This is a genomic window from Streptomyces sp. NPDC055749 (assembly GCF_053617235.1).
Genome location: NZ_JBSHFH010000029.1, coordinates 1 through 56,664, shown reverse-complemented (window position 1 = coordinate 56,664; position 56,664 = coordinate 1). Strand labels below are relative to the sequence as shown.

The 56,664-nt window shown below is 69.9% G+C and carries 52 protein-coding genes and 2 pseudogenes (1 of these 54 only partly in view); 40 read left to right on the top strand and 14 right to left on the bottom strand.

All coding sequences use genetic code 11. The annotated features are described in order from the left end of the window. The 13 genes in view from ACWGO0_RS22025 to ACWGO0_RS21965 are tightly spaced (at most 47 nt apart) and all read left to right on the top strand, a layout consistent with a single transcriptional unit that may run on beyond the window. A protein-coding gene (locus ACWGO0_RS22025) for a nickel-dependent hydrogenase large subunit (RefSeq protein ID WP_453537451.1) crosses the window boundary here: on the top strand, nt 1–1,381 show its 3' portion. The gene continues 413 nt to the left of window position 1, outside the view; 1,381 of the gene's 1,794 nt are visible here — the last part of the coding sequence; the start codon falls outside the window, past its left edge; it ends in the stop codon at nt 1,379–1,381. Beyond that, nucleotides 1,381–2,322, top strand: a complete 942-nt coding sequence (locus tag ACWGO0_RS22020; protein ID WP_453537448.1) for a NifU family protein — start codon at nt 1,381–1,383, stop codon at nt 2,320–2,322. Before ACWGO0_RS22025 ends, ACWGO0_RS22020 begins: the two co-directional genes overlap by 1 nt. After that, complete coding sequence (locus ACWGO0_RS22015; protein WP_453537445.1) at nt 2,319–2,972, top strand: DUF5947 family protein; 654 nt, start codon at nt 2,319–2,321, stop codon at nt 2,970–2,972. Before ACWGO0_RS22020 ends, ACWGO0_RS22015 begins: the two co-directional genes overlap by 4 nt. Further along, complete coding sequence (locus ACWGO0_RS22010) at nt 2,969–3,610, top strand: DUF6084 family protein (protein WP_453537442.1); 642 nt, start codon at nt 2,969–2,971, stop codon at nt 3,608–3,610. The genes ACWGO0_RS22015 and ACWGO0_RS22010 overlap by 4 nt, the downstream gene beginning before the upstream one ends. Next, the gene (locus tag ACWGO0_RS22005; protein WP_453537440.1) at nt 3,607–5,010 is read left to right on the top strand and encodes a hypothetical protein; all 1,404 of its coding nucleotides are present in this window, start codon (nt 3,607–3,609) and stop codon (nt 5,008–5,010) included. The genes ACWGO0_RS22010 and ACWGO0_RS22005 overlap by 4 nt, the downstream gene beginning before the upstream one ends. Beyond that, nucleotides 5,007–5,126: a DUF6893 family small protein gene (locus ACWGO0_RS22000; protein WP_453537437.1), complete on the top strand. Its 120-nt coding sequence runs from the start codon at nt 5,007–5,009 to the stop codon at nt 5,124–5,126. Before ACWGO0_RS22005 ends, ACWGO0_RS22000 begins: the two co-directional genes overlap by 4 nt. Before the next feature lie 37 nt (nt 5,127–5,163). Beyond that, nucleotides 5,164–5,376: a hypothetical protein gene (locus ACWGO0_RS21995; RefSeq protein WP_453537434.1), complete on the top strand. Its 213-nt coding sequence runs from the start codon at nt 5,164–5,166 to the stop codon at nt 5,374–5,376. A 7-nt stretch (nt 5,377–5,383) separates the two neighbouring features. After that, on the top strand, nt 5,384–5,905 hold the full coding sequence (locus tag ACWGO0_RS21990; protein WP_453537431.1) for a hydrogenase maturation protease: 522 nt from the start codon (nt 5,384–5,386) through the stop codon (nt 5,903–5,905). Nucleotides 5,906–5,907: 2 nt separating this feature from the next. Further along, complete coding sequence (gene hypF, locus ACWGO0_RS21985; protein ID WP_453537429.1) at nt 5,908–8,460, top strand: carbamoyltransferase HypF; 2,553 nt, start codon at nt 5,908–5,910, stop codon at nt 8,458–8,460. 47 nt (nt 8,461–8,507) lie between these two features. Further along, nucleotides 8,508–8,804, top strand: a complete 297-nt coding sequence (locus ACWGO0_RS21980) for a HypC/HybG/HupF family hydrogenase formation chaperone (protein ID WP_453537426.1) — start codon at nt 8,508–8,510, stop codon at nt 8,802–8,804. Then, nucleotides 8,801–9,904 carry a hydrogenase formation protein HypD gene (gene hypD / locus ACWGO0_RS21975; RefSeq protein WP_453537423.1) on the top strand — a complete coding sequence of 368 codons (1,104 nt, stop codon included), beginning with the start codon at nt 8,801–8,803 and terminating at the stop codon, nt 9,902–9,904. Before ACWGO0_RS21980 ends, hypD begins: the two co-directional genes overlap by 4 nt. Nucleotides 9,905–9,912: 8 nt before the next feature. After that, nucleotides 9,913–11,019 (top strand): hydrogenase expression/formation protein HypE, encoded by a 1,107-nt coding sequence (gene hypE, locus ACWGO0_RS21970; RefSeq protein WP_453537420.1) that lies wholly within the window; start codon nt 9,913–9,915, stop codon nt 11,017–11,019. Continuing rightward, nucleotides 11,020–11,736 carry a DUF6390 family protein gene (locus ACWGO0_RS21965; protein WP_453537417.1) on the top strand — a complete coding sequence of 239 codons (717 nt, stop codon included), beginning with the start codon at nt 11,020–11,022 and terminating at the stop codon, nt 11,734–11,736. A gap of 115 nt (nt 11,737–11,851) precedes the next feature. Here ACWGO0_RS21965 and ACWGO0_RS21960 read toward each other — a convergent pair whose 3' ends face one another. Further along, nucleotides 11,852–13,447 (bottom strand): extracellular catalytic domain type 2 short-chain-length polyhydroxyalkanoate depolymerase, encoded by a 1,596-nt coding sequence (locus tag ACWGO0_RS21960; protein WP_453537414.1) that lies wholly within the window; start codon nt 13,445–13,447, stop codon nt 11,852–11,854. A gap of 387 nt (nt 13,448–13,834) precedes the next feature. Between ACWGO0_RS21960 and ACWGO0_RS21955 the strand changes: the two genes are divergently transcribed. From ACWGO0_RS21955 to ACWGO0_RS21900, 12 genes and pseudogenes are all read left to right on the top strand, one after another. Next, nucleotides 13,835–14,617: a CoA transferase subunit A gene (locus ACWGO0_RS21955; RefSeq protein ID WP_453537411.1), complete on the top strand. Its 783-nt coding sequence runs from the start codon at nt 13,835–13,837 to the stop codon at nt 14,615–14,617. A gap of 1 nt (nt 14,618) precedes the next feature. Beyond that, a complete protein-coding gene (locus ACWGO0_RS21950) occupies nt 14,619–15,281 on the top strand; it encodes a CoA transferase subunit B (protein WP_453537408.1) in 663 nt (220 codons plus the stop codon). 196 nt (nt 15,282–15,477) lie between these two features. Next, a complete protein-coding gene (locus ACWGO0_RS21945; RefSeq protein ID WP_453537406.1) occupies nt 15,478–16,278 on the top strand; it encodes a 3-hydroxybutyrate dehydrogenase in 801 nt (266 codons plus the stop codon). Between the two features lie 124 nt (nt 16,279–16,402). Further along, on the top strand, nt 16,403–17,782 hold the full coding sequence (locus ACWGO0_RS21940; RefSeq protein ID WP_453537403.1) for an MFS transporter: 1,380 nt from the start codon (nt 16,403–16,405) through the stop codon (nt 17,780–17,782). Nucleotides 17,783–17,885: 103 nt separating this feature from the next. After that, nucleotides 17,886–19,793, top strand: coding sequence for a helix-turn-helix domain-containing protein (locus ACWGO0_RS21935; RefSeq protein ID WP_453537400.1), 1,908 nt, complete (start codon nt 17,886–17,888; stop codon nt 19,791–19,793). A gap of 559 nt (nt 19,794–20,352) precedes the next feature. Further along, entirely contained in the window at nt 20,353–20,769 is a 417-nt protein-coding gene (locus ACWGO0_RS21930) for a hypothetical protein (RefSeq protein WP_453537397.1), read from the top strand. Nucleotides 20,770–20,963: 194 nt separating this feature from the next. Then, nucleotides 20,964–21,756: pseudogene (locus ACWGO0_RS21925) on the top strand (winged helix-turn-helix domain-containing protein); the annotation flags it as partial. 349 nt (nt 21,757–22,105) lie between these two features. After that, on the top strand, nt 22,106–22,648 hold the full coding sequence (locus ACWGO0_RS21920) for a hypothetical protein (protein ID WP_453537546.1): 543 nt from the start codon (nt 22,106–22,108) through the stop codon (nt 22,646–22,648). Nucleotides 22,649–22,799: 151 nt separating this feature from the next. Then, nucleotides 22,800–23,624 (top strand): hypothetical protein, encoded by an 825-nt coding sequence (locus ACWGO0_RS21915; RefSeq protein ID WP_453537394.1) that lies wholly within the window; start codon nt 22,800–22,802, stop codon nt 23,622–23,624. A 266-nt stretch (nt 23,625–23,890) separates the two neighbouring features. Continuing rightward, nucleotides 23,891–24,173: pseudogene (locus ACWGO0_RS21910) on the top strand (NADP-dependent phosphogluconate dehydrogenase); the annotation flags it as partial. Between the two features lie 116 nt (nt 24,174–24,289). Beyond that, nucleotides 24,290–25,366 carry a Dyp-type peroxidase gene (locus ACWGO0_RS21905; protein ID WP_453537391.1) on the top strand — a complete coding sequence of 359 codons (1,077 nt, stop codon included), beginning with the start codon at nt 24,290–24,292 and terminating at the stop codon, nt 25,364–25,366. Beyond that, nucleotides 25,363–26,160, top strand: coding sequence for a family 1 encapsulin nanocompartment shell protein (locus tag ACWGO0_RS21900; protein WP_453537388.1), 798 nt, complete (start codon nt 25,363–25,365; stop codon nt 26,158–26,160). Before ACWGO0_RS21905 ends, ACWGO0_RS21900 begins: the two co-directional genes overlap by 4 nt. A gap of 21 nt (nt 26,161–26,181) precedes the next feature. Here the strand turns inward: ACWGO0_RS21900 and ACWGO0_RS21895 are convergent, their stop codons facing one another. Next, nucleotides 26,182–27,582 carry a M64 family metallopeptidase gene (locus tag ACWGO0_RS21895; RefSeq protein WP_453537385.1) on the bottom strand — a complete coding sequence of 467 codons (1,401 nt, stop codon included), beginning with the start codon at nt 27,580–27,582 and terminating at the stop codon, nt 26,182–26,184. 218 nt (nt 27,583–27,800) lie between these two features. Between ACWGO0_RS21895 and ACWGO0_RS21890 the strand changes: the two genes are divergently transcribed. The 5 genes from ACWGO0_RS21890 (at nt 27,801) to ACWGO0_RS21870 (ending at nt 33,308) form a co-directional block, all read left to right on the top strand. Continuing rightward, nucleotides 27,801–29,210 carry a helix-turn-helix domain-containing protein gene (locus ACWGO0_RS21890; RefSeq protein WP_453537382.1) on the top strand — a complete coding sequence of 470 codons (1,410 nt, stop codon included), beginning with the start codon at nt 27,801–27,803 and terminating at the stop codon, nt 29,208–29,210. Nucleotides 29,211–29,217: 7 nt separating this feature from the next. Beyond that, nucleotides 29,218–30,837 (top strand): PucR family transcriptional regulator, encoded by a 1,620-nt coding sequence (locus ACWGO0_RS21885; RefSeq protein ID WP_453537380.1) that lies wholly within the window; start codon nt 29,218–29,220, stop codon nt 30,835–30,837. 109 nt (nt 30,838–30,946) lie between these two features. Then, nucleotides 30,947–32,317, top strand: coding sequence for a diaminopimelate decarboxylase (locus ACWGO0_RS21880; RefSeq protein ID WP_453537377.1), 1,371 nt, complete (start codon nt 30,947–30,949; stop codon nt 32,315–32,317). 35 nt (nt 32,318–32,352) lie between these two features. After that, entirely contained in the window at nt 32,353–32,853 is a 501-nt protein-coding gene (locus ACWGO0_RS21875) for a MarR family winged helix-turn-helix transcriptional regulator (RefSeq protein ID WP_453537374.1), read from the top strand. Between the two features lie 2 nt (nt 32,854–32,855). Further along, the gene (locus tag ACWGO0_RS21870) at nt 32,856–33,308 is read left to right on the top strand and encodes a hypothetical protein (RefSeq protein ID WP_453537371.1); all 453 of its coding nucleotides are present in this window, start codon (nt 32,856–32,858) and stop codon (nt 33,306–33,308) included. 345 nt (nt 33,309–33,653) lie between these two features. On the opposite strand, the gene ACWGO0_RS21865 is transcribed toward ACWGO0_RS21870, so the two are convergent. The 5 genes from ACWGO0_RS21865 to ACWGO0_RS21845 all read right to left on the bottom strand — a co-directional run bounded on the left by ACWGO0_RS21865 (nt 33,654) and on the right by ACWGO0_RS21845 (nt 39,265). After that, complete coding sequence (locus ACWGO0_RS21865; RefSeq protein WP_453537368.1) at nt 33,654–34,007, bottom strand: GNAT family N-acetyltransferase; 354 nt, start codon at nt 34,005–34,007, stop codon at nt 33,654–33,656. Nucleotides 34,008–34,048: 41 nt separating this feature from the next. Further along, nucleotides 34,049–34,474: an aspartate 1-decarboxylase gene (gene panD, locus ACWGO0_RS21860; protein WP_453537366.1), complete on the bottom strand. Its 426-nt coding sequence runs from the start codon at nt 34,472–34,474 to the stop codon at nt 34,049–34,051. A 136-nt stretch (nt 34,475–34,610) separates the two neighbouring features. After that, nucleotides 34,611–36,182 (bottom strand): GMC family oxidoreductase, encoded by a 1,572-nt coding sequence (locus ACWGO0_RS21855; RefSeq protein WP_453537364.1) that lies wholly within the window; start codon nt 36,180–36,182, stop codon nt 34,611–34,613. Nucleotides 36,183–36,218: 36 nt separating this feature from the next. Next, nucleotides 36,219–37,808: an APC family permease gene (locus ACWGO0_RS21850; RefSeq protein ID WP_453537361.1), complete on the bottom strand. Its 1,590-nt coding sequence runs from the start codon at nt 37,806–37,808 to the stop codon at nt 36,219–36,221. Next, nucleotides 37,796–39,265, bottom strand: coding sequence for an aldehyde dehydrogenase family protein (locus ACWGO0_RS21845; RefSeq protein WP_453537358.1), 1,470 nt, complete (start codon nt 39,263–39,265; stop codon nt 37,796–37,798). The genes ACWGO0_RS21850 and ACWGO0_RS21845 overlap by 13 nt, the downstream gene beginning before the upstream one ends. A 191-nt stretch (nt 39,266–39,456) precedes the next feature. Here ACWGO0_RS21845 and ACWGO0_RS21840 point away from each other — a divergent pair, with 191 nt between their 5' ends. Then, the gene (locus tag ACWGO0_RS21840) at nt 39,457–40,254 is read left to right on the top strand and encodes a VOC family protein (RefSeq protein ID WP_453537355.1); all 798 of its coding nucleotides are present in this window, start codon (nt 39,457–39,459) and stop codon (nt 40,252–40,254) included. Between the two features lie 63 nt (nt 40,255–40,317). On the opposite strand, the gene ACWGO0_RS21835 is transcribed toward ACWGO0_RS21840, so the two are convergent. The 4 genes from ACWGO0_RS21835 to ACWGO0_RS21820 form a co-directional block, all read right to left on the bottom strand. Next, nucleotides 40,318–40,806 (bottom strand): outer membrane protein assembly factor BamB family protein, encoded by a 489-nt coding sequence (locus tag ACWGO0_RS21835; RefSeq protein ID WP_453537353.1) that lies wholly within the window; start codon nt 40,804–40,806, stop codon nt 40,318–40,320. A gap of 9 nt (nt 40,807–40,815) precedes the next feature. Next, nucleotides 40,816–42,093, bottom strand: coding sequence for a sugar ABC transporter permease (locus tag ACWGO0_RS21830; protein WP_453537350.1), 1,278 nt, complete (start codon nt 42,091–42,093; stop codon nt 40,816–40,818). Further along, nucleotides 42,090–42,869: an ATP-binding cassette domain-containing protein gene (locus tag ACWGO0_RS21825; RefSeq protein WP_453537347.1), complete on the bottom strand. Its 780-nt coding sequence runs from the start codon at nt 42,867–42,869 to the stop codon at nt 42,090–42,092. The genes ACWGO0_RS21830 and ACWGO0_RS21825 overlap by 4 nt, the downstream gene beginning before the upstream one ends. Nucleotides 42,870–42,938: 69 nt before the next feature. Next, nucleotides 42,939–44,030, bottom strand: coding sequence for an ABC transporter substrate-binding protein (locus ACWGO0_RS21820; RefSeq protein WP_453537344.1), 1,092 nt, complete (start codon nt 44,028–44,030; stop codon nt 42,939–42,941). A gap of 245 nt (nt 44,031–44,275) precedes the next feature. Here ACWGO0_RS21820 and ACWGO0_RS21815 point away from each other — a divergent pair, with 245 nt between their 5' ends. The 6 genes from ACWGO0_RS21815 to ACWGO0_RS21790 all read left to right on the top strand — a co-directional run bounded on the left by ACWGO0_RS21815 (nt 44,276) and on the right by ACWGO0_RS21790 (nt 50,570). Continuing rightward, nucleotides 44,276–45,508, top strand: a complete 1,233-nt coding sequence (locus ACWGO0_RS21815; protein ID WP_453537341.1) for a sensor histidine kinase — start codon at nt 44,276–44,278, stop codon at nt 45,506–45,508. Then, entirely contained in the window at nt 45,505–46,206 is a 702-nt protein-coding gene (locus ACWGO0_RS21810) for a response regulator (RefSeq protein WP_453537338.1), read from the top strand. Before ACWGO0_RS21815 ends, ACWGO0_RS21810 begins: the two co-directional genes overlap by 4 nt. A 123-nt stretch (nt 46,207–46,329) precedes the next feature. After that, nucleotides 46,330–47,283: an ATP-binding cassette domain-containing protein gene (locus tag ACWGO0_RS21805; protein WP_453537335.1), complete on the top strand. Its 954-nt coding sequence runs from the start codon at nt 46,330–46,332 to the stop codon at nt 47,281–47,283. Continuing rightward, nucleotides 47,280–48,830, top strand: coding sequence for an ABC transporter permease subunit (locus ACWGO0_RS21800; RefSeq protein WP_453537332.1), 1,551 nt, complete (start codon nt 47,280–47,282; stop codon nt 48,828–48,830). The genes ACWGO0_RS21805 and ACWGO0_RS21800 overlap by 4 nt, the downstream gene beginning before the upstream one ends. Continuing rightward, complete coding sequence (locus ACWGO0_RS21795; protein ID WP_453537329.1) at nt 48,827–49,603, top strand: ABC transporter permease; 777 nt, start codon at nt 48,827–48,829, stop codon at nt 49,601–49,603. The genes ACWGO0_RS21800 and ACWGO0_RS21795 overlap by 4 nt, the downstream gene beginning before the upstream one ends. 130 nt (nt 49,604–49,733) lie before the next feature. Further along, nucleotides 49,734–50,570: a class II fructose-bisphosphate aldolase gene (locus tag ACWGO0_RS21790; RefSeq protein WP_453537326.1), complete on the top strand. Its 837-nt coding sequence runs from the start codon at nt 49,734–49,736 to the stop codon at nt 50,568–50,570. Nucleotides 50,571–50,618: 48 nt separating this feature from the next. Here ACWGO0_RS21790 and ACWGO0_RS21785 read toward each other — a convergent pair whose 3' ends face one another. Further along, nucleotides 50,619–51,152: a DoxX family membrane protein gene (locus tag ACWGO0_RS21785; RefSeq protein WP_453537323.1), complete on the bottom strand. Its 534-nt coding sequence runs from the start codon at nt 51,150–51,152 to the stop codon at nt 50,619–50,621. Between the two features lie 197 nt (nt 51,153–51,349). Here ACWGO0_RS21785 and ACWGO0_RS21780 point away from each other — a divergent pair, with 197 nt between their 5' ends. Together ACWGO0_RS21780 and ACWGO0_RS21775 are read left to right on the top strand one after the other, a co-directional pair. Beyond that, nucleotides 51,350–53,365 carry an oxidoreductase gene (locus ACWGO0_RS21780; RefSeq protein ID WP_453537320.1) on the top strand — a complete coding sequence of 672 codons (2,016 nt, stop codon included), beginning with the start codon at nt 51,350–51,352 and terminating at the stop codon, nt 53,363–53,365. 33 nt (nt 53,366–53,398) lie between these two features. Continuing rightward, on the top strand, nt 53,399–53,941 hold the full coding sequence (locus ACWGO0_RS21775) for a PadR family transcriptional regulator (protein WP_453537317.1): 543 nt from the start codon (nt 53,399–53,401) through the stop codon (nt 53,939–53,941). A gap of 38 nt (nt 53,942–53,979) precedes the next feature. Here the strand turns inward: ACWGO0_RS21775 and ACWGO0_RS21770 are convergent, their stop codons facing one another. Beyond that, on the bottom strand, nt 53,980–54,939 hold the full coding sequence (locus ACWGO0_RS21770) for a hypothetical protein (RefSeq protein ID WP_453537315.1): 960 nt from the start codon (nt 54,937–54,939) through the stop codon (nt 53,980–53,982). Further along, the gene (locus ACWGO0_RS21765) at nt 54,936–55,766 is read right to left on the bottom strand and encodes a phosphatase PAP2 family protein (protein ID WP_453537312.1); all 831 of its coding nucleotides are present in this window, start codon (nt 55,764–55,766) and stop codon (nt 54,936–54,938) included. Before ACWGO0_RS21765 ends, ACWGO0_RS21770 begins: the two co-directional genes overlap by 4 nt. A gap of 165 nt (nt 55,767–55,931) precedes the next feature. Between ACWGO0_RS21765 and ACWGO0_RS21760 the strand changes: the two genes are divergently transcribed. After that, complete coding sequence (locus ACWGO0_RS21760) at nt 55,932–56,570, top strand: TetR/AcrR family transcriptional regulator (protein ID WP_453537309.1); 639 nt, start codon at nt 55,932–55,934, stop codon at nt 56,568–56,570. The last annotated feature ends 94 nt before the right edge of the window (nt 56,571–56,664 follow it).

The window sequence follows — 56,664 nt, the reverse complement described above, 5'->3', positions numbered from 1 at the left end:
GGTCGCGGAGACCAACCCAGGGGTGCTGGAGCAGGCCAACCGCACCCCCTCACCGCATGCCGACGCCCACGGGTACAAGACCATCGGCGACATCATGCGGTCGCTGAACCCGTTCACCGGCGAGTTCTACCGCGAGGCGCTCCAGGTCAGCCGTATGACCCGGGAGATGTTCTGTCTGATGGAGGGCCGGCACGTCCATCCCTCCACGCTGTATCCCGGCGGCGTAGGCACCGTGGCGACCATTCAGCTGATGACGGACTACATCACCCGGCTCCAGCGGTACGTCGAGTTCATGAAGAAGGTCGTGCCGATGCACGACGATCTCTTCGACTTCTTCTACGAAGCCCTGCCGGGGTACGAGCAGGTCGGCAACCGGCGCATCCTGCTGGGCTGCTGGGGCTCCTTCCAGGACCCGGAGTACTGCAACTTCGAGTACAAGGACATGACCGACTGGGGACGCAAGATGTATGTCACCCCCGGTGTGGTCGTCGACGGGAAGCTGGTCACCACTGACCTGGTGGAGATCAACCTCGGCATCCGGATTCTGCTCGGTTCGTCGTACTACAACGACTGGGAGGAGCAGGAGACCTTCGTCTCCCACGACCCGCTCGGCAATCCGGTCGACCGGCGCCACCCGTGGAACCAGCACACCAACCCGCAACCGCAGAAACGGGACCTGGACGGCAAGTACAGCTGGGTCATGTCACCGCGGTGGTTCGACGGCAAGGACTACCTGGCTCTCGACACGGGCGGTGGGCCGCTCGCGCGGCTGTGGACCACAGCGCTGGCCGGTCTGGTCGACATCGGCTACATCCAGGCCACCGGCCACAGCGTCAAGATCAACCTCCCCAAGACCGCGCTCAAGGGGCCGGTGGAGCTGGAGTGGCACGTCCCGAAGTGGAGCAACACCATCGAGCGCAACCGTGCGCGCAGCTACTTCCAGGCGTACGCGGCCGCCTGCGCGCTCCACTTCGCGGAGAAGGCGCTCGTGGAGATCCGCTCGGGAAACACCAAGACCTGGGAGAAGTTCGAGGTGCCCGAAGAGGGTGTGGGCTGCGGGTTCACCGAGGCGGTACGCGGTGTCCTCTCGCACCACATGGTGATCCGGGACGGCAAGATCGCCAACTACCACCCGTACCCGCCGACTCCGTGGAACGCCAGCCCCCGCGACACGTACGGCACTCCCGGCCCCTACGAGGACGCCGTGCAGGGCCAGCCGATCTTCGAGGAGAACGACCGGGAGCACTTCAAGGGCATCGACATCATGCGCACGGTGCGCAGCTTCGACCCCTGTCTGCCCTGCGGCGTGCACATGTATCTCGGCGAGGGCAAGAAGCTGGAACTCCTGCACTCCCCCACCCAGTCCGCGGGCAGCGAGTGATGGCGCGGGAGGAGTCCCCGGCCGCGCCCGACTGGCGTGCGACCGGTGAACGCATTGACACCCTGATCGCCGCCAGCGGCTCGGGCGGCGCGGTCGCCCGCGAACGCAGCGAGGAACTGGTCCGGCTCGTCGCCGACTTCTACGGCGCCGGGCTGGAACGGCTGCTCGACCTCGTGCACGAGCAGGGGCGGCTGGACGACGACGTCCTGGCCGCTCTGGCCGGCGACGACCTGGTGGCCAGCGTCCTGCTGGTCCACGGGCTGCACCCGTACGGCGTGGAGACCCGGGTCGAGCAGGCGCTGGAGAGTGTGCGGCCGTATCTGGGGTCGCACGGCGGTGATGTGGAGCTGCTCGCTGTCACCGACGAGGGCACCGTCCGGTTGCGGCTGCTGGGCAGTTGCGACGGCTGTCCTTCGTCCTCGGTCACGCTGAAGCTTGCCGTGCAGGGGGCGGTGGAGGCTGCGGCTCCGGAGATCACCTCGATCGAGGTCGAGACCGCGGCCGACGAGGATGCCGGGGCGGCGGGGCCGCTGGTGCCGGTGGACTCCCTGTTCGCCCGGCTGCACGCGGACGCCGCGGCCGGCGACGACGGCGCCTTCTGGCACGTCGTGCCGGAACTGTCGGGGCTGGAGTCCGGCGCGGTGGCCCGGGTGGACGTCGGCAGAATGCCGGTGGTTGTCTGCCGTGTGGGCGCGGACCTCCTTGCCTTCGAGGACCGGTGCGCGCGTTGCGAGCGGCCGTTCGAGGGCGCCACGCTGACGCGGCGGCTGGGCGGTGGGCCCGGGGACGCGATCCTTCGCTGCGCCGGGTGCCGTGCGCACTACGACGTGCGGCGGGCCGGGGTCTGCCTCGACGAGGACGGTGCGCACCTGGCCCCGCTGCCGCTGCTGTCGGACGGTGCCGCGGTCTCCGTTTCGGTGCCCGCGGCGGTGGCGCCGTGATCGCGGCCGGCCGTTCCGCCTCCCCGGCATCCACCCTGCTGCGCCTCACACGCAACCGGCCGCAGCCGCCTGCCGGTGAGCGCTGCGAGATGTGTGCCGCGCCGATCGGCGAGGGCCACCCCCATGTGGTGAACCTCGACAGCCGCGCCCTGATGTGCGGATGCCGGGCCTGCTATCTGCTGTTCACCGACGAGGGAGCACAGCTGCACTACCGGGCGGTCCCCGAGCGCTATCTGCACTTCGACGGACTGACCGTGGACGGGCGTGCCTGGGACGAACTGCAGATTCCCGTCGGGCTCGCCTTCCTGTTCCGCAACTCCGTCATGGACCGCATGGTCGCGTTCTACCCGGGCCCCGCCGGGGCCACCGAGTCGGAGCTGCCGCTGGACGCCTGGGCGGCCGTCGTCGAGTCGAGCCCGGAACTCACCGTGCTGCGCCCCGACGTGGAGGCACTGCTGATCCGGCGCACGGAAGGGAGCGGCGGATCGTGCCATCTGGTGCCGATCGACGCCTGTTACGAACTGGTGGGGCAACTGCGCACACTGTGGCGCGGGTTCGACGGCGGCTCCGAGGCGCGGGCCGCGATGGACGGCTTCTTCGCTCGGGTGGCTGACCGCAGCCGGCCCGCCGCCGGGATCGGAGCGCAGTGAACGACTTCGTTTTCTCCGTGCTCGACGTGTTCGCCGAGCCGTACGCGGCCGCGCCGCAGCTGACCGCTCGACTGCGGATCGAGGAGCGGACGGGCCGGCGCATCCACGCCATCGCGCTGCACTGCCAAGTCCGCATCGAGCCGCAGCGACGCCACTACGACGATGCCGAACAGAGCGGGCTGGTAGCACTGTTCGGCGGCCGGGACCGCTGGACGGACACCTTGAAGCCGTTCCAGTGGATGAGCTGCGACACCACGGTGCAGGGGTTCAGCGGCGCGACCGAGGTGGACCTCGCCCTGCCCTGCACGTACGACTTCGACGTGATCGGTTCCCGCTATCTGCACGCCCTGGGAGAGGGTTCGGTCCCTCTGGTCCTGATGTTCTCCGGCACGGTCTTCACCCGCGGCAGCAAGGGCTTCGGGGTCGAGCAGGTGCCGTGGGACTGCGAGGCCCGGTACTCGATGCCGGTGGAGGTGTGGCGGCGCATGGTGGCGGCGCACTTCCCGAACACCGGGTGGATCAGGCTGGACCACGAGGTGCTCGCGCGGTTCGCGGACTTCCGGGCCCGGCGCGGGCTGATCAGCTGGGACGAGACGGTCCAGGCACTCCTGGCCGAGCACGACGAGGTGGTCCTGTGAGCCTTGACCAGGTGCGTTCGATCGCCGACGCCGTCCTTTACGAGGGGTACCTCCTCTACCCGTACCGGGCGAGCTCGAACAAGAACCGCTCACGTTGGCAGTTCGGGGTCCTCGGCCCGCCGCACGCCACGGCGGCGAGTTTCAGTGAGGAGCCGGAGATGGAGATGCAGTGTCTGCTGGCCCCGAATGACGGGCCGGCGGCCGTCACTGTGCATCTGCGCTTCCTCCAGCTCCAGGTCCGCGAGGTCTGGACCACGGGCGAGGACGGGGTGGACGCACCGGTCGACCACCTCACCGTCGACGGGGTGTCGGTGATGTCCTGGGACGAGGCGGTCGAACAGGAAGTCGTCCTGACTGCCTTGCCGTTGACGGAGGAGGCGGACGCCGTCCACCGGGTCCCGGGCGGTGAGGACATCGAACCGGTGACCGACGCACAGGGCGTGGAGGTGGGCCGGATCGTGCGGCGCCGGCTGCCGTTGGCGTTCCGGGTCCGTGCGCGACCCGTCGTCGACGGCGGATACGTACGCCTCTCCGTGGCGGTGCGCAACGAGCACCCGGAGCCGGCCGTCACCAAGGAGGCGGCGATCCGGTCCTCGCTGATCGGCGCCCATCTCCTGATCCGGGCGCACGACGCCGAGTTCGTCTCACTGCTCGAACCGCCCACCGGGGCGGCGGCAGCCGCCGGCCGTTGCCGACAGCGCAGGTGCTGGCCCGTGCTGGCCGGCCCGAAGGGGGCGAAAGACATCCTGCTCGGCGCGCCGATCATCCTGTACGACTACCCGGAGGTCGCCGAGCAGAGCCCGGGTGCCCTGTTCGACTCGACCGAGATCGACGAGATCCTCACCCTCCGGGTCATGACCATGACGGAGGAGGAGAAGGCGGAGGCCCGTGCCACCGATCCCCGCGCCCGGGAGATCATCGACCGGTGCGACGGCATGTCGCCCGCCGACCTCCAACAGCTGCACGGACTGCTGCGCGACCCCCACGCGCCCGAACCGGCGGCTCTCGTGGGGCGGGCGGCCGACGTCCGGGACGTCGAGCCCGCCACCTTCGACACCGCGGGCGCACCCTGGTGGGACCCGGCGGCCGATGCCTCGGTACGGCCCGGGAGCGACGCGGTGATGATCGACGGGGTCAGGGTGGCCAAGGGCAGCCTGGTCCGGGTCCATCCCTCCCGGCGCGCCGACGCACAGGACCTGTTCTTCGCCGGCCAGGTGGCACGCGTGACCGCCGTTCTCTCGGACGTGGACGGCGGTACGCACGTCGCCCTGGTCCTTGTCGACGACCCGGCGTCGGACCTGCACGACTGGTACGGCCGCTACTTCTACTTCGCGCCCGACGAGCTGACACCCCTGTCCGTCGAGGAGACCGCGCAGCACCGAGAGGAGAACCAATCGTGAAGAACCTGGGCATCATCACCGTCGGCGTCGCGGCGGCCGTGACGGTCGTCGCGGTGGGGATCGGGATCAAGTCGATCCCCGACATCCGCCGCTACCTGCGAATCCGTTCGATGTGAAACCCCCGATCCGAATGATGTGAGTGAGGAGCACCCCATGGCGGACACACCGGAGAAGAACGGCGGCATCAAGGAGGAGCCACAGGAGGAACGGGGCCCGAAGGGGTCCCGCGACACCGGCTCGGACAAGCCGGAAGGCGGCCCCGTCGACCGCCCCTCGGGCACCGCGGACGAGCGCTCCGACACCTCCGTACAGCCGAAGAAGCCCCAGGACCCGGAATCGCCCGACCTCCAGTCCGGTGGCGGCTGAGCCGAGGATGACGCAAGAACCGGACACGGCCGCCCGGGTGCTGGTTGCGGGCATCGGCAATCTGTTCCTCGGCGACGACGGCTTCGGCCCGGAGGTCGTACGCCGGCTGGCCCGCGCCGACGGGATGCCCCCGCAGGTCCGGGTGGTGGACTACGGGATCCGCGGCATGCATCTCGCGTACGACCTGCTCGACGGGTACGGCGCGCTGGTCCTCGTCGACGCGTACCCGGGGGGCGGCGTACCCGGGGAGGTGACCGTGCTCCGCATCGGCGCGGAGGACCTCGGTACGGGTGAATTCGACGCCCATGGGATGAATCCGGTAGCTGTCCTTGCAAATCTGGATCAATTGGGCGGTACTCTTCCGCTCACCTACCTCGTCGGCTGCACGCCCGCCGGAGTCGAGGAGGGCATCGGGCTCAGCGAAGCCGTCGGCAAGGCGGTGCCCGAGGCGATCCAGGCAGTGCACACCCTGGTCCGGCAGCTCGTGCCGGCCGCATCCCTGAACAGCGCCGAACCCCGGAGACCCTGATCATGTGCCTAGGAATCCCTGGCCGCGTCGTGGAGATCGTGGACGGGTATGCGGGCCAGCTGGCTCTGGTGGACGTGGAGGGTGCCCGGCGCCGCGTCAACATCGGCATGCTCGACGAAGCACCCGGTTGCGACGACTGGGTGCTTCTCCACATGGGCTTCGCCGTCGAGCTCATCGACCGCGCGAAGGCCCAGGAGGCTCTGTCGGGTCTGGAGATGATGGGCCGGGGCCGGGAGCAGCGGATCCGGCGGCGGTTCGAGGTGCGCGGGGTCGTACAGGGCGTGGGGTTCCGGCCCTTCGTCTACGTCACCGCCTCGGAGCTGATGCTCACGGGTTCGGTGACCAACACCGGCGACGGAGTGCTTGCCGAGGTCGAGGGACCGGCCGCGGCCGTGGAGGAGTTCGGCCGCCGGCTCCGTACCGACGCCCCGCCGCTCTCGGTCGTCGAGGACGTGCGCACGAGCGAACAGCCGACGCGCGGGGGCACGGGCTTCGCCATCGAGCGCTCCAGTACGTCCGACCGGGGCAGAACGCTCGTCTCTCCCGACATCGCCACCTGCCGGGACTGCCTCGACGAGCTCGGCGACCCGTCGAACCGGCGCCACCGCCACCCCTTCATCACGTGCACGCACTGCGGCCCCCGCTTCACGATCGTCACCGGCCTTCCGTACGACCGGGCCGCCACCACGATGGCGGACTTCGAGATGTGCGCGACCTGCCGGGCGGAGTACGAGGATCCGCGCGACCGGCGCTTCCACGCCCAGCCGATCGCCTGCCCCGACTGCGGACCGCGTCTCGAACTCGTCGGCAAGAACGGTGTGTCCCCGTCCCACGATGCGAACGCGCTGCGGACCGCGCGGGAGCTCCTCGCCGCCGGCGCGATCGTCGCGGTCAAGGGCCTCGGCGGCTATCACCTGGTGTGCGACGCCCGCAATGACGACGCCGTGGCCGAGCTGCGCCGACGTAAACGGCGCGGCGGCAAGCCCTTCGCGGTCATGGTCCCGGGCCTCGACGTCGCGCGGGAACTGGTGACCCTCACGGCGGACGAGGAAGAGCTCCTGACCTGTGGCCGCCGGCCGATCGTGCTCCTCCCCCGGCACTCCGACCGGCCCGGGGCGGGGGTGTCCGAAGCCGTGGCACCCGGCAGCCCCCACCTCGGACTGCTCCTTCCGTATACCCCGTTGCACGTCCTGCTCTTCGGGATCGGTGACGACCGGCCGGGACCGGACGCACTGGTGATGACGTCGGCCAATCTGTCGGGCGAGCCGATCGTCACGGACGACGGGGACGCGCTGACCGTCCTCGCCCCGCTGGTGGATGCCTGGCTTCGGCACGACCGGCGGATCCATGTGCCGTGCGACGACTCGGTCAGCCGGTATGCGGCCGGTGCGGAACTGCCGCTCCGCCGCTCGCGCGGATACGCCCCGCTGCCGCTCGCGCTGCCCTTCGACGTTCCCCCGACGCTTGCCGTGGGCGCCGATCTGAAGAACACCTGCGCGGTGGCCGAAGGCCGTTACGCCTGGCTGAGCCAGCACATCGGCGACATGGACGACCTGTCCACGGTCGACGCGCTCACCCGGATCGAGAAGCACCTGGAGGACCTCACCGGGGTAGCGCCCGCCGGGCTGGTGGCCGACCGTCACCCCGGCTACCGCTCCGGCGACTGGGCCCGCGCCCACGCGGCCGGACGGCCTGTCCGCACGGTGCAGCACCACCACGCGCACATCGCGTCCGTGATGGCGGAGCACGGCCTGGGCGCGCACGAGCGTGTGATCGGCATCGCCTTCGACGGCACCGGCCACGGCGACGACGGGGCGGCCTGGGGCGGCGAGGTCCTGGTGGCCGGCTACGCGTCGTTCCGCAGGGCCGCGCACCTCGGTTACGTACCGCTGGCCGGGGGCGACGCGAGCGTCCTCCGTCCGTACCGGATGGCCCTCGCTCATCTGCACGCGGCAGGCGTCCCCTGGGACGAGGACCTGCCCGCGGTCCGGGCCTGCCCCCCTTCTGAACGCGGCGTACTGGCACACCAGTTCGCCACCGGCTTCGGCTGCGTGCCCACGTCGGGAATGGGCCGGCTCTTCGACGCGGTCGCCTCCCTGGCCGGCGTCCGGCACGAGGTGGCCTACGAGGCGGAGGCGGCCATGGAGCTGGAGGCGCTGGCCCGCTCCGCGGCGGCCGGCTTCGCAACGCTGGAGGGCAGCCACTGCTTCGGAATCCGACCCGGTACGGGAGAGGAACCCACCATCGCAGACCCGGGCCCGGTCGTGCGGGCCGTGGTGTCCGACGTGAGGGCCGGTGTTCCCGCCGGGCTGATCGCCGCGCGGTTCCACGCCGCGGTCGCCGCTCTGGTGGTCGGCCTCGCGGACCTGTGCCGTAGGGACACCGGCCTCGATGCCGTGGCCCTGGGCGGCGGCGTCTTCCAGAACGCCGTGCTGCTCGAAGCGACGCAACGCGGCCTGAGGGAGCAAGGCTTCACCGTCCTGCGGCCGCGGCTGCTCCCGCCGAACGACGGCGGGATCGCCCTTGGCCAGCTCATGATCGCCGCATCGGGCTGACGCCGCGGCAACCCGTACCCAAGAGGGATCCACAGAGAAGAGGGACCATGTGTCTGGCTGTTCCGGGGCGTGTCCTCAGTACCGCCGAAGTCGACGGCACGGTGATGGCCGAGGTCGACTTCGGCGGGGTGCGCAAGGAGGTGTGCCTCCAGTACATCCCTGATGCGGCCGTCGGTGAATACGTCGTCGTGCACGTCGGATTCGCCATCCAGAGACTCGACGAACGGTCGGCACTGGACACCCTCGCCAACTTCGAGCGCCTCGGCATCCTCGCCGAGGAGTTCGGCGACGGCTTCGAACGCGCGGCTCAGCAGAGCGCATCCCCCGAAGGAGCCGGCCGGTGAAGTACCTCGAAGAGTTCAGCGACCCGGATCTCGCGAAGAAGCTGATCGACCAGATCCACGCGGCCACCACCCGGAAGTGGGCGATGATGGAGGTCTGCGGCGGCCAGACCCACTCGATCATCCGACACGGCATCGACCAACTCCTGCCGGACAGCGTGGAGATGATCCACGGACCTGGATGTCCTGTCTGCGTCACCCCGCTGGAGATGATCGACCGGGCGTTGGCGATCGCCGCCCGCCCCGGCGTCATCTTCTGCTCGTTCGGCGACATGCTGCGCGTGCCCGGCAGCAATCAGGACCTGTTCTCCGTCAAGAGCGCCGGCGGCGACGTACGCGTGGTGTACTCGCCCCTCGACGCGCTGAAACTGGCCCGCGAGAACCCCGACCGCGAGGTCGTCTTCTTCGGAATCGGCTTCGAGACCACCGCCCCCGCGAACGCCATGACGGTGTACCAGGCCAAGAAGCTCGGGGTACGCAATTTCTCCCTGCTGGTTTCCCACGTGCTGGTCCCGCCCGCGATCGCCGCGATCATGGAATCCTCGACCTGCCGGGTCCAGGCGTTCCTCGCCGCGGGTCATGTGTGCAGCGTGATGGGGACGGCCGAGTACCCGCCGCTGGCCCAGAAGTACAAGGTGCCGATCGTGGTCACGGGCTTCGAGCCCCTGGACATCCTCGAAGGCGTCCGCCGGACCGTCATCCAGCTGGAGGCGGGCAGGTACGAGGTGGAGAACGCCTACCCCAGGGCCGTTCGCGACGAGGGCAACGTACCCGCCATGGAGATGCTCGCCGATGTCTTCGAGGTGACGGACCGGACGTGGAGGGGCATCGGGCCGATTCCACGCAGCGGCTGGCGGCTCTCCGAGAAGTACCGGGAGTTCGACGCGGAGCAGCGGTTCGACGTGACGGGGATCCACACCGCCGAGTCGTCTCTCTGCCGGTCGGGTGAGGTACTCCAGGGCCTGATCAAGCCGCACCTGTGCGAGGCGTTCGGCAAGGAGTGCACGCCGAGGAACCCGCTCGGCGCAACCATGGTGTCGTCCGAGGGCGCATGCGCCGCGTACTACACCCACCGCCGGCTCGAACTGGTCGATGCGAAGTGACGGACGCGATGCAAGACGTGACCGAACGGTTCGGAGCGACCGGCCTGACGGCAGCAGTGCCCGACCTCGACTTCGAGGGATGGACCTGTCCCGTACCGCTGAGGGACACCCCGTCCGTCGTCATGGGCCACGGGGGCGGCGGCGCGATGTCCGGCGAGCTGATCGAGCACCTGTTCCTGCCCGCGTACGGTGTCGCGGCAGCGGCCGACCTCGGTGACTCCGCCGTCCTGCGAGTCGGTTCGGAAACCCGCATCGCCTTCTCCACGGACTCGTTCGTGGTGAAGCCGATGTTCTTCCCCGGCGGGTCGATCGGTGACCTGGCGGTGAACGGTACGGTCAATGACCTGGCCATGTCCGGCGCAACGCCCCTGTTCCTCTCGACCGCCTTCATCCTCGCGGAGGGCACCGAACTGAGCGCCCTCGGCCGGATCGCCCAGGCCGTGGGGCGGGCCGCCGAGGCCGCCGGCGTACGCCTGGTCACCGGGGACACAAAGGTCGTGGAGCGCGCCAGTGGTGACGGCGTCTACATCAACACCTCGGGCATCGGCGTGGTCCCTCCCGGTGTCGACATCCACGCCCGCCGGGCGCGCCCGGGCGACGCCGTGCTCGTCAGCGGTGACATCGGCGTGCACGGCGTGGCCGTGATGAGCTGTCGGGAGGGCCTGGAATTCGGTACGACGGTCGAGAGCGACACCGCTCCGCTGCACGGACTGGTCGCCGCGATGCTCGCCACCGGTGTGGACCTCCATACGCTCCGGGACCCCACGCGCGGGGGCGTGTCGGCTTCGCTCAACGAGATCGCCCGCGCCTCGGACGTGGGCATCGAACTGGTCGAGCGGCTGCTGCCCGTGCCACCCACGGTGCGGGACGCGTGCAGTCTCCTCGGGCTCGATCCGCTCCAGGTGGCCAATGAGGGCAAGCTGATCGCGATCGTCCCCGCCGAGGACGCGGACCGGGTACTGGCCGCGATGCGGTCCCATCCCCTGGGCAGGTCGGCGTGCAAGGTCGGCAGCTGCGTTCCGGACCACGCCGGGATGGTGGTCGCGAAGACCGCGTTGGGCGGGAGCCGGGTTATCGGGCTTCCGATCGGCGAACAACTACCGAGGATCTGCTGAGTGAGTGCCGAGGGCGCACTGCTGTTCGCGCGATACGCCTACCCGCCCAACGAGCTCGGCTACTGCGGCCCCGCCGACGCGGCGGCTCTCCTGCGCCGTGACGCGAGCGCCGACATCGAGCGGCGGGCCAGGCAGTTCGAGGGGGCCTGGTGCTATCTCCAGTTCCTCGCGGAGACCGCCGGGCTCCCGGACCCGCTCGACGTGCGGGTGGTCGAGGCCTACTGGATCGGCAGCGAGCTGCTGGACCGGGCCGATCCCGTCGCCCTGATGGAGCGCATGACCGACCGGTTCCAGGGGCAGGTCGGCGGCACTTGGCGCGAAGCCGGGCGGCGTGCCCTGGCCCATCACAGTTTCCAGGTGTTCGAGGTTTATCCCTGGGCACCGATGCTGCGGAGAAGCGGCCATCCGACCGCCCTCTCCGTGCTGGACCAGTGCCGCATCCGCACGGGAGTGGTCGTCAGTGCCGACAGCGACGTGGCAACCGTGCGGTCGCGCCCCCTGTGCTGGGACGGCGCGGGACTGGTCGTCGGCGCATGGCGGCAGGAGACCGTGCGCTGCTCGGCAGGCGGGCGGACGCTGATCGACGAGCTCCACCCCGGAGATCGGGTGGCACTGCACTGGGACTGGGTGTGTGACGTGATCACCGACGAACAAGCCGGCCGTATCGAGTCCCTTGAGGAGCGCCGGCGCACCGAACTGGGTCTGCTCGTCAGGTGAACCGAGCACAGCGCTTCAGCCCATGGCCTCCTGACAGACGCCCCGCGTTCCTGCCCACGAGCGCAGGTTCGGGGCGAATGTCCCACTGTTCGCCCAGAACCCGCTGTACGGCTTCCTACTCGTATTCGGCGGTCAGGGTCGCCTGGGTGTCCTTGTTGACGAACAGGTAGGCCGTCGCGCTCTGGTTCTGCTCGAACCGCAGGCGCACCTGGGTCTTCCCTGAGCGGTTGATCGCCGACAGTCCGGCCGAGGACAGGTCGGTGGATGCCTTGCTTCCGGAGGTGAACGAGGCGATGTGGGCTGCGCCCTGTGCGGTCGGGGTGGCTCCCCAGTCGGAGGTCTCCACTCCGCAGCCGCCGAGGCAGCCGTTGTGCACGTCGACCAGGAGCCGGTTGCCGGCAGGGCTCGTCCACGGGTCGCCGGAGCCACTGCTCCGGGTGAGCGTGACGTAGGCGCGGGTGATCGTCTTGCCGGCCGGGATGCCAGAGGTGTCGAAGGAGAGCATCGTGCGGTTGAACCTGCCGTCGGTGCCTCGGCCCAGGGCCAGGCCGGAGGAGCTCTCCAGCGTGCCGACTCCGGGGCCAGACCCGTCTGCGGCGGCCTTTATGTAGCCGTCCTCCGCGTCGACGCTCTGCAGTGTGGTGCTGCCCGTGGGCGGCGGGGTGGTGCCACCTCCGCCGCCGAGCGCCTCGACCATCGACATGATCGTCTCGATCTGCTTGCCGCCGTGCCGGGCGTAGTCGGCGTCGCCGAGGTAGCCCCACCAGTTCCAGCAGCCGTTCGGGTTGTCCAGCGTGGTCGTCGCGATGGCCTGCGGATAGAGCACGATCAGGTTGTTGGTGTCGGCGTGCTCGTTGAGATACGCCTTGTCGATGAACTGGGTGCCGAAGCCCTGGTACGAGTAGCCCTGCTTGCAGCCATGCAGGGCCACTACCACCTTGCACGTGGCACCGCCCTCACAGGACGTGGGGGTGTAGACGAAGCCCTTCTCGTCCATGGAGATCGGCTTAGCCGCCCCGCCCGGCGCGTATTTGTTCTGGTCGAACTGGGTCAGCGTGCCGCCGGGGGTGCCGGCGGGTGCGTTGACCGGGCCCAGCAGGTGGGTCAGCAGGTCCCGTTCGGCGTTGATGCCGCAGTTGTTGATGAAGGGAGTCGCGGTAGCGGTGCAGGAGTTCGGCCCGAGCGGACTGATCCAGGCGTGACCGGCCGTCGTGCTCTTGTTGTAGAGGACGTTGGCGCCGAAGTGCGCGTAGTGGTCGTTCAGCGCGGTGACCACGGGGCGCTCGACCGTCGAGTCGCTGGATCCGCTGAAGGCATAGACGCGGTCACCCGACAGGTTCGCGACGTCGTCGATCTTGCCTTGTGCCGACCAGTCGCTGGTGGTCTGCTTGAGTTTGGCGAGCTGGAGGTCCTGGCTGACCTCCATACACGCGTTGAGGGCGCTGTTCAGGTTGTTCTGCGCGCAGTAGTACGGTCCCGACGCGAAGGCGGCCGACCCGTCGAACGTGCCGGAGTAGGCGACGTGGAGCTGCGTGGCCATGTAGCCGCCGGACGAGATCCCGGCGCTGTAGACCCCGTCGACCGTGTAGGACTTGAGCTCGCCGGCGACGGGCGTGGGAGCAGCGGCAGCGGCGGGAACCGCAGCGAGCGTGCTGACGGCGAGGAGCAACCCAGCGGCTGCCCCGCCGAGCCTTCCGAGAGACAGGTGCACAAACCCTCCGGTGGTGTGAAGCGGCTCACTTGTTCGGATGGCTGTGACGGTAGCTTTCGGCCACTGCTCGCACTCATGGCTAGGAACCACACAACAGGTGGAGCCGAAGTGGCCGTTGCCGCCGTCGACGCCACGCATGTCCGCTCGCCCCACCACCGAGTGACAGCCTGACGTTTCATACGAAATAAGGGAGGACGTCTACCGCAGGTACCGCGGAACTACGTGAACAGCATCGCGAACAACTGGGCCGGCATCTTTCGCTCGTCACCATGATTCCAGTCCAAGTTATGTGGTCGAGCGCCATGGTTGCCCGGCAGTGGTGGTTCCTAGTGTCGGCTGATGTCGATGCGGCCCCTGCCGCGGAGCACCAGAGCGAAGGACCTTCGGATGAGCTTGGACAAGGTGGTCGCCCACGCGGCCGACGCGGTCGCGGACATTGCCGAGGGGGCGTCGCTGGCTGTGGGGGGCTTCGGGCTGTGCGGGATCCCCAGCGTGCTGATCCACGCCCTCCTCGACAGGGCGGTCGGCGATCTGCGTGTCGTCTCCAACAACTGCGGGGTCGATGACTGGGGTCTCGGCCTGTTGCTGCGGGAGGGCCTGATCTCCAGGATGACCAGCTCCTATGTGGGCGAGAACAAGGAGTTCGCCCGCCAGTATCTCGGCGGTGAACTCGAGGTGGAGCTGGTGCCGCAGGGCACCCTGGCGGAGCGGCTGCGGGCGGGCGGGTCGGGTATTCCGGCGTTCTACACACCGGCCGGCGTGGGCACCCAGATCGCGGACGGCGGGCTGGCGTGGCGTCACCACCCGGACGGCACCGTTGCCGTCGCCTCCCCGCCGAAGGAAACCCGTTCGTTCGGTGGGCGCGCGTATCTGCTCGAAGAGGGCATTACCACCGACTTCGCGCTGGTCCGGGCGGCAGTCGGCGACCGGCACGGGAATCTCGTCTTCCACTCCTCGGCCCGCAACTTCAATCCACTGGCCGCGATGGCCGGGCGGATCACCGTCGCCGAGGTGGAAGAGCTGGTCGAGCCGGGGGAACTTGCCCCTGACCGGATCCACCTGCCCGGAGTTTTCGTGCAGCGCGTGGTCCATGTCCCGGCCGGCAATCCCAGGGCCGAGAAGCGTATCGAGCGGCGCACCGCGCGTCCGCGCCAGGAAGGGAATGTCTGAGATGGCTCTGACGCGTGAGCAGATGGCTGCCCGTGCCGCTCGGGAACTGGACGACGGTTCCTATGTGAACCTGGGTATCGGTCTGCCCACCCTGATACCCAACTACCTGCCCGCCGGGATCGAGGTGGTACTCCAGTCGGAGAACGGCATCCTGGGCGTCGGCCCCTACCCGTACGAGGACGAGGCCCATCCCGACCTGATCAACGCGGGCAAAGAGACAGTGACCACCCTGCCAGGAGCGTCGTACTTCGATTCCGCGCTGTCGTTCGCGATGATCCGCGGCGGGCACATCGACGTCGCGGTCCTGGGCGCCATGCAGGTGTCCACATTCGGTGACCTGGCGAACTGGGTGATCCCCGGGAAGATGGTCAAGGGGATGGGCGGGGCCATGGATTTGGTGCATGGCGCCCGGCGGGTGATTGTGTTGATGGAACACACCGCCCGGGACGGGTCACCCAAGCTGGTCGAGGAGTGCACCCTGCCGCTCACCGGCTGGGGTGTGGTGCAGCGCGTGATCACCGATCTCGCGGTTCTCGACGTCACCCCGACCGGTCTGCTGCTGCGGGAGCTGGCTCCCGGGGTGAGCGTGGACCAGGTCCGTTCAGCGACCGGAGCCGATCTGGCCGTGGCGGACGAGCTCGCGGTCATGGCTTCGGCCGGGTAGCACTGACGACACGACCGCTCGACTGCGACGGGGCCCTCTGCGGAGGGCCCCGTTTTTCACGCCTCCGCCGATGACGCATCGACACGGGTCAGTCACTCGTTGCTATTGACGTGGTTGTATGCAACACCCCATCAAGCTTCACTATGGCGAACTCGAACATGGGATGTCCGGCCAGGTATCTCTAGCGTTTCCGGCCATGACGAAGAAAATTCACGCAGCTCCCGGACTCTTCGCACGCGGTGCCGCCGGCGGCGTGGATCTTACGGGGCGTACCGCCATGGTGACCGGCGGCGGCAGCGGCATCGGGCGGGCCTGTGCGCAGGCCCTGGCCGACGCCGGTGCCCTGGTGCACGTGGTGGATCTCGACGCCGAGGCGGCCAAGGCTGTCGCCACCGCCACCGGCGGTCATGCTCACGTCGTGGACCTCGCCGACGCCGAGGCGGTCCGGGGCCTCCCGGACGAGATGGACATCCTGGTCAACAACGCCGGTCTGCAGCATGTCGCCGCCATCGAAGACTTCCCGCCGGCCCGGTTCGAGCTGATCCAGAAGGTGATGGTCACCGCACCGTTCCTCCTGCTCCAGCAGTGCCTGCCGCACATGTACGCGGGCGGCTGGGGCCGGGTCGTGAACATCTCCAGCGTGCACGGTCTGCGGGCCAGCGCCTTCAAGTCCGCGTACGTCGCTGCCAAGCACGGCCTTGAGGGGCTGAGCAAGGTCGCCGCCATAGAAGGCGCCTCGCACGGCGTGACAAGCAACTGCGTCAACCCCGGCTATGTGCGTACACCTCTGGTCGAACACCAGATCGCCTCGCAGGCGGCCGCGCACGGTATCGCCCCGGAAGACGTGGTGAGCGACGTGCTGCTGGAGCGTTCCGCGATCAAGCGACTGATCGAACCGGAAGAGGTGGCCGCGGTCGCCGTGTGGCTCTGCGGCCCGCACACCGGCTACATCACCGGTGCGTCACTCCCCCTCGACGGCGGCTGGGGCGCGCACTGACGCCACACCACTGTCACCGCCGGCTCCGGCCGGGCGGTGACCGACCCACTGTTCGTACCGCTCGCGGCGCATGCCGCACCCCGCCCCATCATCCCCGTCCTGCCAATGAAACGGTGACGCCACCATGAGTTCCGCAAGTTCCGTAAGCTCCGCGCAGTCCGGTGGAGGCGGCATCCGCCGCATCGTCGCAGCCAGCCTCGTCGGCACCACCATCGAGTGGTACGACTTCTTTCTGTACGGCTCCGCAGCCGCGCTGGTGTTCAACACGCTCTTCTTCCCCTCCAGCGACCCGCTCGTGGGCACTCTGCTCGCCTTCCTCACGTATGCCATCGGATTCGCCGCCCGGCCGCTCGGCGGGGTCGTCTTCGGTCACTACGGAGACAAGATCGGGCGCAAGAAGCTACTGGTCATAAGCCTGCTGATGATGGGCGGGGCCACCTTCGCGATGGGGCTGCTGCCGACCCACGCCAGCATCGGCGTCGGCGCCCCGATCCTGCTGACGCTGCTGCGCCTCATCCAGGGCTTCGCGCTCGGTGGTGAGTGGGGCGGCGCCGTCCTCCTGGTGTCCGAGCACGGAGGCGACAAGAACCGCGGCTTCTGGGCCTCCTGGCCGCAGGCCGGTGCCCCCGGCGGAAACCTGCTCGCCACCGGCGTCCTCGCGCTGCTCGCCGCGATCCAGTCCGACGAAACCTTCGTCGCCTGGGGCTGGCGCATTCCGTTCCTGCTCTCCGGCGTGCTCGTCATGATCGGCCTGTGGATCCGCATCTCCGTCACGGAGTCCCCGGTCTTCCTGGAGGCCAAGGCGAAGGCCGAAGCGGAAGCGGCCGCAGGAGTCAAGGAGAAGCCCCCGGTCGTCGAGGTCTTCCGCAAGAGCTGGCGCGAGGTGCTCACCGCGATCGGTACGCGTTTCGGCGAGAACATCTCGTACTACATCCTCACGGCCTTCCTGCTGGTGTACGTCACCGTCCACCTGGAGCTCCCCAAGAGCGACGCGCTCAACGCGGTACTCATCGGCTCCGCGATCCACTTCATCACCATCCCGATGTGGGGAGCGCTCTCCGACCGTCTCGGCCGGCGTCCGGTCACCCTGATCGGCGCGCTCGGAATGGCCGGCTGGGCTTTCGCCTTCTTCGCCCTGCTGGACTCCAAGTCCTTCCCGGTCATCGCCCTCGCCGTCACTGTCGGCCTGCTGTTCCACGGCGCGATGTACGGCCCGCAGGCGGCCTTCATCTCCGAAATGTTCGACACCAAGGTCCGCTACTCCGGCGCCTCGATGGGCTCGCAGCTCGCCTCCATCATCGGCGGCGCGCTCGCCCCGATCATCGCGGTGGAGCTGCTCAAGGACTACGGAGTCTCCACTCCGGTCTCCATCTACCTCTGCTTCGCGGCACTCGTCACCGCCATCACCGTCTGGTTCGCCAAGGAGACCCGCGGCCGCAACCTGGCCGAGGACGGCCGACCCGCCGTCGCTCTGGCGCCGAACAAGGTGCCGGTCGACAGCTGACCCTCATCGAGCTGCCCGCCGTGCTGTCCCAGCGGAACGGCACGGCGGGCAGCTCGATACCCAACCATTCCCTGCTGAAACCCACTTGGGAGTCGATCGTCGTATGCTCCCCACCGTGACTGCCTCAGGCAACCCGCCCTCCCGTGGTTCCATGCGCCAGCTGCTCGATCTGCTGGCCCAGGGCGCCCCGGCCGAGGCCTTCGCCCGCCCCGCCGCAGCTGCCCAGGAGCGGGGCGCCCCGGCGGACGAGGTGTCCGACGTCGCCGAGGCGGCCGAGGTGGCCCTGCGCATCCGGCGGACGCTCAGCCAGCACCGTCGGCGCGAAGTGGAGCTGGCCGCGCTGTTCGACACTGCGAGCGACCTCGCCGCGCTGCGTGATCTGGACTCGGTCCTGCGGGCCATCGTCCGCCGGGCCAAGCTGCTGCTCGGCACCGACATCACGTACCTCTCGCTCAACGACGAAGCCGCCGGCGACACGTATATGCGGGTCACCGACGGGTCGGTGGCCGCGGCATTCCAGCAAGTCCGGCTCGGCATGGGAGAAGGTCTTGGCGGCCTGGTCGCCCAGACCGCCCGCCCCTACGTGACCGACGACTACCAGGCCGACACCCGTTTCCACCACACCACCACGATCGACAGCGCGGTCCTGGAGGAGGGACTGAGGGCCATCCTGGGCGTTCCCCTGCGGGTGGGACCCCAGATCATCGGCGTCCTCTACGCAGCCGACCGGGCTCCCCGCGAATTCACTGCCGCGGAGGTGGCGCTCCTTTCCTCGCTGGCCGATCACGCCGCCATCGCGATCGACAGCGCCCGGCTGCTGGAGGAGACCCGGGCCGCACTGGTCGACCTCAACGCAGCCTCCGAGACCATCAGGGCGCACAGCGAGGCCATGCACCGCGCCGAGCAGGCACACGACCAGCTCACCGACCTCGTCCTGCGTGGCGGCGGCACCGACGACGTAGCCGATGCCATTGCCACCGTCCTTGACTGCGGAATCCTCATCCACGACACGGACGGCGCCGAGCTTGCGCGCTCCAGAACCGAACCCCTGCCCCCGCCCGCCCTTGCGGTGGCAGCCTCCAGGGCCAGCGGCCGGGCCGTCCCGCTGGACGGCATCTGGGTGTGCGCGGTGCTGGCCGGCCCGGAGCTGCTCGGCAGCATCGTTCTGACCGGGCAACCCGACCTGTCGGACGCCGACCGGCTTCTGTTCGAACGGGCCAGCGTGGTCGCCGCGCTGCTCCTGCTTCTGCGCCGCTCCGTGGCCGAGACGGAAGACCGCGTACGTGGAGAACTCCTCACCGACCTGCTCTCCCTCGCCGGAGACCCGAGCACACTGACTGCCCGTGCGCGTCGGCTGGGGGTGAACCTGACGCGGCACCACAGCGTGTTCGTGATGCACAGCGACGTGGCTGCGCGGCACCGGTTGCTCGCCGCGGCCGCACGGAGCGGCCAGGCCCGCGGCGGTCTCGCCGGACTCCACCACGACCACGTGGTGCTCGTGACGCCCACCGAGGCTGCAGGCCCGGCCGCCCAGGAACTCGCCGCCGAACTCAGCCAGGCAGTGGGCTCCCAAGTCACCGTCGGTGCGGCCGGCCCAGCCACCAGGCCCGCCGGCCTCGCCGCCGCACATACCGACGCCCACCGTTGCCTGTCCGCACTGCGTGCCCTGGGCCACACCGGCCAAGGCGCGGCCCTGTCCGATCTCGGCTTCGTCGGCGTACTCCTCGGCGACCAGGCCGACCTGACCGGATACGTACAGAACACACTCGGCCCGGTACTCGACTACGACGCCCTCCGCGGCACCGACCTGGTCGGTACCATCGACGCCTACTTCGCACAGGGCGCCAGCCTCACCAGGACCAAAGCGGCACTGCACGTACACGTCAACACCGTGGTGCAGCGCCTGGAGCGCGTCGGCCGCCTTCTCGGCCAGGACTGGAGCTCCCCGGCACGTGCCCTCGAGATCCAGCTCGCCCTGCGTCTCCACCGCCTCGCACGTGGTCTCTGCTGACACCAGTAGCTGGACGTCGTGCGTCTCGGTGCTACTTACTCCGGCTGGCCTCGATCGTGCACGGTGCTGCGGCTGGTCGAATCCTTGCCCGACCCGGAAGTCCCCGCCCCGCGCGTGGTCGGGGTCGATGAGTACGCGACACGCAAAGGGCGTCGGGGGTCCTGGAAGATCCGGCCGAATTGGTCCTCCATCTGCGCGGCGAGTGTCTGACTGCCGTCGAAGCCGATAGCAAAGCCATCGGTTCCAGGCGTCGATCAGTTCCACAGACCCATCGTCCCGGCCGGCGGTCGATCGAGCGAACCGTTGACTACGGCGTCGCCTCACGGCTCCGCACACCGCACCAGAAACCACCTCCTACGAATTCTGATCTGGGCAAACGCTCAACGGAGCCATGGAAACTGGTACTGAACTTGTCGTTCAACGTTCGGTGTCGAACGCAGCTCGAACTTGGGAACTCGAGGAATGATCTGGCCGGATAGTGTCCGTAGACGTATTGGTGTCCCCTCGTCAGGCTGAAAGGGCTTCTTCAGTTTTTCCGCTTCTCTATCTGGGAGACCGTATGCGCCGTATGAAGATGGCTGCTGGCCTTGGCACCGCAACTCTGACGGCTGGCATGCTCCTCGGGCTGCCGGCGACGAGCGCGCAGGCCGTCGCGTACCCCACCACCCCGGGGATCCATGTCCCTTACGGGGCCACCTACACCTCGGGCACGGCCACCTGGTACAACCGGTCGGTCACTCTGGTCGGTCAGCACCGAGCCATCAGCTCCAGTGGATGCCGGGCGACCTGGATGTACACCTATGACGCCGCTGGAACGCAACTGGGCAGCGGCGGCACGGGCGTCATCTGCAACCAGACGGCCAACTTCACTCTTAACGTTTCCGCCGACGTTCCGGGCGGGGCTGCCAAAATCACGGTCTGTCTGGATGACGGCAACTACGTCGACCTGGCTTGCAAAAGCTACTTCAGGCCCTGACCGTGATCCGGCGGCATGCTGCGACCTGAAATCGGTTCCGAAGGGAATGCCTTTACCGAGGGCTGGAGCAGGCACTTATACGGGGTTGCTACCGAACTTGAATGGGTGATGTCGGGCCGTTTGCCTGGCGGCCGCAGGCTGGTGCCGGAAGCTCTGAGGTGTGAGGTATGCGCAAGGTGGCAGACCGTGGAGCGTTCGAGGGCGAGCAGAAGAACGGGGAGATCGCTGCTGCGCTGCGGGTGAGCGAGCGACCGGTGGAGCGGTGGCGCATGGCCTGGCGCGAGCAGGGCGATGACGGGGTGCTGCCGAAGGGTTCGCCAGGTCGACCGCAACTCAGCGAAGCCCAGATCGTCAGGCTGGTAGGGGGGTTGGCGCGCGGCTCGCTGGCACACGGCTGGGCCGATCAGCGGTGGACCCTCGCCCGGATCAAGTCGTTGATCGGTCGGCTGCTTCACGTCTCGTACTCCGTGGAGGGCACCTGGCGGTTACTGAAGCGGCACGCCTGGTCCTGGCAGCAGCCCGCCCGAAGGGCGATGGAGCGCGACGACGAGGCGGTCGAGGCATGGAGGAAGGAGATCTGGCCGCGGGTAAGAGCATCGCGGCGGAACGCGGCGCCTGGGTGATCTTCGAGGACGAAGCCGGGCAGTCGATGAATCCGCCGCGTGCCAGACCTGGTGCCGGATTGGCCAGACCCTCGTCGTCCGAGTGCGAGTCGGCGGCCCGATTCCGCTGGTTCGGGACAACGTCCGCCTCCACCTGACCGCCGGAATGCGGGAGTTCATCGCCGCGAGCGCCGAGTGGCTCACCGTGTTCCAGCTGCCGACCTACGCCCCGGCCCCGCAACCCGCAGGAGGCATCTGGTCGCTGGTCAAGCGCGACCTCGGCAACCTCGCCGCCGCCGACCTCGGCCGAATCACCCGGGCCGTGAAACATCGGCTTAGGGCCTGGCCGACGGATCTTGTCGGTCGCCTGTGTGCAGGGTGGGGCAGTTGGGCGAAATCAAGGTGCGGTGGGCAGGGTGATGTCGGCAGGATGCCCGGCGTGACTGAGCTGCCGAGCAATGCCGTTCCAGCCCCTGCCGTCCTTGATGCTTTCGGTGTGAAGGGGGCGGCTGTCGCGCTGGTCGGTGGGCAGGGCCGAAGCGTTCTCATCGGCGGGTTTGTATTCAAGCCTGCTGAGGGCCCTGACAACGAGGTCGAGTGGGCGGCTTCTGTGTTCGAGGAGCTGGCGTCATGCAGAGGCTTTCGCGTTCCGCTGCCGCTGCGGGCCGCCGACGGGCGAAGCGTCGTGGACGGCTGGACTGCCAGTGAGTTCCTGACCGGTCAGCCTGGTCCGCATGGGCACTGGACCGGTGTGCTCAGCCGGCCGCGCCTTCCACGCCGCTCTGCGAGAGTTGCCGCGGCCCGACTTCCTTGACCGGCAGGTGCATCCCTGGGCAGTGGCCGACCGAGTCGCGTGGGGCGAGCAGGCCATCGACGTAATCGACGACCTCGCCACACCGTTCTCGACCCTGCTGGAGCTGAGGCGCCCGGTGAAGCAGGACGCAGCTCAACTCATCCACGGCGATCTCACGGGCAATGTGCTGTTCGCTGCACATCAAGCGCCGGCTGTGATCGACTTTTCCCCCTACTGGCGGCCCCCGATATTCGCCGAGGCCATCGTGGTTGCAGACGGCCTGCTGTGGTTCGACCTCCCGTCGGACCTGTTGACGGCCGGCAGCGGTCACCCTGACTGGCTGCAAATGCTGGTCCGTGCACTGATCTTCAGACTCGTCGCGCACAGCGAGAACGCAGGACCACTGGGGCAGGCCCAGTTGGGCGAGCCGGATCGCTATGTAAGAGCAGCCGACATTGTGGTGCGGAAGCTGGCGACGTTTTAGAACCCGTCCGAACGGCGGAACATGGGCGGCCCCAGAGTCTGATCGAGGCAAGGGTGACGGTGCCTTGGAAGATGGAGGCGCGCTTGTCGAGCGGTCCTCAGCAGGCCAGACCCCCTCGGCGCCCGCCAGAGAGGGGCGGTACCTTTCCGCCATGTGTATCTCGACAGGTGAGGCCGCGTTCTCCGGCACGATCCTGTACTGCGGGCGCCAGCACCACCGCGTGCACGGCCTCGTCCACGTGCTGGGCTACCAAAACACAGTCGTCAACCTGGCGGACGGCCCGAACGCCATGCTGCTGCACCTACCCACCAGGCAGCTCACACCCCGGCACTTCCTCTCCGCCGGGCGCGACGGCGACATCCTGCACCGCATGGTCGCCGCCGTGGAAGGCGTCGCCGCCGCAGCCGACGGCATTGCGTGGATGAGCGCGAAACCGCAGCCCGTCCAGGTCTTCGAACACGACGTCTACACGGTGCTCTTGGCAGACGACCCCACCGCGGTCCCCGCCGCGCTGTGGCAGGTGCCGCCGCACCGGCGCCCCGATCTCGACCCGGACCTCCTGCACTTCTACGCCGACCACTTCCCCGACCACACCATCGCCGTGTGCTGCTTCGACAACGCCGACGCGCAACGCGCCAAGCCCTTGCTGCTGTGGTACACACCCCTCGACGCCGACCGGCTGACCGTGCCAGCCCTGGACTGCCACACCGGTAAGGCGCCGGACCTCGACGCCACCGTGCCCGTGGACCACTGGGTCCTGTTCTCCACCGATCAAGCCCCCTCCGACTGGGGCGCACCCGTCGTGTACCCCGGGGACATGCGCCACCGCCTGCGCGCGTTTCTCCCCACCGCCGTCGTCGGCCAGCACTACGGCCGCGGGCAGACCCTGCCCAACGGCGACTTCACTATCAGTCACCGCGACCTGCTCACCGGCGACCTCGACCGCATCGAGCGCGTGCAACCGACCCGCTGCTGAAAGATCAGGACGGGCGGGAGTTGGCACGTCAATCGAACCCGACATCACCCAATCAAGTTCAGTAGGGCAGAGCCCCAGCTAGGTCTGTGGCGAACGCGGCTCGAACGTGATCAGCGTTTTCCCAGTTCGGCCGATGTCAGGGCGGCCTTCGACTGATCCTGTGCTCCGACGAAGGAGCGCACGCGACCGTGACGAAGGCCGAGAGGACGATTCCACTGCACGAGGATGTCCGTCGGGAGCCGTTCGCGAAGGCGTCCCACCTTCCGGTCATCCGGGCCGCGTTCCTGGACCGGATCAGGTCGGCGTACGACGCGCGTCCCGAGTTGCTGAGCCTGCTCTCCGACCGGCAGTTCGCCCTGGAGATCGGCGCGGCCCAGGACGACTGACGGACGGTGATCGCCGAGGCGGTGCGCCAGGGGGGTGCCGACCCCGGGGTTCGCCGCCGCGCTCTCGTACTACGACGGGCTGCGGGCCGGGCGGCCGCCCGCCGCGCTGACCCAGGGCCGGCGGGACTTCTTCGGCGCGCACACCTACCGGCGAACGGACCGGGCTCTTCGCCCGGGTGGCCCTCCCGGGGTGCGGGCGGGGCTTCGGCGTGGGTTAGTAGCAGACGAGTGCCGCTGTCGTCCCGTACCGCCGACGCCACCACCCACTGGAGTGCGCGCATGCCCGACGCCGTCCCGGACCCGGTCGCGGTCCAGCCCGTCGTAGCCCCGCTGACCAGCGCCGCGCTGATTCTGGTCGGCACGATCGAACCGGGCGGCGAGGGTGCCGTACGCGACATGCTGCCGGATCTCCCGCCGGTGGCCCGGTCGCTCGGCTTCCGTTTCCCGGATGCCGAACTGGCCTGTGTGATGGGATTCGGCTCCGAAGCGTGGGACCGGCTGTTCGCGGGCCCGCGGCCCGCGCAACTGCATCCCTTCCGCGAGCTGCGGGGGCCCCGGCACCATGCGCCGGCCACTGAGGGTGACGTCATCTTCCATATCCGGGCCGAGCGGATGGACGTCTGCTACGAGTGGGCGGCGCAGTTGCTCGACCGGCTCGGCGGGGCGGTGCGGATCGTCGACGAGACGCAGGGATTCCGCTACTTCGACCATCGCGATCTGCTCGGCTTCGTGGACGGCACCGAGAATCCGGTCGGTGACGACGCGCGCTCCGCGGCCATGGTCGGCGACAGCGATCCGGAGTTCGCGGGAGGCAGCTACATCGTCGTGCAGAAGTACCTGCACGATCTGGACTCCTGGAACTCGCTGACCACGGAGCAGCAGGAAATGGTCATCGGGCGGACGAAGTTCACCGACATCGAGCTGTCCGACGACGTCAAGCCCGCCGACTCCCATGTCGCCCTGAACACCATCACGGACCCGGACGGGACCGAACACGACATCCTGCGTGCCAACATGCCGTTCGGCAGCTTCGGACAGGGCGAGTTCGGGACGTACTTCATTGCGTACGCGGCCGATCCCGGCATCACCGAGCAGATGCTCCGCAATATGTTCCTCGGCAAGCCGCCCGCCACGCACGACCGCATCCTCGACTTCTCGACCGCGGTCACCGGCTCCAACTTCTACGCCCCAGGCGCCGACTTCTTCGACGCCCCGCCGCCCCCGCCCGCCCGCGCAGGGACCGAGGCCCTCACGGAACCGGCGTCCGCGCCGGTCCCGCAGGCCACGGACCCGGCGGTGGTGCCGGACGAGGGCTCGCTGCGAATCGGCAGCCTGCAAGAAAGCACCCCGCGATGAACAACCTCCACCGCGAACTCGCCCCCGTCACGGAAGCCGCCTGGGAACAGATCGAGGAGGAGGCCCGGCGCACCTTCAGCCGTCATGTGGCCGGCCGCCGGGTCGTCGATGTCACCGGCCCCGACGGTCCGACGCTGGCCGCCGTCGGCGACGGTCATCTGCGCGACATCGACCCGCCCGCTCCCGACGTGCTGGCCAGGGCCCGTACCTCGATGCCGGTCGTGGAGTGGCGGGTGCCGTTCACCGTGACCCGCTCGGCGGTCGACGACGTCGAGCGCGGCTCCGACGACAGCGACTGGCAGCCGGTCAAGGACGCCGCGCGCACCTGCGCGTTCGCCGAGGACATGGCCGTCATCGACGGGTACCAGGCGGCCGGGATCACTGGTCTGCGTACCGGTTCCTCGCACGCCCCGCAGCCGCTGCCGGCCGATGCGCGGGACTATCCGGCGGCGGTGAGCCAGGCCCTGACCCGGCTGCGGCTCGCGGGTGTCGACGGGCCGTACCGGCTGCTGCTCGGAGCGGACGCCTTCACCGAGGCGACGGAGACCTCGGACCACGGGTATCCGGTCGCGACGCATCTGGGCCGGCTGCTCGACGACCAGATCCTGTGGGCGCCCGCCGTGACCGGCGGGGTGCTGCTGTCCACCCGTGGCGGCGACTTCGAACTGTGCCTGGCCCAGGACCTGTCGATCGGTTACGAGCACCACGACGCGACCAGCATCCACCTCTACTTCCACCAGGCGTTCACGTTCAGGATGCTGACGCCGGAGGCCGTGGTTTCCCTCATCGCGTGAGGACCACGGCCGCCGGGAGTTCTAGGCGCGCGGTGCGACGGTCCAGCTGAGCCGGTCCGTGGCCAGGTCCCGGACCGCGGGGTCGCGCACCGCGTCCGTACGGTCGACCAGGGTCGCGGTCACACGGTGGCCGCGACCGTCCTTCTTTACGCCGAGCGCGGCAGGGGTGACGGTGGTCCGGCCCCGTGCCGCGGCCTTCTCCACGCCGTCGACGTACCAGCGCAGTTCGGGCCGGGCGATCGTGCCGAGCTCGGCCACACCCACGGTGATCCGCTGTGTGGTGCCGACGGCGGGGTCCGTGCCGACGGTGCTGCTCAGGGCGTTGCCCGCGCGGTAGAAGCCCGCGATCATCGCCTCGCGCCCCGGCAGGTTGAACTCGGTGCTGCTCAGTTCGCGCATGAGCGAGGTGGCGGTCGGCCGGAAGATGCCGTACGGGTAGTAGGAACTCCCCTCGTACGTACCGACCGTGCCACCCGTCGGATCGGGGCGGCCCAGCCAGCGGTACCACTTCGCCTGCTTGGCGGTGAGCTGCGCCGGTGTGTAGGTGGTGGAGTTGATCCCGGCCGGTTCGCCGCCGGTCCAGGTGCCGTAGGCGTCGTAGGTGTACTCGTCGTCGAGCAGCCCGACGGAGTGGCCGATCTCGTGTACGGCGATCATGCCGGACGAGGCGTGGTCGGAGGAGAGGGTGGAGACGCCGTTAAAGGGGTACCCCTCGTCCGTCAGAGCGGAGTAGCCCGCACCGCCGTACTTGGTCGAGTTGGAGACGACGACCACGAGGTCGGCGGCCGGGGCCTTGGCGGCGTAGGAGGCGACCTTGTCGATGTCCGCGCAGATCAGCCGTTCGATGCCCTCGCACCAGAAGTAGCTCCCGAGCGCGGTGTCCTTGACCTTGTCGGCGGTCGGATCGCCGCTGATTCCGGACTCGTTGGACACGGCGTCCACGGTCCAGACGTTGAAGAGCCCCTGGTAGCTCTTGTACGGCTCGATGGCGGTGACGTCGGCCCACTTGGCGGCGGCGTCCGCGTGGAAGTCGCCCTGCCGGCCTGCCGTGTAGCCGTCTCCGACGATCACTATGTCGAGGCGGTCGTCGGTGCTCCCGGTCACCGCGAGCTCTCCCGCCGTGCCGTCGACGGCGGCCTCGGCCGCGGAGAGGGGTGCGGTGGTACGCCTGCCCTGACCGCTCTTCTCGCTCTGTCCGCGGCCGTTCGCGGGGACCTGTACGGCGTGGCCCTCGCCGCCGGGCTCGGGGAAGAACTCGGCTCTGAGCCGGTCCTGTTCGTCACCGACCGCCGGGGCCGCGCGGTCGGCCGGGGTGTCCGCGATGGCGGGGGCGGCCGTGACGGCAGCCGTGGCGAGCAGTCCGGCCAGGGCGATTCCCGCCATGGATGCTGTGGTTCGGCGCGTGCCGAGGCGTATTCGCATGTACAACTCCTTGAAGTCCCTGCGGTGTTCCGCGAACGAGTGAGCACGGGATACAGAAGGCGCCCGGCACTTAACGTGCGAGTTAAACTGAATTAATGTGCCGCTTAACCTAGGGGTCGCGGCGACACGGAACAAGACCCGGGAGCAAGGGGGTTGACCCCCTGGACGGGCGCCCTCACTCCGGGCGGCACGCAGAGCAGGGCGGAAAGGGTGACGCAGTGGGCGAGAAGCACGCGGCGGGGCAGGGACCTGTGCGCAAGCAGCCGGACGATCCCGGCGCCATCGGCCGCCGGGTCCAACGTCTGCGAGCCGAACAGGGCTTGACGCAGCGGCAGTTGGCGGAGCCCTCGTACACACCCGCTTACATCTCCACCCTGGAGGCCGGCCGGGTCCGGCCTTCGGAGGCCGCCGTCCGTCATCTCGCCGAGCGTCTCGGCGTCTCGTACGAGGAGCTCGCCACCGGGCGCCCCGCACACCTCGCCACCGGACTTCGGATGAGGCTCGTCGAGGCCCAGCGCACCCTGGCCACCGGAGCCGCCGAGGACGCGGCCGAGGAGTTCACGGAACTGCTGGGCGAGGCAGGGCGGCTGGGGATCGGCTCGGCGCGCGCCACAGCGCTGCTGGGGCTCGGTCAGTGCGCTCTGGAGACCGGGGATCTGCCCGCTGCCCGCCGGCACTTCGAGGCTGCCGAGAAGTCGCTCGCCGACGCCCCGCTCCCGCAGCGCGCCCCGGCCGTCAGGGGCCGGGCGGTTGCCCATCTGCTGGCGGGTGAACTCCGCTACGCCTGCTATCTGCTGGAGAGCGCCATCGACGAGCTCAACCACTCCGGCCTCCAGGACCCCGGCGCGCTCCTGCTGCTCTACACGGCGGCCATCGCGCCGTACATGGACATGGGCGCCCACGCCCGCGCCGCGCAGGCGGGCGAACTGGCGCTGGCCCTGGCCCCCCGGGTCTCCGATCCGGAACTGGTCGCGGGGCTCCACCGCGGGGTCGCCAGGACGCTCATCGCGGCGGGCCGTATCGCGGAGGCCGACGCCTCGCTGGCCAAGGCCGCCGAGATCTACCAACAGCTCCAGATCCGCACCGAGATGGCGCACTGCCACTGGATGCGCGGTTACGTACGCGCACAGGACGGCGACCTGAACGGCGCCGAGAGCGAACTGCGCGCCGCCCGCGACATGCTGGCCTCCAAGCGCGCCGCGCTCTACACCGCACAGGTCGAGGTGGAACTGGCCGATGTGCTGCGCAGGCAGGGCAGAGCACGGGACGCCGAGGAGCTGCTGCAACGCCTGATCGGCGAACTCCACCCGGACCGGGGGTCGGTCCACGCGGCAGGGGCGCACCGGCTCCTCGGTCTGATCTGCGAGGAGAACGGCGCACTCGAAACCGCCGAGGAGCACTACGTCAACGCGCTCGCACTGCTGGAGCGGGCGGGCGCGGCAGGCGATCTCGCGGACATCTGCCGCCTCCTGGGCGACCTCCTGCGCAGAACGGGGCGTACGGAAGCGGCACTTGACGCCTATCGCACGGGACTCGGCCACCGTGCTTCACCGGGAAGCACCACGCTGGGCCCCGCGCCCGTACGCCCGCAGCAGCCGCACACCCCGGCGCCCCACGGCACGCCCTGACGTGCCGGTGCAGGGGAGCACACTGCGCGAGATTCTCGCGTTCGACGACAGCGGGACGCTGCGGCTCCTGCTCGCCCCCGCCGGTCAGGACGTCACCGTCCGGGGCGTGGTGTTCGGCGACGAGGAGGACGCGCAGGCGGCCGAGGCGTGTGCCGTGCTCGCGGTCGGGCCGCCGGTTTCCTCGGCCGGGGCCGTGGCGCCGGTGCGCGAGGCGGCGCGGCGCGGGGCCTGCGCCGTGGTGCTGCGCGAGACGGAGGGCGCTTCGCCTTCGCCCGAAGTCCTGGCGGCTGCCGAGGAGTCGGGGCTCGCCCTGCTGGTCCGGGCGGCGTGGGCGGACTGGACCGGCACGGCGGCGCTGCTGCGCTCCGCGCTCGCGTACGCGGGGACGGGCACGGGGCGTGCCGAGGAGTCGCCCGGGGAGCCCGATGCCTCCGCGGGCGGTCTGAGCGCGCTCGCCTCGGCCATCGCCGAGTACACGGGCGGCGCGATCACCATCGAGGACACCCGGTTCCGGGTGCTGGCCCATTCCGCCACCCGGCCCGAGGCCGACGGGGTACGCCGCTCCACGATTCTGGGCGGCCGGGTCCCCGAGTGGCGGGTGGCCGAGCTGCGCCGCAGCGGGATCCTGCACGTGCTATGGACGTCACGGGACGTCATCCACCGCCCCGCTCAGGGCGACAGCCCCGAACGCCTGATCATCGCCGTCCGCAGCGGGCCGGAGGTGCTCGGCTCGATCTGGGTGGCCGCCGACGGCCGCAGCCTCTCCCCGCAGGCGCCGGACGCCCTGCGCCGGGCGGCCGAGGTCGCGGCTCCGCACCTTGTCAGGCACCGGCTGCACGAGAGCGCGGCCGTGCGCCGTCGCGACCACGCCCTGCGCGGGCTGCTGTACGGCCGGGGGGATCAGCGGACGCACGCCTGGTCGTTGGGTCTCTCCGCCGACGCCCCGTGCGCGGTGCTGGTCGTCGAGCGGGCCGGTGGCGCCCGGCCGTCCGCCGATCGCACGCTGGACGTGCTGGCGCTCCAGGCCGCCTCGTACCGCTCCACTGTGCTGGTGCTCCGCGAGCGGGAACGCCTGCTGATCCTGCTGCCGGTCGGCAGCGCCCGGGACCGGGACGTCGCCCGCATGACCAGGGAACTCGACGCCCTCGCGGCTTCGCTGCCCGGAGGTGTCCCCGTCCGGGTCGGGGCGGGCTCCGTCGCCGCCTCCGCCCTCACCGCCGCCGCGTCGTACGAGGAGGCGGCCCTCGTCGTACGCGTGCTGCGCGCGCGGGAGAGCCGCGGCCGGGCGGAGGGCGAGCCGCGCTGCGCGACGGCCGCCGATGTCGGCCCCTCGCTCGATGTCCTGCGGGTCCTGGACGCCGTACGCCCCTTGTGGGAGGCGGGCGGCGGGCCGGTGCACGATCTCGTACGGGCCGATCTGGCAGCCGGCGGCGAGCTCGTGCGCTCGCTGGCCGCCTACCTCGACCTGTCCGGCGATGTCACCCGGGCGGCCCAGCGGCTCGCCCTGCACCCGAACACACTGCGTTACCGGCTGAGGCGCGCGAGGGAGCGTTTCGGTGTGGACATCGACGACCCCGACACCCGGCTGCTCCTCACGCTGGCCGTCCGCCTCACGGCGCAGTTTTGAGCGGTTCGATACGATTTAGTACGGCAGTTGCCCGTACGGCCAAGGTTCGGCAGGAGTCTTGGCCTGCTCGACAAAGACCTGTGGGGCCGCCATCAACGACTCTCGCGGTATGACGCAGACGACTCCCACGACCCCTGTGACCTCGGCCGGTTCCGACCGGTTCGCCGGTGCCGTCCGCCAGGCCGTGACGGACGGCCTGCTGGGGGAACAGCAACCCGTCGCCGGTTTCATCGACACCGAGGGGGTACGCAAATCCGTGGCCGCGCTGCGGAACGCGTTCCCCGCCACGCCCGGCACACTCCACACCTTCGCCGCGAAGGCCGCATCCCTCGTGCCCGTTCTGCGGCTGCTCGCCGACTGCGGCATGGGGTGCGAGGTGGCGAGCCCGGGCGAACTGCGGATCGCGCTCGACGCGGGATTCGCCCCGGCGGACATCGTCCTCGACTCCCCCGCCAAGACGCGCGAAGAGATCGGGCTGGCGCTCGCCCTCGGGGTGGCCGTGAACGCCGACAGCTTCGACGAACTGCGCCGGATCGACGAACTGCGCACCCCGGACTCGGTCTCCGTCCTCGGACTGCGGGTCAATCCGCAGGTGGGAGGCGGCTCCATCGGAGCGATGAGCACCGCGACGGCGATGTCGAAGTTCGGTGTCGCCCTGCGCGACGAGGGTAATCGCGAAGCGGTCGTACGAGCCTTCACAGGCCGGCCGTGGCTGACCCGTCTGCACGCCCATGTCGGCTCCCAGGGCTGCCCGTTGGAGCTCATCGCACGGGGCATCGCAAAGACGTACGAGCTCGCCGAGGAGATCAACGCTTCGCTGCGCACCCAGCAGATCACCAGCATCGACATCGGCGGCGGACTGCCGGTCAATTTCACCGACGACACGGTCCGTCCCTCGTACGCCGATTACGTGGCCGCTCTGCGGGAAGCGGCGCCCGGCCTCTTCGACGGCCGGTATGCGCTGGTCACCGAGTTCGGCCGGTCCCTGCTCGCCAAGAACGGCTTCATCGGGGCCCTCGTGGAGTACACGAAGGACGCGGGCGGACGCAGGATCGCCCTCACCCACGCGGGGGCACAGACCGCCACGCGTACGGTCCTCATGCCCGACGCCTGGCCCCTGCGCATCGGCGCGTTCGACTCCCAGGGACTCCCCCGCACCGGACCGCTCCTCGTCCAGGACATCGCGGGACCGTGCTGCTTCGCCGGCGACGTCGTGGCGCACGGACGGGAACTGCCCGAGCTGAGGGAGGGCGACTTCGTCGTCCTCTACGACACAGGGGCGTACTACTTCTCCACCCCGTGGGCGTACAACAGCCTGCCCAGGCCCGCCGTGTACGGCTTCAGCCGGGGGCCGGACGGCGAAGGGGTGCGCTTCGCTCCGGTGCGCGACGCGCAGTCGCTGGACTCGATCGCGGCGGAGAGCGGTCTGGTGCATGCCGATGCGCTGATCCGGCTCGCTCCAGGAGCGCCGCATATTTAGTAGCCATGTACATAGTAGCCATGTACTCTATTTTCATGAGCAGCACCGACGGCACGAGCCGGCCACCCGCGGGCCCCACGCCGGGATTCCTCGTCTGGCGGCTTTCGATGAAGTGGCGCGTCGGTGTGGACCGCACCCTGGCACCGCTGGGGCTGACCCATGCGCAGTACTCGCTGCTGGGATCCCTGCTCGACCTTCAACGGGACGGCACACGGCCCAGTCAGCGCCGACTCGCGGACCACACGGGTCTCGAAGCGCTCTACGTCTCGAAGCTGGCCCGGACGCTGGAGGCCGCCGGTCTCCTGGAGCGCACTCCGGACCCGGCCGACACCCGTGCGGTCCAGCTGGCCCTCACCGAGCAAGGGCGCGCACTCGCCTCACGCGCGGTCGTGCTCGTGCAGCAGCTCATGGACCGGCTCCTGGAGCCGCTGGGCGGACTGGACGGGACGGACACCGCGGCCTTCGCCCGCAATCTGACTTCGCTGCTCGACGTACCCCTGCACACTCCATCGACGGACACGACGAACCAGGAGTAGCCATGCCCGCCACATCGACTGTCAACGGCCAGATCATCGGCCAGGCGCACTACGCCACCCGGGCCGTACTCGAACAGCTGCTGGCCGCATCGGGGACCACCTTCCACCAGTGCGTGGCGCTCAACGCGACCGCGGACAGGGACGGCACGGCCGAGCGCGCCGGGCTGATCGAGCGGATGACGAGCACGCTCAAGATCGACCCGGCAGAGGCTGACGCCACCCTCACGGAACTGACCACCGCCGGACTGCTCGCGGAAGTGCCCGGCGAGAGGACCCGCCTCGCACTCACCGAGCCGGGCCGCGAACGCCAGGCGGGCATCCGGACCGGGACCGACGCCATCACCGCACGTCTGTACGCCGGTCTGCCCGCGGAGGAGCTGGCGACAGCGGGCCGTGTGCTCACCGCGGTGACGGCCCGGGCGAATGCCGTGCTCGCCGCCCCTGACGCCCTCTGACCGACCGAGTCCGTGGCTCAGCCGGCCGGCTGCGGCGAAGGCTCGGGTTCGGGCACCGGGTCCGGACTGGGCGAGGGCGGCTGCGGGATCGGGTCCGGAGCCGGACCAGGCGGCACGGGACCGGGCGGCACGGGACTCGGGCCCGGCGGTGCGGGCGGCGGCCCCGGCAGCGGCCCCGGCGGGCCCGGCACGGGGTTGGGTGTCGGCGGGGGCGGCAGCGGGTCGGGGTAGGGATGGGTCATCTCGGTCCTCCAGCCTCCGAAGTCGTCGGGTGGAACTCAGCTCCACCGTCTCCCGGAGCGGCTGCCCGCGCCTGCCGAGCGCACACGCCCGAACCGGCGTTCGTCAGAACATCTCGGGGTGCGACCTGAGCTGCCGCTCCGCCTCCCGCACCAGCTCGGCCGGCGCCTCGGGGGCCTCGTCGGGGTGACGCAGCGCCCACTTCGCCGCGTACGGGCAGAGCGGCACGACCGGCACGCCCTCACGAGCCGCCATGGTGTAGAACTCCCGCACGAGCGCTCCCGCGATGCCCTTGCCCTCGTGCTCCGCCTCGACCACCGTGTGCACCGCGACGAGGGCGCCGGGAGCCGGGTCCATCACGAAGTACGCGATGGCCCCGGCGGCCTTGCCGCCCTCGTACGCCACGAGATTGCCGTGGTCCCGGTCGTCACGGATGTCGAGTGCGGCGTTCCCTGCCATGGCGGCTGCTCCCTCATGCGTTCGGGTCCGACCCGTACGGGTCAGGGCTGTGCGGGTACGGCGTGCGGGCTGCGCTCCGTACGGCTGCCCGGAACCGGCGCCGAGGCATCCGCGCCGAGCGCGACGATGCCGTTGTCCGCGTCGACATGCACGATGCGCGGGACCAGCGAGCGGGCCTCGGCGTCGTCGACCTGGGCGTAGCTGATCAGGATGACCAGGTCGCCGGGGTGGACGAGGTGGGCGGCGGCACCGTTGATACCGATGACACCGGAGCCGCGCTCACCCTCGATGACGTACGTCTCCAGGCGGGCGCCGTTGTCGATGTCCACGATATGCACGAGCTCACCGGGCAGCAGGTCGGCGGCTTCCATCAACGCGGCGTCGACCGTCACGGACCCGACATAATGCAGGTCTGCCTGGGTGACGGTGGCACGGTGGATCTTCGACTTGAACATGGTACGAAGCATCGGAAAACTCCCGGAATGTCTGCTCCCTGCCTGCTTTCTGCAGGTCAAGGGCAGTTTTCACTCTACACGGGCACGCATCGGACTCGAAGACTCCGAGGACATTGCATCGACTCGTCGTTGCAATGTCGACGACCGGTCAGTCCCGGTCCGCACGGATCATGTCTGCGCACTTCTCCCCGATCATCATCGTGGTGATGCAGGGGTTGACTGCAGGCAGGAACGGCATCACGGACGCATCGGCCACCCGCAGTCCCCGCACCCCCTTCACGCGCAGTCGCGGATCGAGGACGGCCTCCGCGTCGTCGGTGGCACCCATCCGTACCGTGCCCGCCGGATGGTAGACCGTGTTGTGGGTCCTGCGGATGTAGTCGAGCAGCTCCGCGTCGGTCACGGCGTCGGGTCCCGGCGCCAGTTCCCGGCCGGCCCAGGAAGCCATCGGCGCCCGGGAGACGATGTCCCTGGCGAGCCGCAGTCCGTAGGTCATCACCCGTACGTCGTGCTCGTCGGTGAAGTAGCGCGGGTCGACCCGCGGCTTGTCACGGAAGTCACGGGTGCGCAGCCGGACCGTGCCCATGGAACGGGCGCGGGTGACATTGGGAGTGAGGCAGAAGGCGTTCTCGGAGGTCGGGTACCCGCGCCGATAGGTGTTCATGTCGAAGGGCACGGACCCGTAGTGGAACATCAGGTCCGGGCGGTCGAGGCCGGATTCGGTGTCGGCGAAGATGCCGATCTCCCACCACTGCGTGGACGTGGTGACCATGGGCTGCCGCGCCTCCCACATGATCACGCCCTCGGGGTGGTCCTGAAGGTGGGCACCGACCGCCGGTGAGTCGACGCGGACGTCGACACCGGTCTCGCGCAGATGGTCCGCCGGGCCGATCCCGGACAGCATCAGCAGCTTCGGCGCGTCGATGGAGCCGCAGGACACGACGACTTCGCGTCGCGCGCCGACGGTACGTGTGTGGATGAGGTCGGGCGTCAGGTATTCGACGCCTGTGCACCGCTGTTCGGCGTCGAGAACCAGACGCTTGGCCTGCAGCCCTGTGCGTACGTCGAGGTTGGGACGCTGTCCGAGAATCGGGTGCAGGTAGGAGACGGATGCGGACGAACGCGTCCCGTCGGGGCGGGCGTTGATCTGGAACCAGTGCGCCCCACGAGTGACGGTCGTACCGGTGTTGAACGGCGTGGTGGGAATTCCGGCAGCGGTGCAGGCCTCCAGCAGGGCAGCTCCGCACGGGTCGTTCGGCGGGATCGTGCGGATGGTCACCGGGCCGTTGCGTCCGTGGTGGTCGCCGGGCGCGTCGTTGGTCTCCAGCCGTTGATAGAGCGGGAAGCAGTCCGCGGCGCTCCAGCCCTCGCACCCCAGAGCACCCCATTCGTCGAGGTCCTCGGCCGGCGCCCAGAAGGCGATGCAGGAGTTGTGGGACGAACAGCCGCCGAGGACTTTGGCGCGGGCATGCCTCATGAAGCTGTTGCCGTTGTCCTGCGGCTCCACCGGGTAGTCCCAGTCGTAGCCGGATTCCAGCAGCCCCATCCACCGGTCGAGCCGCAGGATGTTGTCGTCACCGACGTCCGAGGGACCCGCCTCCAGTACGCAGACGGTGACGGACGGGTCCTCGGACAGCCGGGCGGCGACGACCGCCCCGGCCGTACCGCCGCCGACCACCACATAGTCGAAGACGTCCTGCGATTGGCTCTCAGCCGGCATCTGTGACTCCAGGAATCATGGGGTGTGGGACTGCGGCTAGCCGCGCGGCGCTTCGTGCACCTCGGCGCGGTGGCTCTCGAGAACGCCGGTCTTGTGCCGCTGCACGAACCAGTAGTAGGCGAAACCGCCGAGCCCGACGATGCCGATGAAGATGAACGCGCCCCAACGCAGATACCAGTGCTGCGCTCCCGTCGCGTTGTAGACCTCGGCGCGCGGCCAGGCGAGGTTGAGCGACATGGCCGCTCCCCACAGCACGGCGACGATGTTGACCGGCAACCCGAACCGGCCGAGCGAGAAGTTGCCTTCCACGGGCTGCCAGGTGCCTCGCAGCCGGCGGATCAGCATGGGGGCCGTGACCATCAGATAGGCCAGATAGATCATGATGACCGCGATGCTCGTGATCACCGAGAAGATCTGCGGCTGGTTGATGTTGATCACCAGGATGACGACGCCCACCACACCGATCACGACGGCAGGCACCACAGGGGTCTGGAAGCGGGGGCTGACCCGGGCCAGAATCGAGCCCGCAGGAAGGTTGTTGTCGCGTGCCATCGCGAACATCAGCCGGATGCCGGCCGCCTGCACAGCCAGCACGCAGACCGTGATCGCGACGACCACGCACCACAGGAAGATCTCACCGACGGTCGAGCCGAGCGTCTCCAGCACCACGTACTGCAAACCACCGGTCGACAACTCCTCCGCGGCCAGATCCGGCACCGACAGCAGCGCGAAGAGCAGGATCAGTCCGCCGATGAGGAACGACGCGATGAGCGCCCGCAGGATCGCGCGGGGCGCGTTGCGGCCCGGATTGTGCGACTCCTCGCCGAGCGAAGACGCGGTGTCGAAGCCGTACATCACGTACGCCGACGCGAGCGACGCAGTGAGGAACGCGCCGAAGTACCCGAGGGTCCGGCCGTCGCCGAGCCCGTACGTCTCCGTCAGGGCGGTGCTGGGGCCGCGGGTGATGTGCGCCGCCAGAAAGATGATCAGGGCGACCGCGGCGATCAGCTCGATGAACACACCTGCGGAGTTGATCCGGGCCATGAGCTGGACACCGAAGGCGTTGACCAGGGTGGAGAAGAGGATCAGTACCGTGCCGAGGAGAACTGCGTTGGCCGCCGCGTCGTTCTTGCCCGTGCCGTCGCCCACGAACTGGAACCAGCTGTCGATCTGCGGCAGCGTGATCTGGTAGGCGAGCGCCACGGCCGAGAGCGTGACCATGGTGGCGGTCATCATCATCCAGCCGCCGAGCCAGCCGATGTGCCGGCCGCCCATGCTCTTGGCCCAGTTGTAGATCGAGCCGGCCACCGGGTAGCGGGCGGCGAGCTCGCAGAAGCACAGGGCGACCATCAGCTGGCCGGTGAAGACCATGGGCCAGGACCACCAGTAGGCCGGGCCGCCGAAGCTCACGCCGAAGTAGAACAACTGGAAGGTGCCGGTCAGGATCGAGATGTAGCTGATGCCCGCGGCGAAGGTGTGGAAGTTGCCCAGGGTTCGCTTGAGTTCGGGCTTGTAGCCGAGCTCGGCGAGTGAGTCGTCATCATGGGTGCCGTCGGCCCGGGTGCCGGGGCGCGGGGTGCTCGTCGGGTCGGGGCTTGTCGGGTCGGAAGTGCTCACTCGAACCACCTTTGCGGCCGGGCTGCGGTATTGCGCCAGATGTGCTTTGCCTCTTGGTACTCCGCGAGACCGGCCGGGCCGAGCTCACGGCCGACACCGGACTGCTTCATTCCGCCCCACTCGGCCTGCGGCACATACGGATGGAAGTCGTTGATCCATACGGTCCCGGCGCGAAGGCCGTCGGCCACCCGGTGGGCGCGCTCGCCGTCCTGCGTCCAGACGGCCCCGGCCAGGCCGTACACGGTGTCGTTGGCCAGGGTGATGGCCTCGGCCTCGTCCCGGAACCGCTCGACGGTCAGGACCGGGCCGAACGATTCGTCCCGCACCACCGTCATGTCCGGCGTGCACTCGTCGAGCACGGTCGGCAGGTAGTAGAAGCCGCTCTGCAGCGCCGGGTCGTCAGGGCGGGCACCGCCGCAGCGCAGTACGGCGCCCTCGGCCAGGCCCGCGGCCACGTACGCCTCGACCTTGGCACGATGCGCGGCCGAGATCAGCGGCCCGCTGCGGGCGTCCTCGTCGAAGGGTCCACCGAGCCGGATGCCCCGGGCGCGCCGTACCAGCTCGTCGACGAACGCGTCGTGCAGCTCGTCCTGCACGAGCAGCCGCGCACCGGCCGAACAGACCTGCCCGGCATGCAGGAACACTGCCATCAGCGCGTAGTCGACCGCGGTGTCGAACTCGGCGTCGGCGAACACGATATTGGGATTCTTGCCGCCCAGTTCGAGCGCGATCTTCTTCACGGTGGGCGCGGCCGCCGCCATGATGAGCCGTCCGGTGACCAGTCCGCCGGTGAAGGAGACCATGTCCACGCGCGCGTCCGAGCTCAGCGGCGCGCCCGCGGTGGCCCCGGCCCCGAGCACCAGATTCGCGACACCGGGCGGCAGTCCGGCCTCGGTGAGCGCCTTCATCAGGAGGATCGCGGTGTGCGGCGTCAGTTCACTGGGTTTGAGTACGAAGGTGTTGCCCGCGGCGAGCGCGGGGGCCACCTTCCATGCGGTCTGCAGCAGCGGGTAGTTCCACGGCGTGATCAGCGAGCAGACGCCCACCGGTTCGTGGACCACTCTGCTGTCGATCCCGCGGTCACCCGTGTCGACGATGCGGTCGGTGCCGCCGGAGGCGACCAGGTTCCCGAAGTAGCGGAAACAGTTCGCGATGTCGTCCATGTCGTACTCGCTCTCCACGAGCCGCTTCCCTGTGTCCAGGGTCTCGGCTCTGGCGAACGCGTCCTTGTCCCGTTCCACTAGGCCGGCGACACGCAGCAGCAGCCGGCCGCGCTCGGCGGCCGACGTGCGCGGCCACGGCCCCCGGTCGAAGGCCTCGCGCGCCGCGGCCACTGCCGCGGCTGCGTCCTGCGGCCCCGCCTCGTCGATGGTGGCGACCAGGGCACCGTCCGCAGGGCACCGGATCTCACGTGTTCCGCCCTCGATCGCGGCGCTCCATCGGCCACCGATGAACAGCTCAGGCATGGCGTCCCTCCTGGCCCGCACGAGGAAGAGGAAGGCAACGCAGCCTAACGTGACGAGCTCGCCACCCACAGTAAGCACTCGACGGCGCACTCGCGCGGCGAGCCATGCCGTACCGCTGGCCCGGCCGAGGGGCGAGGGTCGGTGTCCGGTGTCACTCTGAGGCCGAACCAGGACACACGAAAGGAACGAACATGATCACCACTGACTTCGTCTCCGGCTCCCCCTGCTGGGTCGACCTCGGCGCTCCCGACGTCCGTGCCGCCGCAGCCTTCTACGGCGCCGTGCTCGGGTGGGACTACGAGTCCATGGGCGAGGGGGAGGACATGGACGGGGGGATGTTCCGGAAGGACGGAAAGATCGTCGCCGGGCTCGGCAAGCTGACCGAGGAGAACGCCCGTTCGGCCTGGATGATCTACTACAACGTCGCCGACGCGGACGCCACGACCCAGGCCGTCGAGCGCGCGGGCGGCACCGTGCGCGTGGCACCGATGGACCTCGACGAGTGGGGCCGGATGGCGCAGTACAGCGACCCGCTGGGGGGTCAGTTCGCCGTGTGGCAGCCGGGAACGAACAAGGGTGTCGAGCTGGTGGACGAACCCGGCTCGCTGTCCTGGGCGGAGCTGTACACGAGCGATGCTGCCGCCGCCAAGAGCTTCTACGGCGGTGTCCTCGGCTGGACGTTCAGCGAGATGGAGCTGCCGGGCGGCGGGGGCACGTACTCCCTCATCACCCCCGCCGGACTTCCCGAGGAGCGCATGCACGGCGGTCTGATGGAGATGTCCGCCAAGGACCTCGCCCTGGCGAACGGCCGGCCGTACTGGCACCCGGTCTTCGCCGTCGCCGACTGCGACGCCGCGGTCGCCAAGGTCACCGAGAACGGTGGCAGCGTGCAGATGGGGCCCGAGGACGCCGAGGGCGTCGGCCGGCTGGCGGTCTGCCTCGACCCGTCGAACGCGGACTTCGTGGTGCTGACCCCGGTCCAGAGCTGAGCCCGGGGCTGCCGGGCTTCCGCACCTCCCCCGCCCTGCCCGCGGGCCCGACGGGCCTGTCCGTCACACCGCGGGCAGTGCGTACAGCCGCTTCCCGTGCATCACGGCGAGCCGCTTGCCCGCCACCACGACGTACCACTGCTGGATGTCGCCGGTCTTGTCGTTGTACGTCCAGCGCAGCTTCCCGGTCGCCGCGTCGAAGGCGTGTACGCCGCCCTCCTCGTCGAACTCCGTCGCGCCGTACAGGGTGCCGCCCACCTCGGCGAACTGCCATGCCTGCGTCGCCGAATCCAGCAGGTCCTCGTTGTGCCAGATCTGCTTCCCCGTGGCGGGGTTCACCGCCCACAGGCCGCGCACGCTGTCGGACGCGTACAGCACCCCGTCCAGCACCTGCGGGTCCTTGAACAGGCTGAACTCCTCCGTCGCGAGAGACCAGCGTTCCTTGCCCGACGCCGGGTCGAACGCCCTCAGCCGCTGCCCGTCCGCCACGATCACCAGATGCTCGTGGACGGCGAAGCGGCGGTAGTTGGACTTGCCGATCTTTCGCGTCACAGGGCGTCATCAGGCCCGGCCCGCGGCCTTCTGGCTCCTGCGGGACAGCGAGTCGACGACCACGGCGGCCAGCAGGACCGCTCCCGTGATCATGAACTGGATGGCGTTGCTGACGCCCATGATGTTCATGCCGGACTGGATGGACCCGATCACGAGGGCACCGAGCAGCGCGGACCAGACCGAGCCGCGACCGCCGAACAGGCTCGTGCCGCCGATGACGGCCGCCGCGATGACGTTCATCAGCAGGTTGCCGCCGCCCGAGGTCTGGCTCGCGGACTGGATCTGTCCGGCCAGGAAGATGCCGCCGATCCCGGCCATGGTGCCGGCGATCGAGAAGACGGTCATCCGGATCATCGGCACGCTGATACCGGCGCGGCGCGCACCCTCGATGTTGCCGCCGACGGCGAAGATCTGCCGGCCGTAGGTGGTGCGGCGCAGTACGAAGTCGAGGACCACGAGCAGGATCAGGAAGATCAGCAGTGCGAGCGGAAGGCCCTGGTACTGGTTGAGGAGGTACGCGGTGGCGAAGGCGATGGCCGCGAGGACCACCGTACGCAGCACGATCTCGGCGACCGGGCGGAACGGCACCCCGGCGGCCCGGCGGCGGCCGGCGTCCAGCAGGGACGACGCCAGGAACAGCCCGACTCCGGCAGCCGCGGTCACGTAACTGGCCGCCGGGCTGCCGAAGATGGTCGAGTAGACCTTGGCGACGATGCTCTCGCTGGGGATGTTGACCGTGCCGCTGGCGCCCAGGACCTGCAGCATCAGCCCGTTCCAGGCGAGGTTGCCCGCCAGGGTGACCACGAAGGCAGGCACACCGACCCGGGCGAAGAAGAAGCCGTGGATGAGTCCGACGGCCGCTCCGCCCCCGATGGCGAGAAGCAGCGCCAGCCACTCGTTCATGCCGTTCAGGACGTTGAGCACCGCGAAGAGGGCGGCGCAGAGGCCGCTGACGGAGCCGACGGAGAGGTCGATCTCGCCGAGCAGCAGGACGAAGACGATTCCGACGGCGATCATGCCGGTGCCGACGATCTGCTGGCTCAGGTCGGAGAGGTTCTGCGCGGAGAGGAACGTGCTGTTCAGGCTGCCGAACACCGTCCAGATGATGATCACCGCGAGGACGACGGGGATCGAGCCCAGCTCACCGCTGCGCAGCTTGCGCCGGAACTCCCCGAGGTATCCCTTGATGCCCTCCTCGCGGACGAGCAGCCGGGTGTCGACGGCAGGCATGGCATCGCGTGCGGGTTCCTGCGCGGCGGAATCGTCGGGGCCTCTTTCGCGCCTCATCGCTCCTCCTCCCGCTTGCGGGCCTGGCGGCGGGTGACGGCGCTGTCGGTGGCACCGGTGATGGCGGAGATGATCTCCTCGGTGGTGGTGCTGCGCCGGTCGAAGAACCCGTTGTTACGGCCGAGGCGCATGACGGCGATCCGGTCGGCAACCGCCATCACGTCCACCATGTTGTGGCTGATCAGGATCGTCCCGAGGCCGCGTTCGCGGAGCCGCTCGACCAGGTCGAGGACTTCGGCGGTCTGCTCCACCCCCAGGGCGGCCGTGGGTTCGTCCAGGATGACGACCTTCGGTTCGCCGATCAGCGAGCGGGCGATCGCCACCGTCTGGCGCTGGCCGCCGGAGAGGGAGGCGACGGGGATGCGGACGCTGGGGATGCGGATGGAGAGCGTGTCGAGCAGTTCGCGCGCACGCTTGTCCATGCGCACTTCGTCGAGCACACCGAACCGGGTGATCTCGCGGCCGAGGAACAGGTTGGCGACCACGTCGAGGTTGTCGCACAGCGACAGGTCCTGGTAGACGGTGGCGATGCCGAGGTTCTGGGCGTCGTGGGGACGGTTGACGGTGACCCGGCGGCCCTCCCATTCGATGACGCCCTCGTCCGGCGGGTTCACCCCGGCGATGGCCTTGACCGCGGTGGACTTTCCGGCGCCGTTGTCCCCGACGAGCGCGACGACCTCGCCGGGGTGGACGTCCAGGTCGAATCCCGAGAGCGCCTGGACCGCACCGAACCGTTTGGAGATACCCCGCAGTGTGAGCACAGGTGCTTCCGGCAACGGAACCGCCTCCTCCGCGCGCCCGCTCGCGCGGGCTGCCTCGCCCCCGCCTGCATGCGACGTTCACTGCTACTCGAGGCCGGCCTTCTTGCAGGCTTCGGCGTAGGTGGGGGTGCAGATCTCCTTGACCGTGTACAGGCCGTCCTTCACGACCGTCTCCTTGATGTTGTCCTTGTCGACCACGACCGGTGTCAGCAGGTTGGCCGGGACCTTGTCCCCGCTGCCGCTTGTGACGGTGGTGGGTGTCAGGGAGTCGGGGATCTCCTTGCCCTCGGCGAGATTGACGGCCATCGTGGCCGCGATGTCGGCCTCCGGCTTGTACGGCTTCTCGACCGTGATCGTCTGCGTGCCGAGAAGAATCCGCTGGATCGCGTCGAGCTGGGCGTCCTGGCCGGTCAGCGGCACATTGATGCCGGCGGCCTTGAGAGCGGTCGCGATGCCCGCGGCCAGTCCGTCGTTGGCGGAGTAGACGCCGACGATCTTGTCCTTGCCGAGTGCGCTGATGGCACCGGACATCTGCTGGTTGGCGTTGTTCGGGTCCCAGTTCGGGGTGTCGTACTCCTTGCCGATCTTCACCTTGCCGTCGAGGACGGAGTGCGCGCCCGCCTTGAACTCGGCGGCGTTCGGGTCGGTCGGCGAACCGTTGTGCATCACGATCTCGCCGTCCGCGGCCTTGTCACCCAGTGCGTCCAGCAGGGCCTTGCCCTGCAGCTCGCCGACCTTCTTGTTGTCGTACGAGACGTAGGCGTCGACGGGTCCCTGCGCGAGGCGGTCGTACGCCACGACCTTCACACCGGCGTCACGCGCCTTCTGCACGGAGGACTGGATCGACTTGGCGTCCACGGCATCCAGGATGAGCACCTGGTCACCCTTGGCCAGGGCGGTGTTGACCTGCTGCTGCTGGGTGGTGGCGCTCTCCGCCGCGTTGTAGTAGTCGATCTGGGCGTCCGGCGCCAGTTCCTTGATCTTCTGCTCGATGTACGGCCGGTCGAACTTCTCGTACCGCGTGGTCTTGCTCTCCGGCAGCAACAGCCCGATCTTCACCTCGTCCTGTGCCGCGGCGTTCCCGCCCGGTGCGGCCGCCCCGGTGGTCGCTACCGCGCCCAGGGACAGGGCCGCCGCTCCGGCCAGGGCTATCGCGCCCCGCAATGTACGGGTCATGGGAGGCTCCTTTCGTGCGACGCCTCCCCTTCACCGGGACAACGCGGCAACGAGGACGCGCATACGGCCATACGGCCTACATATCGACATTACCGGCAACCCCGGGACCGGCAAGCGGGCCCCGGGCAGCCCGGTCCCCCGATTGCTCCCTCGTGCGAGCGACGCGTCCGTCCCTCGCACGAGGGAGTAGGTGATCACCGTCGCGGGGGACGGCCGTGCAGGGGCCCGCTGCCATAATGACCTGCGTGAACCGTGCGACTGCCTGGCGGGACAGTTGGACCGGGATTGCGCGGCGCGCCGCGGAACTCCCGCGCCACGCCGTCTTCGTCTCGTCACTGTGCGTTCTCGCCGTCGCCGAGTCGCTCGCCGAGTTCGTCGCGCACCGCGGGTCGATCCCCCGCATGTTCTCGGACACGGCCCAGAGCGGCGGCGCCGCCGGGGTCCAACTCGCCATGGTCGTCGGACTGTTGTGCCTGTGCACGGCGCCACCGCTGGTCCTCCTGCGGCCCGTACTCGCCGGACTCACGGTGACCGCTGCGAGCTTCGGTTCGCTCACGATCTTCCATACGCTGACGCTGGCAGGCTTCGCCGCTCAGCTGGTCGCCCAGTACCGGCTCGGCCGCCGTGGACACGCCCTGGCCGCGATGCTCTTCACGGCACCGTTCCTCGCACTGGCCCTCGCCGGACCGGCCGACACCGGCTACCGGGTGCGTGTGGTGCTCCTCGCCTCATTGGCCCCCGTGGCCGCCTTCGCCGGACTCGCCCGGCGCTCGGGCAGAAGGGAGCGGGAACACGACGCCGTACGCGAGGTCATGGTCGGCACCCAGTGGGAGAACGCCGCCAAGGCGGAACGCGCCCGTATCGTGCGCGAGTTGCACGACGTCGTGGGTCACCACATCTCCATGATCGCTGTCCAGGCCGAGACCGCGCGCGTGGCCACCACCGGCATGCCCGCCCAGGGCCGCGAGCGGCTGCTCGGCATCGGCGACACCGCCCGTGCCGCCCTCACGGAGATGCGCAGCCTGCTCGGCGTACTGCGGGACGACACCGGGTCCGCCACGAGCGGCGAGCGGAGGCCGCAGCCCGACCTGACGCAGCTCGACGACCTGCTCGACGAGGCGCGGGTGGCCTCAGCAGCCACCATCCGACTCATCCTCAGCGGTGCCCCGCGCCCCATGGGTCCGGGAGTCGAGCTCGCCGCCTACCGCATCGTCCAGGAGTCCCTCACCAACGCCCGCAAGCACGCCAGGGGGGCCCCGGTCGACGTGGAACTTCACTACGCCCACGACGCCCTGCACCTCAGCGTCCGCGACAGCGGCCCCGGACCGCCGGCCGCGGCGCCGGACGGAGGACACGGCCTGCTCGGCATGCGGGAACGGGTCGCAGCCGTCGGTGGACTCCTGCGGACAGGTCCCGCGGACTTCGGGGGATTCGTCGTCGAAGCCAGCTTCCCCGCCACGACAGAACGGGCCGTATGAGCTCCCCGCAACGACCGATCCGCGTCGTCATCGCGGACGACCACCTGGTCGTCCGCACCGGATTCGCCGCGCTGCTCGATTCCCAGCCGGAATTCACCATCGTCCGGACAGCCACCACCGGCGTCGACGCGGTCCGCGTCTGCCGTGAGGTGTCCCCGGACGTCGTCCTCATGGACATCCGTATGCCCGAGATGGACGGCATCGAGGCCACGCGGCAGCTGGTCGGCGATGTGCCCGACGGTGTGCAGGCACCACGCGTCCTCATCCTGACGACGTTCGATCTGGACGAGTACGTCTACGACGCGCTGCGCGCCGGAGCCAGCGGCTTCCTGCTCAAGGACGCCACCGCCGAGCGGCTCTTCGACGCCGTGCGCGTCATCTCCGCCGGAGACGCCCTGCTGGACCCCGGCATCACCCGTCGGCTGATCGGTGAGTTCACGCGGCTGCCTGCCAGGACCCGGGTCCAGCCGTCGCCGGGCCTCGACGCGCTGACGGCGCGGGAGACCGAGGTGCTGCTGCTCGTCGCGGAGGGTCTGTCCAACGCGGAGATCGCCGCCCGCCTCGTCGTCACGGAGGAGACGGTGAAGTCGCACGTCAGCCGCACCCTGACCAAGCTCGGCCTGCGCGACCGCACCCAGGCCGTGATCGCCGCGTACGAAACGGGACTTGTCGTCCCGGGCAACCGCAGGACCGACTAGCGCCGGGGACCTCTTCTCATCCCTGCGGGGGACGGCGGTCCGCGCCCTCCCTCGTACGAGCATCGCGAGGCTTCGCTCCATTCCGTGACGACCCGCGCCCCTCCCTCTTCCTAGCCTTCTTCCATGGAGATGACGATCGATGGATCGCAAGCTGTGATCGAGGTCAAGGACGTCTACAAGCGCTTCGGCGGCACTCAGGCTCTCGACGGCATGTCGTTCGTCGTCAGGCCGGGACAGATCACCGGTTTCGTCGGCCCGAACGGTGCGGGGAAGTCCACGACGATGCGTGTCATCCTCGGTCTGGACACGCCGGATCAGGGGACGACGCTGGTCGGCGGGCGCCCGTACCGAACACTGCGCACACCGCTCAAGCACGTCGGCGCGCTGCTCGACGCGGCAGCCGTACAGCCGAGCCGGACTGCCCGTCACCATCTGCTGTGGCTGGCCCACTCGCAGGGCCTCGGCACCGCAGCGGTCGACGAGGCGATCCGCAGGGTGGGCCTCCAGGACGTGGCCCGGCGCAGGGCTGGCGGATTCTCCCTGGGCATGCGGCAGCGGCTGGGCATCGCGGCGGCGCTGCTCGGCGACCCGCCGATGCTCATGCTGGACGAGCCGTTCAACGGCCTGGACCCCGAGGGCTTCATGTGGATGCGGGGCTTCCTGGCGTCGCTCGCCGAACAGGGCCGAGCCGTGCTGGTGTCCAGTCACCTGATGAGCGAACTGCAGGGCTCCGCCGACCATGTGATCGTCGTCGGGCGCGGCAAGGTCGTCGCCGACATGAGCGTGCGCGAGCTGCTCGCCTCCGTTTCCGAGGGTCGCGTGACGCTGCGTACCTCGGCTCGTACGCGGGCGATGGAGGTGCTCGCACGGGCCGGTGCCACGGTGACTTCCACGGGAAGCGAGACGATCGGCGTCACCGATCTGCCGGCCGAGGACGTCGTCGCCGTGCTCGGGGCGAACTCGGTGCCGTTCTCCGAAGTGTCTCCGCACCGCGCGTCCTTGGAAGAGGCGTACATGGAACTCACCCGGGACGCCGTGCAGTACCGCGGGGTCGTTACCGAGGAGGCCGGACGATGACCGGCACGCTCACGCCGCCGGCGGCCTCCGACCGTCCGGAACGGGGCGGCTTCGGACGCGTACTGCACGCGGAGTGGACGAAGTTCCGGACGGTACGCGGCTGGGTGCTCGGCACGGTCGGCGCACTGCTGACCATCTGCCTGGTCGGACTGCTCGCCACGGCGGCGAGCAACGAAGGGGGCCTGGACGCGTCCGAACTGCCCGTCGGTCCCGGCGGCGAGGCGGTCAACGACGCCTTCTACTTCATGCACCAGCCGCTGAAGGGCGACGGCGCCATCACGGTGGCTGTGTCCTCGCTGACGGGTCAGGTCGCGTCGACACCTACCGAGGACCGGCCCGGTCTCGCGCCTTGGGCGAAGGCCGGAATCATCGTCAAGGATTCCCTCGAACCGGGGTCGTCGTACGCGTCGATGATGGTCACCGGAGACCACGGTGTGCGGATGCAGTACGACTACACGCACGACACGGCCGGGCTGCCCGGCCCGGTGCCGGCCGACGCGCCGCGCTGGCTCCGGCTGCAGCGCTCGGGCGACACCGTCACCGGCTACCAGTCGGCGGACGGCAGCGCCTGGACCGAGGTGGGTACCGCGCGTCTTGCCGGGCTCTCGGAGTCGCCGCAGGTCGGGCTGTTCGTGGCCTCGCCGTCGGCGACGGAGGAGACCGGTACCGGAACGGGGTTCATCCCCGCCGTCGCCACCAGCACGTTCGGAGCCCCCGCCCTGACCGGCGGTTGGAGCGGCGACGCCTGGCAGGACCGGCAGGTCAGCGACAGTGCCGGTACGAGCGGAAGCTACAGCCGGTCGACGAATGGCCACGTGATCCCGTCGGACACGGGCTACACCATCACCGGGGCCGGAGACATCGCGCCGGTGGTCGGCGGACCGGCCGCGAGCGGCGTACGTATCGTCTCGAACTTCCTGGTCGGCGCGTTCGCGGGACTGATCATGATGGTGGTCGTGGCCGCGGGCTATGTGACCGTCGAGTACCGACGAGGGCTGATCGGCGTCAGCTTCGCTGCCAGCCCGCGCAGGGGGCGCGTACTGGTGGCGAAGGCCCTTGTGGTGGGCTGTGCGGCCTTCCTCGTCGGAACGATCGCAGCCGCTGTCATGGTGCCCTTCGGAGGAGCGCGGTCCCTCGCGAACGGCTTTCCCGTCCTGACGGTGCCTTCGGCGACCGAGCTGCGGGTCGTCGTGGGAACGGGCCTGCTGCTCGCGGCTGCCAGTGTGTGCGCGCTGGCCGTCGGAGCCGTCCTGCGCCGCAGCGCCGCGGCCATCACGCTGGTGGTCGTCGGCATGGTGCTGCCCTACCTGCTCGCCACCGCGTCCGTCCTGCCCCCGGCGGCATCGGACTGGCTGCTGAAGGTCACACCGGCCGCCGGGTTCGCCATCCAGCAGAGCGTCGAACACTACGACCAGGTCGTCACCGTCTACTCGCCGGCGCACGGCTACTTCCCGCTGGCACCGTGGGCGGGCTTCGCAGTGCTGTGCGCCTACGCGGCGGTCGCGTTCGCCGCCGCCTGGGTCCTGATCCGCCGGAGGGACGCATGAGGTACGCGGGACGCGCGGAGTGGACGAAGCTGCGGACGGACGTCGGCAACACGTGGTTGCTGCTCGGTGTCGTGGCCCTGACCCTGGCGGTGGGCGCCGCGGTGGCGATGACCTCCCGTTGTGACGGCGTGGGCTGCGGACAGGACGCCACGAGGCTCAGCCTCACCGGCGTCATAGCCGGCCAGGTCGTCGTCGCGATCGTCGCGGTGCTGATGGCCGGCGACGAATACAGCACCGGGATGATCCGGACCACGATCGCGGCGGTGCCACGCAGGCTGACCGTCCTCTTCTCGAAGGCGGCCGTCCTCGGCGCCGTGCTGCTGGCGACGGGCGCCGTCGGCGTGCTCGGGTCACTGCTGATCGGCGGGATGGTGCAGCCGGGCCGTGGCTTCACCGAGGCGCACGGGTACGAGGCGTTGTCACTGGCCGACACCTCGACGCTGCGCGCCGCCGTCGGTTCCGTCCTCTACCTGGTCCTGGTCGGGCTGCTCAGCCTCGGCGTCGCGCTGATCGTGCGGAGTTCGGCTGCAGCCATCGGAATCGTCATGGGACTGCTCTTCTTCTTCCCGGTCCTCGGCCAGGTGATCACCGACCCGGAATGGCAGCGGCACCTCCAACAGATCGCCCCCATGCCGGCCGGCCTCTCCGTGCAGACGACCCTCGGCGTCGACAAGCTCCCCATCGGCCCCTGGGAGGGCCTCGGTGTGCTGGCGCTCTGGGCCGTCGGCGCGCTCGCAGTCGGCGGCGCGGTGCTGCACTCGCGAGACGTCTGAGGTTCACACCCCCCCCGACATCATGCTTGCACTTGTTCGTAAGCAGCTCCAATCGAGCAGTTATTGACATCGCGGGAGCGGTGCGACACCGTACTCAGAGTCCGTCCCACCGCTTCCGTGGAGAAGACCCGTGCCTCTCAGCCCGACCGACGTCATCACCGGCTCCGCGTACACCCGGCGGACCGGTGTCGGCGCCTTCAACGTCGTACAGATCGAGCACGCCGAGGCCATCGTCGCCGGAGCGGAGAGTGCCGGGCTGCCGGTCATCCTGCAGATCAGCGAGAACACCGCCCGCTACCACGGCTCCCTCGCCCCCATCGGCCTCGCGGCACTCGCGCTCGCCAGGGCGGCGAGCGTTCCCGTGGCGGTACACCTGGACCACGCGGAGTCGACGGAGCTGGTGCACGAAGCGGTCGAACTCGGCTTCACATCCGTCATGTTCGACGCCTCCAAGCTCCCGTACGAGCAGAATCTCGCCGCCACCCGGGAGATCACGGACCACTGCCACCGCGCGAACGTGTGGGTCGAGGCCGAACTGGGCGAGGTCGGCGGCAAGGACGGCGCCCACGCCCCCGGGGTGCGCACGGACCCGGACGAGGCCCGCGCGTTCGTGGCCGCGACGGCGGTCGACGCCCTGGCTGTCGCGGTGGGCAGTTCGCACGCCATGCTCACCCGGGACGCCGTGCTCGACTTCGAGCTCATCGAGCGGCTTCGGGCGGCCGTCGGCGTTCCGCTCGTCCTGCACGGTTCGTCGGGCGTCGGTGACGACGGTCTCGCGAAGGCGGTCGCAGCGGGGATGACGAAGGTGAACATCTCCACGCACCTGAACAAGATTTTCACCCGCACCGTGCGCGAACAGCTGGCCGCTGCGCCGGAGGTGGCCGACCCGCGCAAGTACCTCGGCCCGGCCCGTCGGGCGGTGGAGTCCGAGGTGGCCAGGCTGCTGGGCGTCCTCGCGACACCGTGACGGCGCGGCCCGCCGCAACGGCCTGAGCATCGAGAAGTCCGGCGCGCCCTACTCCTCCTCGGCCTCGGCCGCCTCGGCAGCCTGCCCCTTGGCCCGCTTGCCGACCACGACCGCCGCTGCCGCCGCACTGCTCGCGAAAGCCAGGGCCACCACCCACGACTGGTCGAGGACGTGGTGGGTGGCATGGTCGAGGGAGTAGCGGCCGGCACCGGCCAGACCGATCGCGGCGGCCGTGAAGCCGAGGAACGCCGGGTACTCGTATCCGCCGCTCATCGCGAAGAAGCCCGCGGGTGCGTGCACGGCGACAGCCCCCGCCATCGCACCGGCGGCGGCGGCACCGGCCGCCGGAGTGGCGAGGCCGAGCGCGAGCAGGACACCGCCGCCCGCCTCGCCGAGTCCGGCGGCGACAGCACTGTGCTTGGGCGGGTGGAAGCCCATGGCCTCCATGGCTGCCGTGGTGCCTTCGATACCGCCGCCGCCGAACCAGCCGGCCAGCTTCTGGGTGCCATGCGCGGCGAGGACCGCACCCGTGCCGACGCGCAGGACGAGCAGGCCGAGGTCACGTCGGTTGAGGCAGACCATGGGTTTCTCCCGGAGATGGCGGTGCGGAACGGTACGCATCCACTGTCGTCCGAGCCGACCGCCCGGGTGCTGTCGTGATACTCCGTCCGGGCGCCGCACCCGCCACGAGTGCGACGTACGTCATTATGCAACTTGTTGCACAATGCCGTCCGTGTGGTCTACAACTGGCTCGACGACACTGTGCGAGGAGACGCCGGATGAGCCCGTACCCCACTCTGCTGAGCCCGCTGGACCTCGGGTTCACCACCCTCCCCAACCGTGTGCTCATGGGATCGATGCATATCGGTCTCGAGGAGGTCGAGCGCGGCTTCGAGCGGATGGCCGCCTTCTACGCGGCCCGAGCCCGGGGCGGGGTCGGCCTCATGGTCACCGGCGGCATCGCGCCGAGCGCCCGCGCCTGCTCGTTCCCGGGCGGCGCGAAGATGACGACCGAGGCGGAAGCCGATCAGCACCGGCAGGTGACCGATGCCGTGCACGAGGCCGGTGGCCGGATCGCCATGCAGATCCTCCACTTCGGGAGGTACGCGCACCACGCCGACCTGGTCGCGCCCAGCGCGCTCAAGGCTCCGATCAGTGGCTTCACCCCGCACGCGCTGACCGACGACGAGGTCGAGGAGACCATCGAGGACTTCGTCAGGGCCGCCGAGCTGGCGCAGCGCGCGGGCTACGACGGTGTCGAGATCATGGGCTCCGAGGGCTACCTGATCAACGAGTTCATCGTCTCCGCCACCAATCACCGCACGGACCGCTGGGGCGGCAGCTACGAGAACCGCATCCGGCTGCCCCTGGAGATCGTGCGCCGTGTCCGCGAGCGCGTCGGCACCGACTTCATTCTCATCTACCGGCTCTCGATGCTGGATCTGGTGCCCGGCGGCTCCACGCTGGAGGAGGTCGTCCAGCTGGCCCGCGAGATCGAGGCAGCCGGCGCCACGATCATCAACACCGGGATCGGCTGGCACGAGGCCCGCATCCCCACCATCGCCACGTCGGTGCCGCGCGGCGCCTTCACCTGGGTGACCGAGAAGGTGCGCGGCGCCGTCTCCGTACCCCTGGTGACCAGCAACCGCATCAACACCCCCGAGGTCGCCGAGGAGATCCTCGCCGCGGGCCGGGCGGACATGGTGTCGATGGCCCGGCCGTTCCTCGCGGACCCCGACTTCGTCGCGAAGGCGGCGGCGGACCGCGCGGACGCGATCAACACCTGCATCGGCTGCAACCAGGCGTGCCTGGACCACATCTTCAGCCTCCAGATCACCTCCTGCCTGGTCAATCCGCGTGCCTGCCACGAGACCGAGCTGGTGCTCCTGCCGACCCGGACCCGTAAGAGCGTCGCCGTCGTCGGTGCCGGTCCGGCCGGTCTGGCCTGCGCGGTCACGGCGTCGGAGCGCGGGCACGCGGTGACGCTGTTCGACATGGCCGACGAGATCGGCGGCCAGCTCAATGTGGCGCGCCGCGTCCCCGGCAAGGAGGAGTTCAACGAGACCCTGCGCTACTTCCGTACGCGCCTGAGCGAGGAGGGCATCGAGGTCCGGCTCGGCACGCGGGCCACGACGGAGCTGCTCGCGGACTTCGACGAGGTCGTCGTCGCGACCGGGGTCGAGCCCCGCTCCCCTGCGATTCCGGGCGTGGACCACCCCAGCGTGGTCAGCTACCTGGACGTGCTGCGGGACGGGGCGCCGGTCGGCGACCGGGTCGCGATCGTCGGGGCGGGCGGTATCGGTTTCGACGTCGCCGAGTTCCTCACGGACGGCGGCGACGCGGCCTCGCTGGACGCCGAGGTGTTCTTCCGGCAGTGGGGCGTCGACACCTCGTACGCGGACCGGGGCGGACTCCGCACCCCCGAGCGCCCGAAGCCGCCGCGCACGGTGCACCTCGTCCAGCGCAAGACGAGCAAGGTCGGGGCAGGTCTCGGCAAGACCACGGGATGGATCCACCGCACCGAACTGCGCCACCGCGGCGTCACGATGATCGCGGGCGCGTCCTACGACCTCATCGACGACGAGGGTCTCCACCTGACCGTGGACGGCGAACAGCACGTGCTGGCCGTCGACACCGTGGTCCTGTGCGCGGGCCAGGAACCGCGTCGCGGGCTGTACGAGGAGCTGGTCGCCGCGGGCCGCCCGGTGCACCTGATCGGCGGCGCCGACGTGGCGGCCGAACTGGACGCCAAGCGCGCGATCCGCCAGGGCACGGAGCTCGCCGCAGCGCTGTGACCGCCGGGCCCGTCCCTCCCTAGGATGCACTTCATGTCACTCCCGCACGCGATTCTCACCGCCCTGCTCGAAAAGCCGTCGTCGGGGCTGGAGCTGACGCGCAGGTTCGACCGGTCGATCGGTTACTTCTGGTCGTCGACGCACCAGCAGATCTATCGCGAGCTGGGGAAACTGGAGCAGTCCGGGCAGATCCGGGCCCTGCCGTCGGCTCAGCCGGCCCGTGGGCAGAAGAAGGAGTACGAGGTCCTGCCCGCGGGCCGCGAGGAGCTCGCGGCCTGGGTGGCCATCCCCGAGGACCCGCGGCCGGTCCGCGATCCGCTGCTGCTGAGGATGCGGGCGGCGGCGGTCGTCGGGGCGGACGGGCTGGGGGCCGAACTGCGCCGGCATCTCGCGCTGCACCGGCGTCAGTTGGAGGAGTATCTGCGGATCGAGGAGCGGGACTTCCCGCCCGAGCGGACCGCCGAGGAGGACCGGCTGCGGCATCTGGTGCTGCGTGGCGGAATCGACATGGAGACCTTCTGGATCGGCTGGCTGACCAGGGCCCTCGCCGACGAGCCGATCCTCGCGGGCGACTGAGGCGGGAGACGGCGGGCAGCAGGCAGCGCTCAGCGGGGCTACGGGCCGCCCACTGGAGACGTAACCGCCTCTGCACCCAGTACCGGCCGGTCGAGCGTGCGGGGGCTGCCGATGATCACCCGCGACGGTGAGCCCACGGCCGGGGCAGACGTGTCCGCGCCCGGCACCGTGGCCTCCGCGGTGGCCCGGCTGAGCAGGATCACACCGCGCACGGCGGCCCCGGTGCCGAGCAGTGCCGGAACCAGGCTGATCGCCCCGCCCTGGAGCCGCTCCCCCAGCAGGGCCATGCCGACAGCGGCTGCGGCCACCGGATTGGCCAGGGTGACGACGGCCAGCGGTGCGCCGAGGCCCCCGCGGAACGCGATCTGGGCCAGCAGCAGACCTCCCATCGCGAAGGCGGAGACGAGCAGCGCCACCGTCACCAGGCGCCAGCTGATCAGCGGCCCCGTGGTGTGGTCGGTGACGGCGACGGTCAGGGTCTGGGTGAGCGCCGACGCGACACCCGATGTGATGCCGGCCGCCGTGGCATGGCGCAGGCCGGGCCGGGTGCCGGGCCTGCCGAGTACGGCGACGAGCGCCATCGTCGCCGCCCCTACGCCGAGGGCCTCGGGCAGCGTCAGCGTCTCGTGCGCGGCGCCGCCGCCCGCGGCGAGCAGCAGCGCGCCGAGGCCGAGCAGGGTGAGGATCGTGCCGCGCCATTCCGTCCGGCTGACACGGCGTCCCGCGGAGCGCGCGCCGAGCGGGACCGCGGCGACGAGCGTGAGCGCGCCCAGCGGCTGGACGAGGGTCAGCGGACCGTACTTGAGCGCGACCACGTGCAGCAGTGCGCCCCCCGCGTTGAGACCGACCGCCGACCACCAGGCGCCCCGGCCCAGCATGCGCAGCACCCCGTCGGAGGGTGCGGCGCTTCCGGCGAGCCGGGCCTGGGCGACGGCGGCCAGCGCGTAGGCGGCGGCGGAGACGAGGGACAGCGCGACCGCTATGAGCGTGGCGTTCATCGCGGGGCTCCGGCCCGCGCGAGCGCCGTCACGGGCGCCGTTGCCGCTGCGGGCACCGCCACGTCGGCGGCGGAGGGCCACGGGAGATAGACCCGGGACCGCGTGGGACGCGGCAGCCGCAGGGCGGCGAACGCGACGGCGAGCAGCGCCGATACGACGACGGCGTCCAGCCAGTAGTGGTTGGCGGTACCCACGATGACGAGCAGCGTGGCCGCGGGATGCAGCAGCCACAGCCAGCGCCAACGGGAGCGGGTGGCGACGATCAGGCCGACGGCCACCATCACGGCCCAGCCGAAGTGCAGCGAGGGCATCGCGGCGAACTGGTTGGCCATGGAGTCGGTCGCGGGCGTGTCCCCGTACACCGTCGGGCCGTACACCTGACCGGTGTCGACGAGCGCGGCGGCGTCCAGCATCCGGGGCGGGGCGAGCGGGAACAGCAGGTGGAGCGCGAGCGCAGCGCCGGTGAGCACGGCGAGGACGCGGCGCGACCAGACGTAGTGACGCGGGCGGCGCCAGTACAGCCACACCAGGAACAGCAGCGTGGCCGGGAAGTGCACGGTCGCGTAATAGGTGTTCGCCAGGTGGACCAGCGTCTCGCTGTGCAGCAGCAGGCTCTGCACCGCTCCTTCGCCGGGGAGGTGCACGGCGCGCTCGAGGTCCCAGACGTGTCCGGCGTTGCGGAACGCTTCCTCGACGTGTCCGTTCGCGGCCTGCCGGCCGAGCTTGTAGACGAGGAAGAGTCCCGCGACGAGAAGAAGCTCGCGGACGAGGGGCGGTCGGGCAGAAGTGTCCGGCTCCCGTTCTGCAGGCTGTCTGCGGGCGTACATCACCCGGTGCCCCTTTGCTGACGAAGCGCTGTTACGGCGGCATGGTCCAGTCCATGCCGTATCGATACGCCAGTGTACCGATACGCGAACGTATCGGAACACCCGCGTATCGGTACACTGGCGTATCGAAGGACCTCGTCGCACCGTCGCTGAGAGGGAAAGCACATGCCGTCGCACGAGCCCGTGCAGGAATCAGCAGCCACGTCCCGCCGGTCGAAGATCACGCCGGAGCGGGCGCAGGAGCTCTACGCGGCTGTGCTGGACCTGATCCGGGAGAGCGGTTACGAGTCGCTGACCATGGAGGGCGTCGCCTCACGCACCCGGTGCGGGAAGTCGACGCTCTACCGCCAGTGGGGCTCCAAGCCGGAGCTGGTCGTGGCGGCCCTGCACGGCACCAGACGCATGCTGCTCCCGCCCATCGACACGGGCACACTCGCCGGTGATCTGCGCGAGGCGGCACGGGCCATCGGTGCGGCGTCCGGACGCGACACCCCGCTGTCGCACGCGCTGAGCCACGCCGCCCTGCAGAGCCCCGAGCTGCTGTGCGCCCTGCGCGAGGCGCTGATCCTGCCGCAGATCGCCGCGATCGAGGGCATGGTCCGGCGCGGCCGGGAGCGCGGCGAGATCGCGGCGGACGCCCCCGCGGCCGAGTTCGTGGCCACGCAGCTCCTGGGCGTCATGCGGGCCCGGCCCATGCTGGAGGGGCGGTACGCCGACGAGGCGTACCTCACCCGCTTCGTGGAGAGCTCGATCCTTCCCGCCCTCGGGCTCGGCCCGGCGGAGGCGGCCCCGAGCGGGCCCTGATGAACGTGGGCCGTCCGTCCCCAGCGGAGGACGGCGGCCCGCCCGCGCCGCACCGTGGGGACGGGGGCGGCGCACCGTCCGGCCGGCCGGTGAC

What these genes read in the sequence shown, in the direction of transcription:
- ACWGO0_RS22020 (WP_453537448.1), top strand. Translation starts at nt 1,381, where the DNA reads ATGGCGCGGGAGGAGTCCCCGGCCGCGCCCGACTGGCGTGCGACCGGT.
- ACWGO0_RS21995 (WP_453537434.1), top strand. Translation starts at nt 5,164, where the DNA reads ATGGCGGACACACCGGAGAAGAACGGCGGCATCAAGGAGGAGCCACAG.
- ACWGO0_RS21990 (WP_453537431.1), top strand. Translation starts at nt 5,384, where the DNA reads ATGACGCAAGAACCGGACACGGCCGCCCGGGTGCTGGTTGCGGGCATC.
- hypF (WP_453537429.1), top strand. Translation starts at nt 5,908, where the DNA reads ATGTGCCTAGGAATCCCTGGCCGCGTCGTGGAGATCGTGGACGGGTAT.
- ACWGO0_RS21980 (WP_453537426.1), top strand. Translation starts at nt 8,508, where the DNA reads ATGTGTCTGGCTGTTCCGGGGCGTGTCCTCAGTACCGCCGAAGTCGAC.
- hypE (WP_453537420.1), top strand. Translation starts at nt 9,913, where the DNA reads ATGCAAGACGTGACCGAACGGTTCGGAGCGACCGGCCTGACGGCAGCA.
- ACWGO0_RS21955 (WP_453537411.1), top strand. Translation starts at nt 13,835, where the DNA reads ATGAGCTTGGACAAGGTGGTCGCCCACGCGGCCGACGCGGTCGCGGAC.
- ACWGO0_RS21950 (WP_453537408.1), top strand. Translation starts at nt 14,619, where the DNA reads ATGGCTCTGACGCGTGAGCAGATGGCTGCCCGTGCCGCTCGGGAACTG.
- ACWGO0_RS21945 (WP_453537406.1), top strand. Translation starts at nt 15,478, where the DNA reads ATGACGAAGAAAATTCACGCAGCTCCCGGACTCTTCGCACGCGGTGCC.
- ACWGO0_RS21940 (WP_453537403.1), top strand. Translation starts at nt 16,403, where the DNA reads ATGAGTTCCGCAAGTTCCGTAAGCTCCGCGCAGTCCGGTGGAGGCGGC.
- ACWGO0_RS21935 (WP_453537400.1), top strand. Translation starts at nt 17,886, where the DNA reads ATGCTCCCCACCGTGACTGCCTCAGGCAACCCGCCCTCCCGTGGTTCC.
- ACWGO0_RS21930 (WP_453537397.1), top strand. Translation starts at nt 20,353, where the DNA reads ATGCGCCGTATGAAGATGGCTGCTGGCCTTGGCACCGCAACTCTGACG.
- ACWGO0_RS21920 (WP_453537546.1), top strand. Translation starts at nt 22,106, where the DNA reads ATGGGCACTGGACCGGTGTGCTCAGCCGGCCGCGCCTTCCACGCCGCT.
- ACWGO0_RS21915 (WP_453537394.1), top strand. Translation starts at nt 22,800, where the DNA reads ATGTGTATCTCGACAGGTGAGGCCGCGTTCTCCGGCACGATCCTGTAC.
- ACWGO0_RS21905 (WP_453537391.1), top strand. Translation starts at nt 24,290, where the DNA reads ATGCCCGACGCCGTCCCGGACCCGGTCGCGGTCCAGCCCGTCGTAGCC.
- ACWGO0_RS21900 (WP_453537388.1), top strand. Translation starts at nt 25,363, where the DNA reads ATGAACAACCTCCACCGCGAACTCGCCCCCGTCACGGAAGCCGCCTGG.
- ACWGO0_RS21895 (WP_453537385.1), bottom strand. Translation starts at nt 27,582, where the DNA reads ATGCGAATACGCCTCGGCACGCGCCGAACCACAGCATCCATGGCGGGA.
- ACWGO0_RS21880 (WP_453537377.1), top strand. Translation starts at nt 30,947, where the DNA reads ATGACGCAGACGACTCCCACGACCCCTGTGACCTCGGCCGGTTCCGAC.
- ACWGO0_RS21875 (WP_453537374.1), top strand. Translation starts at nt 32,353, where the DNA reads ATGAGCAGCACCGACGGCACGAGCCGGCCACCCGCGGGCCCCACGCCG.
- ACWGO0_RS21870 (WP_453537371.1), top strand. Translation starts at nt 32,856, where the DNA reads ATGCCCGCCACATCGACTGTCAACGGCCAGATCATCGGCCAGGCGCAC.
- ACWGO0_RS21865 (WP_453537368.1), bottom strand. Translation starts at nt 34,007, where the DNA reads ATGGCAGGGAACGCCGCACTCGACATCCGTGACGACCGGGACCACGGC.
- panD (WP_453537366.1), bottom strand. Translation starts at nt 34,474, where the DNA reads ATGCTTCGTACCATGTTCAAGTCGAAGATCCACCGTGCCACCGTCACC.
- ACWGO0_RS21855 (WP_453537364.1), bottom strand. Translation starts at nt 36,182, where the DNA reads ATGCCGGCTGAGAGCCAATCGCAGGACGTCTTCGACTATGTGGTGGTC.
- ACWGO0_RS21845 (WP_453537358.1), bottom strand. Translation starts at nt 39,265, where the DNA reads ATGCCTGAGCTGTTCATCGGTGGCCGATGGAGCGCCGCGATCGAGGGC.
- ACWGO0_RS21840 (WP_453537355.1), top strand. Translation starts at nt 39,457, where the DNA reads ATGATCACCACTGACTTCGTCTCCGGCTCCCCCTGCTGGGTCGACCTC.
- ACWGO0_RS21830 (WP_453537350.1), bottom strand. Translation starts at nt 42,093, where the DNA reads ATGAGGCGCGAAAGAGGCCCCGACGATTCCGCCGCGCAGGAACCCGCA.
- ACWGO0_RS21820 (WP_453537344.1), bottom strand. Translation starts at nt 44,030, where the DNA reads ATGACCCGTACATTGCGGGGCGCGATAGCCCTGGCCGGAGCGGCGGCC.
- ACWGO0_RS21810 (WP_453537338.1), top strand. Translation starts at nt 45,505, where the DNA reads ATGAGCTCCCCGCAACGACCGATCCGCGTCGTCATCGCGGACGACCAC.
- ACWGO0_RS21805 (WP_453537335.1), top strand. Translation starts at nt 46,330, where the DNA reads ATGGAGATGACGATCGATGGATCGCAAGCTGTGATCGAGGTCAAGGAC.
- ACWGO0_RS21800 (WP_453537332.1), top strand. Translation starts at nt 47,280, where the DNA reads ATGACCGGCACGCTCACGCCGCCGGCGGCCTCCGACCGTCCGGAACGG.
- ACWGO0_RS21795 (WP_453537329.1), top strand. Translation starts at nt 48,827, where the DNA reads ATGAGGTACGCGGGACGCGCGGAGTGGACGAAGCTGCGGACGGACGTC.
- ACWGO0_RS21785 (WP_453537323.1), bottom strand. Translation starts at nt 51,152, where the DNA reads ATGGTCTGCCTCAACCGACGTGACCTCGGCCTGCTCGTCCTGCGCGTC.
- ACWGO0_RS21780 (WP_453537320.1), top strand. Translation starts at nt 51,350, where the DNA reads ATGAGCCCGTACCCCACTCTGCTGAGCCCGCTGGACCTCGGGTTCACC.
- ACWGO0_RS21775 (WP_453537317.1), top strand. Translation starts at nt 53,399, where the DNA reads ATGTCACTCCCGCACGCGATTCTCACCGCCCTGCTCGAAAAGCCGTCG.
- ACWGO0_RS21770 (WP_453537315.1), bottom strand. Translation starts at nt 54,939, where the DNA reads ATGAACGCCACGCTCATAGCGGTCGCGCTGTCCCTCGTCTCCGCCGCC.
- ACWGO0_RS21765 (WP_453537312.1), bottom strand. Translation starts at nt 55,766, where the DNA reads ATGTACGCCCGCAGACAGCCTGCAGAACGGGAGCCGGACACTTCTGCC.
- ACWGO0_RS21760 (WP_453537309.1), top strand. Translation starts at nt 55,932, where the DNA reads ATGCCGTCGCACGAGCCCGTGCAGGAATCAGCAGCCACGTCCCGCCGG.